This is a genomic window from Caulobacter sp. HMWF025, assembly GCF_003060965.1.
Taxonomy (GTDB): Bacteria; Pseudomonadota; Alphaproteobacteria; order Caulobacterales; family Caulobacteraceae; genus Caulobacter.
The window spans coordinates 1-51,816 of sequence record NZ_QAII01000001.1 but is presented as its reverse complement, the minus strand read 5'-3'; the positions used below and the strand labels follow the sequence as shown (position 1 = coordinate 51,816).

At 67.0% G+C, this 51,816-nt stretch carries 43 protein-coding genes; 11 read left to right on the top strand and 32 right to left on the bottom strand.

The window, feature by feature from the left end:
• Window positions 1-40: 40 nt before the first annotated feature.
• Window positions 41-685 (bottom strand): YoaK family protein, encoded by a 645-nt coding sequence (locus DBR10_RS00220; protein ID WP_108556065.1) that lies wholly within the window; start codon window positions 683-685, stop codon window positions 41-43.
• 95 nt (window positions 686-780) lie between these two features.
• Here DBR10_RS00220 and DBR10_RS00215 point away from each other — a divergent pair, with 95 nt between their 5' ends.
• The gene (locus DBR10_RS00215; protein ID WP_233243117.1) at window positions 781-1,449 is read left to right on the top strand and encodes a DedA family protein; all 669 of its coding nucleotides are present in this window, start codon (window positions 781-783) and stop codon (window positions 1,447-1,449) included.
• Between the two features lie 66 nt (window positions 1,450-1,515).
• Here DBR10_RS00215 and ndk read toward each other — a convergent pair whose 3' ends face one another.
• Window positions 1,516-1,935, bottom strand: coding sequence for a nucleoside-diphosphate kinase (gene ndk, locus DBR10_RS00210; protein WP_108504626.1), 420 nt, complete (start codon window positions 1,933-1,935; stop codon window positions 1,516-1,518).
• Between the two features lie 96 nt (window positions 1,936-2,031).
• Between ndk and DBR10_RS00205 the strand changes: the two genes are divergently transcribed.
• Window positions 2,032-3,903 (top strand): ABC-F family ATP-binding cassette domain-containing protein, encoded by a 1,872-nt coding sequence (locus tag DBR10_RS00205; protein ID WP_108504625.1) that lies wholly within the window; start codon window positions 2,032-2,034, stop codon window positions 3,901-3,903.
• Between the two features lie 5 nt (window positions 3,904-3,908).
• On the opposite strand, the gene DBR10_RS00200 is transcribed toward DBR10_RS00205, so the two are convergent.
• The 4 genes from DBR10_RS00200 to DBR10_RS00185 all read right to left on the bottom strand — a co-directional run bounded on the left by DBR10_RS00200 (window position 3,909) and on the right by DBR10_RS00185 (window position 11,069).
• Window positions 3,909-6,365, bottom strand: coding sequence for an MASE1 domain-containing protein (locus tag DBR10_RS00200; protein ID WP_108504627.1), 2,457 nt, complete (start codon window positions 6,363-6,365; stop codon window positions 3,909-3,911).
• Between the two features lie 165 nt (window positions 6,366-6,530).
• On the bottom strand, window positions 6,531-9,995 hold the full coding sequence (gene mfd, locus DBR10_RS00195; RefSeq protein WP_108504624.1) for a transcription-repair coupling factor: 3,465 nt from the start codon (window positions 9,993-9,995) through the stop codon (window positions 6,531-6,533).
• Window positions 9,996-10,004: 9 nt separating this feature from the next.
• On the bottom strand, window positions 10,005-10,298 hold the full coding sequence (locus DBR10_RS00190) for an FAD assembly factor SdhE (protein WP_108489893.1): 294 nt from the start codon (window positions 10,296-10,298) through the stop codon (window positions 10,005-10,007).
• Window positions 10,299-10,340: 42 nt separating this feature from the next.
• Window positions 10,341-11,069: a class I SAM-dependent methyltransferase gene (locus DBR10_RS00185; protein ID WP_233243115.1), complete on the bottom strand. Its 729-nt coding sequence runs from the start codon at window positions 11,067-11,069 to the stop codon at window positions 10,341-10,343.
• Between the two features lie 134 nt (window positions 11,070-11,203).
• On the opposite strand from DBR10_RS00185, the gene DBR10_RS00180 reads away from it, so the two are divergent.
• A complete protein-coding gene (locus tag DBR10_RS00180) occupies window positions 11,204-12,931 on the top strand; it encodes a DEAD/DEAH box helicase (RefSeq protein ID WP_108556064.1) in 1,728 nt (575 codons plus the stop codon).
• Window positions 12,932-12,934: 3 nt separating this feature from the next.
• Here the strand turns inward: DBR10_RS00180 and DBR10_RS00175 are convergent, their stop codons facing one another.
• Window positions 12,935-14,962, bottom strand: coding sequence for a ComEC/Rec2 family competence protein (locus DBR10_RS00175; RefSeq protein ID WP_233243113.1), 2,028 nt, complete (start codon window positions 14,960-14,962; stop codon window positions 12,935-12,937).
• Window positions 14,963-15,125: 163 nt separating this feature from the next.
• On the opposite strand from DBR10_RS00175, the gene gltX reads away from it, so the two are divergent.
• Together gltX and gltA are read left to right on the top strand one after the other, a co-directional pair.
• Complete coding sequence (gltX, locus tag DBR10_RS00170; protein WP_108504997.1) at window positions 15,126-16,547, top strand: glutamate--tRNA ligase; 1,422 nt, start codon at window positions 15,126-15,128, stop codon at window positions 16,545-16,547.
• 66 nt (window positions 16,548-16,613) lie between these two features.
• Window positions 16,614-17,894, top strand: coding sequence for a citrate synthase (gene gltA, locus DBR10_RS00165; RefSeq protein WP_108504998.1), 1,281 nt, complete (start codon window positions 16,614-16,616; stop codon window positions 17,892-17,894).
• A gap of 62 nt (window positions 17,895-17,956) precedes the next feature.
• Here gltA and DBR10_RS00160 read toward each other — a convergent pair whose 3' ends face one another.
• Entirely contained in the window at window positions 17,957-18,217 is a 261-nt protein-coding gene (locus DBR10_RS00160; protein WP_108490382.1) for an EscU/YscU/HrcU family type III secretion system export apparatus switch protein, read from the bottom strand.
• Window positions 18,214-19,998: a flagellar hook-length control protein FliK gene (fliK, locus tag DBR10_RS00155; RefSeq protein ID WP_158272209.1), complete on the bottom strand. Its 1,785-nt coding sequence runs from the start codon at window positions 19,996-19,998 to the stop codon at window positions 18,214-18,216. The genes DBR10_RS00160 and fliK overlap by 4 nt, the downstream gene beginning before the upstream one ends.
• A gap of 146 nt (window positions 19,999-20,144) precedes the next feature.
• On the opposite strand from fliK, the gene DBR10_RS00150 reads away from it, so the two are divergent.
• Entirely contained in the window at window positions 20,145-21,857 is a 1,713-nt protein-coding gene (locus DBR10_RS00150; RefSeq protein ID WP_218278559.1) for an ATP-binding protein, read from the top strand.
• Between the two features lie 27 nt (window positions 21,858-21,884).
• Here the strand turns inward: DBR10_RS00150 and lpxB are convergent, their stop codons facing one another.
• The 19 genes from lpxB to sidA form a co-directional block, all read right to left on the bottom strand.
• On the bottom strand, window positions 21,885-23,051 hold the full coding sequence (lpxB, locus tag DBR10_RS00145; RefSeq protein ID WP_108556063.1) for a lipid-A-disaccharide synthase: 1,167 nt from the start codon (window positions 23,049-23,051) through the stop codon (window positions 21,885-21,887).
• Entirely contained in the window at window positions 23,048-23,890 is an 843-nt protein-coding gene (gene lpxI / locus DBR10_RS00140) for a UDP-2,3-diacylglucosamine diphosphatase (protein WP_108505000.1), read from the bottom strand. Before lpxI ends, lpxB begins: the two co-directional genes overlap by 4 nt.
• Window positions 23,891-23,900: 10 nt before the next feature.
• Window positions 23,901-24,695, bottom strand: coding sequence for an acyl-ACP--UDP-N-acetylglucosamine O-acyltransferase (lpxA, locus tag DBR10_RS00135; protein WP_108505001.1), 795 nt, complete (start codon window positions 24,693-24,695; stop codon window positions 23,901-23,903).
• Entirely contained in the window at window positions 24,692-25,168 is a 477-nt protein-coding gene (gene fabZ / locus DBR10_RS00130; RefSeq protein WP_108505002.1) for a 3-hydroxyacyl-ACP dehydratase FabZ, read from the bottom strand. Before fabZ ends, lpxA begins: the two co-directional genes overlap by 4 nt.
• A 2-nt stretch (window positions 25,169-25,170) precedes the next feature.
• Window positions 25,171-26,190: a UDP-3-O-(3-hydroxymyristoyl)glucosamine N-acyltransferase gene (gene lpxD / locus DBR10_RS00125; RefSeq protein ID WP_108505003.1), complete on the bottom strand. Its 1,020-nt coding sequence runs from the start codon at window positions 26,188-26,190 to the stop codon at window positions 25,171-25,173.
• 49 nt (window positions 26,191-26,239) lie between these two features.
• On the bottom strand, window positions 26,240-26,890 hold the full coding sequence (locus DBR10_RS00120) for an OmpH family outer membrane protein (protein WP_108505004.1): 651 nt from the start codon (window positions 26,888-26,890) through the stop codon (window positions 26,240-26,242).
• 2 nt (window positions 26,891-26,892) lie between these two features.
• Window positions 26,893-29,259, bottom strand: a complete 2,367-nt coding sequence (bamA, locus tag DBR10_RS00115) for an outer membrane protein assembly factor BamA (RefSeq protein ID WP_108505005.1) — start codon at window positions 29,257-29,259, stop codon at window positions 26,893-26,895.
• Window positions 29,260-29,276: 17 nt separating this feature from the next.
• Complete coding sequence (locus tag DBR10_RS00110; RefSeq protein ID WP_108505006.1) at window positions 29,277-30,473, bottom strand: M50 family metallopeptidase; 1,197 nt, start codon at window positions 30,471-30,473, stop codon at window positions 29,277-29,279.
• A 20-nt stretch (window positions 30,474-30,493) separates the two neighbouring features.
• Window positions 30,494-31,693 (bottom strand): 1-deoxy-D-xylulose-5-phosphate reductoisomerase, encoded by a 1,200-nt coding sequence (gene dxr / locus DBR10_RS00105; protein WP_108505007.1) that lies wholly within the window; start codon window positions 31,691-31,693, stop codon window positions 30,494-30,496.
• Window positions 31,681-32,529, bottom strand: a complete 849-nt coding sequence (locus DBR10_RS00100) for a phosphatidate cytidylyltransferase (RefSeq protein WP_108505020.1) — start codon at window positions 32,527-32,529, stop codon at window positions 31,681-31,683. The genes dxr and DBR10_RS00100 overlap by 13 nt, the downstream gene beginning before the upstream one ends.
• A complete protein-coding gene (gene uppS, locus DBR10_RS00095) occupies window positions 32,507-33,286 on the bottom strand; it encodes a polyprenyl diphosphate synthase (RefSeq protein ID WP_108505008.1) in 780 nt (259 codons plus the stop codon). The genes DBR10_RS00100 and uppS overlap by 23 nt, the downstream gene beginning before the upstream one ends.
• A 47-nt stretch (window positions 33,287-33,333) precedes the next feature.
• Window positions 33,334-33,900 (bottom strand): ribosome recycling factor, encoded by a 567-nt coding sequence (gene frr, locus DBR10_RS00090; RefSeq protein WP_108490039.1) that lies wholly within the window; start codon window positions 33,898-33,900, stop codon window positions 33,334-33,336.
• Window positions 33,901-33,923: 23 nt separating this feature from the next.
• Window positions 33,924-34,670: a UMP kinase gene (gene pyrH, locus DBR10_RS00085; RefSeq protein WP_108505009.1), complete on the bottom strand. Its 747-nt coding sequence runs from the start codon at window positions 34,668-34,670 to the stop codon at window positions 33,924-33,926.
• Between the two features lie 254 nt (window positions 34,671-34,924).
• Window positions 34,925-35,866: a translation elongation factor Ts gene (gene tsf / locus DBR10_RS00080; RefSeq protein WP_108505021.1), complete on the bottom strand. Its 942-nt coding sequence runs from the start codon at window positions 35,864-35,866 to the stop codon at window positions 34,925-34,927.
• Between the two features lie 150 nt (window positions 35,867-36,016).
• A complete protein-coding gene (rpsB, locus tag DBR10_RS00075; protein ID WP_108505010.1) occupies window positions 36,017-36,871 on the bottom strand; it encodes a 30S ribosomal protein S2 in 855 nt (284 codons plus the stop codon).
• A gap of 192 nt (window positions 36,872-37,063) precedes the next feature.
• On the bottom strand, window positions 37,064-37,528 hold the full coding sequence (locus DBR10_RS00070) for a DUF5076 domain-containing protein (RefSeq protein WP_108505011.1): 465 nt from the start codon (window positions 37,526-37,528) through the stop codon (window positions 37,064-37,066).
• Window positions 37,529-37,634: 106 nt separating this feature from the next.
• Complete coding sequence (locus tag DBR10_RS00065; protein ID WP_199223538.1) at window positions 37,635-37,985, bottom strand: GFA family protein; 351 nt, start codon at window positions 37,983-37,985, stop codon at window positions 37,635-37,637.
• Between the two features lie 33 nt (window positions 37,986-38,018).
• The gene (gene dnaE, locus DBR10_RS00060; protein ID WP_108556062.1) at window positions 38,019-41,450 is read right to left on the bottom strand and encodes a DNA polymerase III subunit alpha; all 3,432 of its coding nucleotides are present in this window, start codon (window positions 41,448-41,450) and stop codon (window positions 38,019-38,021) included.
• Between the two features lie 22 nt (window positions 41,451-41,472).
• A complete protein-coding gene (gene sidA / locus DBR10_RS00055; protein WP_108489798.1) occupies window positions 41,473-41,562 on the bottom strand; it encodes a cell division inhibitor SidA in 90 nt (29 codons plus the stop codon).
• 165 nt (window positions 41,563-41,727) lie between these two features.
• On the opposite strand from sidA, the gene DBR10_RS00050 reads away from it, so the two are divergent.
• Genes DBR10_RS00050 through DBR10_RS00030 form a run of 5 tightly spaced genes read left to right on the top strand, consistent with a single transcriptional unit; the run spans window position 41,728 to window position 46,834 of the window.
• The gene (locus DBR10_RS00050; protein WP_108505013.1) at window positions 41,728-42,687 is read left to right on the top strand and encodes a nucleoside hydrolase; all 960 of its coding nucleotides are present in this window, start codon (window positions 41,728-41,730) and stop codon (window positions 42,685-42,687) included.
• 57 nt (window positions 42,688-42,744) lie between these two features.
• Complete coding sequence (locus DBR10_RS00045) at window positions 42,745-43,434, top strand: TetR/AcrR family transcriptional regulator (protein ID WP_108505014.1); 690 nt, start codon at window positions 42,745-42,747, stop codon at window positions 43,432-43,434.
• Window positions 43,434-44,777: an FAD-binding oxidoreductase gene (locus DBR10_RS00040; RefSeq protein WP_108505015.1), complete on the top strand. Its 1,344-nt coding sequence runs from the start codon at window positions 43,434-43,436 to the stop codon at window positions 44,775-44,777. The genes DBR10_RS00045 and DBR10_RS00040 overlap by 1 nt, the downstream gene beginning before the upstream one ends.
• Window positions 44,774-45,604 (top strand): DAPG hydrolase family protein, encoded by an 831-nt coding sequence (locus DBR10_RS00035; RefSeq protein WP_158272210.1) that lies wholly within the window; start codon window positions 44,774-44,776, stop codon window positions 45,602-45,604. The genes DBR10_RS00040 and DBR10_RS00035 overlap by 4 nt, the downstream gene beginning before the upstream one ends.
• Before the next feature lie 42 nt (window positions 45,605-45,646).
• The gene (locus DBR10_RS00030) at window positions 45,647-46,834 is read left to right on the top strand and encodes a fumarylacetoacetate hydrolase family protein (protein WP_108505016.1); all 1,188 of its coding nucleotides are present in this window, start codon (window positions 45,647-45,649) and stop codon (window positions 46,832-46,834) included.
• A gap of 10 nt (window positions 46,835-46,844) precedes the next feature.
• On the opposite strand, the gene guaA is transcribed toward DBR10_RS00030, so the two are convergent.
• From guaA to guaB, 4 genes are read right to left on the bottom strand one after another with little or no spacing between them, the layout of a single operon-like run.
• Window positions 46,845-48,404 carry a glutamine-hydrolyzing GMP synthase gene (gene guaA / locus DBR10_RS00025; RefSeq protein WP_108505017.1) on the bottom strand — a complete coding sequence of 520 codons (1,560 nt, stop codon included), beginning with the start codon at window positions 48,402-48,404 and terminating at the stop codon, window positions 46,845-46,847.
• 57 nt (window positions 48,405-48,461) lie between these two features.
• Window positions 48,462-49,730, bottom strand: a complete 1,269-nt coding sequence (locus DBR10_RS00020) for an RsmB/NOP family class I SAM-dependent RNA methyltransferase (protein WP_108556061.1) — start codon at window positions 49,728-49,730, stop codon at window positions 48,462-48,464.
• Window positions 49,731-49,734: 4 nt separating this feature from the next.
• Window positions 49,735-50,130, bottom strand: a complete 396-nt coding sequence (locus DBR10_RS00015; RefSeq protein WP_108505018.1) for an MAPEG family protein — start codon at window positions 50,128-50,130, stop codon at window positions 49,735-49,737.
• A gap of 3 nt (window positions 50,131-50,133) precedes the next feature.
• Entirely contained in the window at window positions 50,134-51,597 is a 1,464-nt protein-coding gene (gene guaB / locus DBR10_RS00010) for an IMP dehydrogenase (protein ID WP_108505019.1), read from the bottom strand.
• Window positions 51,598-51,816 lie beyond the last annotated feature (219 nt).

Sequence of the window (51,816 nt, the reverse complement as noted above, 5' to 3'; positions counted from 1 at the left end):
CCGCCTCTATGCGGCGACCCTCGCGGACTTTGTCCGGTCGCTAGCCTAGGCTTCGTTCCCGGACAAAGCGGAAAAGGGCCAGCCCGGCCAGGACCGTCGCTGCGCCCCACAGGGCCAGGACCCCCAGTCGCAGATAGGCCAGGGCCCCGAGGGCCCCGCCGAGGGTCAGGCCCGCCCAGAGCATGACGTACGGCCCCCAGGCCCAGCGGTCGCCGCCCGTCAGGGCAGCCGCAATGCGCTGACCGGCCTTGACCAGCGCGCCGGTCATATAGGTCAGCCCCACCCCGACATCGCCGTTGCGCTGGAAGACGGCATTCTCGGCCCCCATGGCCAGGACCATGGCTGCGACACCGACAGGGTCGTGGCCGAGCGAAATCAGGCCGGCGGCGGTCGCCAGCAGAAGGGCCTCCAGGCCCATGACCATGGCCCGGCGGCCCTCCCCCGCCCGGTTGGCCACCAGGGCGCCCAGCACCACCCCGGCCACGAACAGCGCGATCAGGACCAGGGCGGTCAGCGCCGCTTCAAGGTGACCGGTCGCCAGCCCCACCCCCAGTCGGGTGGAATTGCCGCTCATGAACGAGACGAAGAACCCGCCAAGCTTCAGAAAGCCGATGGCGTCGACATAGCCCGCCACACCCGACAGGGCGGCGGCCAGGGCGATGTCGTTCTTGCCGTAGTCTTTCACATCCGCTCCTTGCGACCTGAAACGCGCGCACCCAAATGCGCCGGACGTGAGGCCGATTGTCGCGCAGCTTCCAGTAACCACGCCCGATCAGAGTGTTGTCACTTTTCCTCAGCATCATGGGCACCATGGAATCGCTCCTGCCGCAAATCACCGAAGTGATCGCCCAGAACAGCCTCTGGGCGGGGCTGATCCTGTTCATCCTCACCCTGCTCGAAGCCCTGCTCCTGGTCGGCCTGCTGATCCCGATCGTGGCGGTGATGCTGATGGCCGGGGCCCTGGTGGCCCAGGGGGCCCTGCATCCGGTCGAAGCGATCCTGTGGTGCAGCGCCGGGGCCGTCGTCGGTGATGCGATCTCCTACCTGCTCGGCCGCGGGCTTGGAGCGCGCCGCCTGGCCCGCGGCCTGCTGGCCGGTCATCGCCGTCTGTTCGCCCGAGCCCGCCTGCTGTCGCGCCGCCACGGCGTTATTGCCATCGCGGCTGCGCGCTTCATGGGACCGGTGCGGCCGTTCATTCCGATCGTGGCGGGCATGTCGCGGGCCCGGCCCTGGGCGTTTCAGGCCGCCAGCGCCGCGACCGCCCCACTTTGGGTGATCTCGCTGCTCGCGCCCGGCTATCTGGCGGCCCGCAATCTTGACCTGCTGCTGACCGACCCGGTCGCCGGCACAATCGTAGCCCTCGCGGCCGCCCTGCTTTGTCTGGCCGTCTATCTGGCCGCCCGACGCCTTCTGGCCCCGCAGGCCCGCGCCGTCCGCGTCGCCGCCTGATCCACAAGCAAAAAAGGCCGGCGGATCGCTCCGCCGGCCTCTTGCTGTCGTTAAGGCGGGAAAGCCTTAGCCGACGATCTGGTCGTCCGTGAAGAACTGGGCGATTTCAATCGCGGCGTTCTCCAGGCTGTCCGAACCGTGGACCGAGTTTTCGCCGATCGAGAGGGCGAACAGCTTGCGGATGGTGCCTTCGTCAGCGGCGGCCGGGTTGGTGGCGCCCATGACTTCGCGGTACTTGGCCACGGCGCCTTCGGCTTCCAGGACCTGCACGACGACCGGCTCGGCGATCATCTGGCCGACCAGTTCGCCGTAGAACGGACGCTCGGCGTGAACTTCGTAGAACTTCTTGGCCTGGGCTTCGGTCAGGTGGACGCGACGCTGGGCGACGATGCGCAGGCCGGCGGCCTCGATCACCGCGTTGATGGCGCCGGTCAGGTTGCGACGCGTGGCGTCCGGCTTGATGATCGAGAAGGTGCGTTCGGTCACGAAGATATCTCACACATAAAGTTGTGAATTGGGAGGTTGCGGGCTTATAGCCGGGCGCTTGCTCCCCGCCAACCCGCTGCGTAGTCGTCCCGTCAAATGCTTCAGATCAAAGACCTGACCTTCAATGCCTGGGGACGGAAGTTTTTCGACCACGCCAGCGTCAACCTGCCGCCCGGAGCCAAGGTCGGCCTCATCGGTCGCAACGGCGTCGGCAAGTCGACCCTGTTCAAGCTGGTGCTGGGCCAGCTTCACGCCGGTGACGACGAGATCAGCCTCCCGAAGTCCGCCCGCATCGGTTCGGTCGACCAGGAGCACCCCGCCACGCCCGTCAGTCTGCTCGACACGGTGCTGGAAGCCGACGAGGAGCGTCACAGCCTGCTGACGCGCCTGGAGACGGCTGATCCGGAGGAAATGGGCGAGATCTGGAACCGGCTGATCGAAATCGACTCCGACGCGGCCCCGGCCAAGGCCTCGGAAATTCTTTCGGGCCTGGGCTTCTCGCAGGAGGACCTGCAACGGCCGATGAGCGAGTTCTCCGGCGGCTGGCGGATGCGCGTGGCCCTGGCCGCGGCCCTGTTCTCCGAGCCGGACATGCTGCTGCTGGACGAACCGACCAACTATCTCGACCTGGAAGGGGCCCTGTGGCTGGAAGCCCGGCTGCAGAAGTATCCGCACACCGCCCTGATCGTCAGCCACGACCGCGAGCTGCTCAACAACAGCTGTACGCACATGCTGCACCTGGCCGGCGGCAAGCTGGAGCTCTACACCGGCGGCTACGACGACTTCGAGAAGCGCCGCGCCGAAAAGGCCCGCCTGCAGCTGTCGGCCAAGGCCAAGCAGGACGCCGAGCGCGCCCACCTGCAGGCCTTCGTCGATCGCTTCAAGGCCAAGGCCTCAAAGGCCGCCCAGGCCCAGTCGCGCATGAAGCGCCTGGCCAAGATGGAGCCGGTGGCCACCACGATCGAAGAGCGCGTCGCGCCCTTCACCCTGCCCTCACCGCCGCGTCCCCTGGCCCCGCCGCTGATCCGGCTGGAGCGAGCCAATGTAGGCTACGAGGCCGGACGTCCGATCCTCAAGAACCTCAACCTGCGCATGGACCTGGATGACCGCATCGGCCTGCTGGGCGTCAACGGGGCCGGCAAGTCGACCTTCGCCAAGATGATCGCCGGGGCCCTGGACATCCAGTCGGGCGAACTGCACCGCGACCGCAAGATGAAGGTCGGCTGGTTCCACCAGCACCAGATCGAGGCCATGGACCCGGTCGACACCCCGCTGGAGATTATCCGCCGGGCCATGCCGGACGCCTCGGAAAGCTCGCGCCGCTCGAAACTGGCCCAGTTCGGGCTCGGCTTCGAAAAGCAGGAGACGACGGTCGCCAATCTGTCAGGCGGCGAGCGCGCGCGCCTGCTGCTCAACATGGTGGCGATGGACGCGCCGCACATGCTGATCCTCGACGAACCGACCAACCACCTCGACATCGACAGCCGCCGGGCCCTGCTGGACGCCCTGAATGACTATGAGGGCGCGGTGATCCTGATCACCCACGACCGTTCGCTGATGGAACTGGTCGCCGACCGCCTGTGGCTGGCGGCTGACGGCACCGTCAAACCGTTCGACGGCGACATGGACGAGTATGCCAGGTTCGTGCTGGACCGCGCCAAACAGGCGGTGAAACCCACCCAGGTGGCGCGCGAGCCGGCCAAGGCCGAAACGGCTTCGGCCGCCCCCCGCAAGGCGGTCGCCATCGAGCCCCTGAAGCGCAAGATCGAGGCCGCCGAACAGGTCGTAACCCGCACGACGCGCCAGGTGGCCGAACTCGACGCCCAGCTGGCCGATCCCCAGATCTACAAGAACCCGACCAAGGTCGCCGAGCTGACCAAGCGGGTCAGCAGCGCCAGGGCCAAGCTTGAAGACGCCGAGGCGACCTGGATGGCGCTGGCCGAGGAGCTGGCCGAAGCCCAGGGCTGATCCGGTCAGGCGGCCAGGGCGGCCGCGATGGTGCCGACCAACGAGGCGACGGTCATCGGTTTGGCGATCGATCCGTTGAACACCGAAGCGGTCGGACCGGAGCGGACGTCGGCAGAGAAGGCAAGGATCGGCGCACCGGCACAGGGACCATGACCGGCGCGGATCTGCTCGGCTGCCCGGATCCCGTCCAGGCGGGGCATGCGCAGATCCATCAGGATCAGGTCGAAACTGCCCCCCTCGGCGGCCCGGACCCCCTCTTCCCCGTCGACGGCTTCGGAAACATCCACTGAAAAGGCCTCGAGGACCGTGCGGACCAGTTCCCGGTTGGCGGCGTTGTCATCGACCACCAGCACACGACAACCGGGTGGCAGCACCGGCAAAGGCGGCAAGGCCACGGGGACCGCCTCGTTCCTGTCGACCGGAGGCCGGACCGGCAATTCGAAGGCAAAGCGGGAGCCCTCGCCCAGCCGGCTGGCCACCCGGATGGAGCCGCCCATGGCCTCGACCAGCCCCCGGGAGATCGCCAGGCCCAGTCCCGCCCCGCCGTGCTGGCGGCTGATCGAGGAGTCGATCTGGGAGAACCGGGTGAAGAGCCGTCCGATGTCCTCCGGCGCGATCCCCTGCCCGGTATCCTGCACGCCGACATCCAGCCGTCCGGCCGCCGCGTCATAGGCGAGATCCACGGCCGCGCCGCCCTGGCTGGTGAACTTGATGGCATTGCCGACGAGGTTCAGCAGCACCTGCCGGACACGATCGGGATCGGCCTCAAGCGGTTCGGGGATGCCCTCCAGTCCGCTGGCCGTCAGGGTCAGTCCCTTTGCCGAGGCCTGGGGCCCAAAGATTTCGAGTACGTCCCGAACCAGGTCCGGCAGCGAAACCGGACGCGGCCTGATCTGCATCTGGCCGGCATCGAGCTTTGAAAAATCCAGGATGTCGTTGATCGTCGCCAGCAGCGCGGTACCGCCATCAATGATCCGGGCCAGATGCCGACGGTTGACGGGGCTGAGGTCGGGCTGGCCCTCGATCATGCCGGCAAAGCCGAGGACAGCGGTCAGGGGCGTCCGCAGCTCATGGCTCATATTGGCCAGGAACTCGCCCTTGGCGGCGGCGGCGGCCTCGGCCCGCACCTGCGATTCCCGCAGCTGCTGCTCCATGGCCTTGCGGTCGGTGACATCGCGCACGACGTCGGTGATGCCGATCTTGCGGCCGGTGACCGGGTCGCGGGCCAGGGTCGGGCGTGACTCAAGCCACAGCATCGAACCGTCCTTGCGGAAGGCGCGGTATTCGATGCGGTCGGTCGGGGCCAGACCGCCCTTGACCTGATCGACACTGAACTGCGTGACGCTGTCGAAATCGTCCGGATGCACCAGCTCGATGGCCCGGTGGCCGATCATCTCTTCCGGCTGATAGCCCAGCATGGCGACCGACGAGGGCGACATGTAGGTGACCTTGCCGGTGAGATCGCTGTGGATGATCAGGTCGAGCGCGTTCTCGGTCAGCATGCGATAGCCGGCCTCGCTGCGGGTCACCGCCTCGCTGGCCCGCTCCATGCGGTCGAGGATGTAGCGGCGCTGGCGCTGAAAGGCCGCTACCGGCAGGCTGACAAAGATCGACACCGCCAGGAACACCTGCAGCAGGACCAGCTGCATGACCGGATGGTTGGATACAGTCTGGAGCGGACCGAAGCCGGTCATCGTGGCGATGATGGCGATGGTGGCGACGATGACCGCCCCGACCACAGCCCCCAGCACTTCAAGTTGCCACGCCACCAGCAGCATCATCGGCGGGATCACAAACAGCAGGGGAAACCGGAAAGCGAAGAAGACTGTCAGAGAGACGGCAATCAGTCCCAGCATCGCCAGGGCACCGCTAAGGGACGGCCCCCGTTCGGCCAGATAGGTGCGGGCCTGGCTCAGGACCAGCAGACAGGGCGTGAGGGTCAGAACGCCCAGAATATCGCCCAGCACCCAGACCCAGAGATTGCCCCAGAGGTCGCCACCCCGCGTGAGCGTATGAAAGGCTGCCGCTGCAGCCCCTGTCACCAGCGGCACGAGGATACCGGCCAGAACGACAAAGATGACCATGTGCCTGGGCCGTCCCAGGTCGAACTCTTGCCCCAGCAAGCGCCGGACCGCCCAGGCACAGAGGCCTGTCTGAACGATATTGGCCGTCGTCAGGACGAAACTGATCCCCGGCGCGTCGCCGGCATGGGCCCCGGCGGCCAGTCCGCCGATCAGGGCCCCGGCCAGCAACCAGGGCCAGCGCTGCGTTTCGACGGCGAGCAGACAGGCGATGACGAAGGCGTTGGAAAGCCAGATCGGTGTAACCACGCCATAGGCGCGCGGCACCTCGACACAGACATAGGCCAGGAGCGCATAGCCCACAGCGGCCAGCAGGCTCAATGACACCGTCTTGACGGTGTCGCCTTGCCTACCGGACGCGTGCTCGGTCGTTGCGGGCATGGATCGGATCATCCGCGTGGAATCACGTGGTCCGACCTTTATTTCACTACATTGCGCAGGCTGCCAGCCGAACGTGGGTCTGCGACGGGCTGGACCAAACCCAAAAGACCATATGGTCCCAGGTCATGGGTTGAAGCCGCCCCATGACCTGCAGCCTTGCCCGGGTCAGCCCCGGGCCAGGGTGGCCAGCTGAACCAGGATCTTCTCGGCGGCATCCAGACGCTGGGCCGGCGTTTCCCACTCGCCCTTGACCACCACCTTCTGGTCGGGACGCACCTTCCAGACGATGTTGTTCTTGGCCACGAACTGCATCAGGCCCAGTGGGTTGGCGTAGCTGTCATTGCGGAAGCTGGCCACCGCGCCCTTGGGCCCGACGTCGATCTTGGCGACATTGGCTTCGCGGCACAGGCCCTTGATGGCGACGACCTTGAGCAGGCTGTCGGTCTCGGGCGGCAACGGGCCGAAGCGGTCGATCAGCTCGGCCGCCAGCGCCTCGCGGTCGGCCGACTTCTCGGCTTCCGACAGACGGCGATAGAGCGACAGGCGCACGTTCAGGTCCGGCACATAGTCGTCCGGAATCATCACGGCCGCGCCGGTATTGATCTGCGGCGACCAGCCGCGATCCTCCAGCAGGGCCTCGGCCCCCTGGCGCTGGCGCAACTCGGCCACGGCGTCTTCCAGCATCTGCTGATAGAGCTCGACGCCGATCTCCTTGATGTGACCGCTCTGCTCGTCGCCCAGCAGGTTGCCGCCGCCGCGCTGGTCAAGGTCGTGGCTGGCCAGCTGGAAGCCGGCCCCCAGGCTGTCCAGAGACTGCAGCACCTGCAGGCGCTTCTCGGCCGACAGGGTGATGGTCTTCTCGTTCGGCGTGGTCAGATAGGCATAGGCCCGGGCCTTGGAGCGGCCGACGCGTCCGCGGATCTGATACAGCTGGGCCAGGCCGAACATGTCGGCGCGGTGAACGATCAGGGTGTTGGCCGACGGGATGTCCAGCCCACTTTCCACGATAGTGGTCGCAAGGAGAACGTCGTACTGGCCCTCGTAGAAGGCCGTCATCACGTCTTCCAGCTGGGTCGGGGCCATCTGGCCGTGGCCGACGACATATTTGACCTCGGGCACCTGGGTGCGGAGGAACTTCTCGATATCCTCCAGGTCCTTGATGCGCGGCACGACATAGTAGGCCTGGCCGCCGCGATACTTCTCGCGCAGCAGGGCCTCGCGCAGGGTCACCGGGTCGAACGGACTGATATAGGTCCGTACCGCCAGGCGATCGACCGGCGGGGTGGCAATGATCGACATCTCGCGGATGCCGCTGAGCGCCATCTGCAGGGTGCGCGGGATCGGCGTGGCAGTCAGGGTCAGCATGTGCACGTCGGCGCGAAGCTCTTTCAGCTTCTCCTTGTGCTTGACCCCGAAGTGCTGCTCCTCGTCGACGATCACGAGGCCCAGGTCCTTGAACGAGACCTGCTTGCTGAGCACCGCATGGGTGCCGACCACGATCTCCATCTGGCCATTGGCCAGGCCCTCGCGGGTCTCGGCGGCTTCCTTGCCGGTCACCAGACGCGACAGACGGGTGACCTTGACCGGCCAGCCCTGGAAGCGGTCCTTGAAGGTCTTGTAGTGCTGACGGGCCAGCAGGGTCGTCGGGCAGACGATGGCCACCTGCTTGCCGCTCATCGCCACCACGAAGGCCGCCCGCAGGGCCACCTCTGTCTTGCCGAAGCCGACATCGCCGCAGATCAGGCGATCCATCGGCTTGCCCGAGCCCAGATCACCCAGAACGTCGGCGATGGCCGACAGCTGGTCGTCGGTTTCCTCATACGGGAAGCGGGCACAAAACTCGTCGAACACCCCCGACGGCGGATCGGTTTCTTCCACCGACTTCAGCTGGCGGGCGGCGGCGATCTGGATCAGGCCCTCGGCCATGACCCGCAGACGTTCCTTGGCCTTGGCCTTGCGGCCCTGCCAGGCCGCGCCACCCAGCTTGTCGAGCTGGACGTTCTCACCGTCCGTGCCGTAGCGGGTCAGCAGGTCGATGTTCTCGACCGGCAGATAGAGTTTGGCCTCACCGCCATACAGCAGGTCGAGGCAGTCATGCGGCGCGCCCTGGACGTCGAGGGTCTTGAGGCCCTCGTAGCGGCCGATGCCGTGATCGATATGGACGACCAGATCGCCGGGCGTCAGGGCGCTGGCCTCGGCCAGGAAGTTGGCGGCGCGGCGCTTCTTGCGCGGCCTGGCCAGCCGGTCGCCGAGGATGTCGGTCTCGGAAATGACCGCCAGGTTTTCGGTTTCGAAGCCGTGGTCCAGCGGCAGCACGACCCGCTGCGGGACCTTGGGATCATTGGCCTTGGCCGCCTGCCAGTAGGCCGCATAGGGGATCTTCTTCAGGCCGTGATCGGCCAGCATGGTCCCGAGGCGCTCGGACGAGCCTTCCGACCACGAGGCGAACAGCACCCGCTTCCCGGCCGCAGCCAGGGCCCTGGCGTGATCGCTGGTGGCCTCGAACAGGTTGACGCTGTCCTGGGCCCGCTCGGCGGCGAACACCCGTCCCAGCTTGGCCCCCATGTCGACGACATCCAGGCCCTGGGGCTGGAAGGGCGTGAACTGGCGATGCGGCCGGTCCGACACCGCCTCATCCCATTCCCTGGCCGTCAGATAGAGGGCGGCGGGATCGAGAGGGCGATAGGCCGACTTGCGGTCGGCGCTGGCGCGGGCGTCGTAGGCGTCCTGGATCATGGCCAGACGCTCGTCGCGCGCCTCGCTGGTCTGGTTGTCGATGCCCAGCAGCGATCCGGCGGGCAGGTAGTCGAACAGGGTCGCCATGCGCTCGTAAAGCAGCGGCAGCCAGTGCTCGAGCCCGGCGCGGCGCCCGCCCTCGCTGACGGCAGCATACAGGGCGTCATCACCCGGGGCCCCGAACTTCGCCACATAGCCCCGGCGGAAGCGCGACACGCCGTCGGCATCAAGCAGGGCCTCGCTGACCGGCAGGAGATCAATCTCCTTCAGCTGCTTGGTCGAGCGCTGGGTTTCCGGATCAAAGGCCCGGATGCTCTCCAGGGTGTCGCCGAACAGGTCCAGCCGCACGGGCTCTTCGGCGGCCGAGGGATAGACGTCGATCACCCCGCCCCGGATCGCGAACTCGCCCTTTTCCGAGACCGTGGAGGCGCGGGCATAGCCGTTGACGGCGAAATAGCGCTCGAGATCCTTGATATCGACGCTGTTGCCGACCCTGGCCGAATAGCTGGCACGCAGCAGCACGCTCTTGTCGGGCACCCGCTGCAGCAGGGCCGGCGCAGCGATGACCAGCATGGCCGGCTTGGCCGTGCCCAGGCCTCGCGCCAGGCGCGACAGCGTGGCCATCCGTTGGGCTGCAACGCCTGCCGAGGGGCCGACCCGGTCATAGGGCAGGCAGTCCCACGACGGGAACAGCACGGCCTCGATCTCGGGCGCGAAGAACTTCAGGGCGTCGAGGAAGGCATTGGCCCGGGCGGTGTCGCGGGCCACGAAGGCGGTCAGGCCGCCGCGCGCCCGGGCGATGTCGGCCATCACCAGGGCATCAAAGCCCTCAGGCGCACCGGCCAGGGTCAGGCCGCCTGAGGCCTTGGCGATCTGCTTGGCGTCGTAGGCCATGAAACTCTCTTAAGCGCCGTCGCCGACCGGGCGCACGGCATGGGCCTCGAACCGGAAGGTGCGGATCATCGCCAGCACGTCGGTCTCGAAGGCCGGGGGGGTCGGCTCCTGACCGACGATCCAGGCATAGATCTCGCGATCCGGGTTCTCGAGCAGCGCTTCGAGCGTATCGAACTGCTCGGGCGTCAGGTTCTGGGCATGGTTGTCCGCAAACGGCCCCAGGATGAGGTCCGCTTCCCGAAAACCGCGATGCCAGGCGCGGAACCGAAGCCGCCGAAGGCGGGAGTCGTGATCGATGGTCATGTGCCGGCGGATATAGAGTGCAGGACGGTCGGGCGCCAGCGCTCAGGCCGGCTTGCGCCACGTCATTAGCACATACCAGGGCACACGATTGTAGCGCTCGGCCTTGGCGGGCTCACCACCGGTCGCTGCGGGCTCATCGAAATGGGTCAGGATCAGCCCCTGCCCCAGGAACCATTTCATGTAGTCGCTCAGGGGCCGGTGCCAGTTGCGGATCGAAATCCCCCGCCAGCGTTCCCAGGTGGACCGGCGCTCCAGATACCGGTCGATGGCGAAATGCACCCTTCGGCCCAGAAGGTTGCGCTGCCATCCATCATGGGCGCGGGCGCTGCTGAAGCTGCTGAGATTGGCCACCAGCAGGGTTCCGCCCGGACGCAGCACCCGGACCATCTCCGCAATGGCCGCCTCCGCGCCCTCGATGTCGATCAGGGTCAGATAGGTGACCACGAGGTCGAAATGCCCGTCGGGGAACTCCAGCGCCTCGGCTCGCCCCTCAAGATAGATTCCGTCGGGATCACGGATCCTGGCCTCGACCAGAAGCTCCGCCGTCGGATCAAGCCCGACGGGATCGAAGCCCTCGGCCCGGAGCATTCGGCAGAACCGCCCTTCCCCGCAGCCGACATCCAGGGCCCGGCCGCCGGACAGCAGCCTGAGCTGGGCCGTCATCGGGCCGTCCAGAACATGTTGCCGGCCAAAATCCCCGGTATCGCCCATGTCTGCGATCCAGGCCCGGGCGGAAGACGTCCAGCCGCTGTCGTCCATAGGTCTGCTCATCCCCGTCCTAAGCGCGCCGTGATTGACTTTGGCGCCATTACGCCTATTTATCCCCAACTTCGGAGCAGGTCTGGCGAATCCGCGCCGCCCGTTCGCCCACGCACGGGTGGCTCTGAATTTTCAGCCAGAATGACATGACAGAATTTTCCGAACTCGGGCTGTCGCCCACGACCCTGCAAGCGGTCGCAGACACCGGCTACACGACGGCCACCCCCATCCAGGCCCAGGCGATCCCGGTCGCCCTCGCCGGTCAGGACGTTCTGGGTATCGCCCAGACCGGCACCGGCAAGACCGCCGCCTTCACCCTGCCCCTCATCGACAAGCTGATGAACGGCCGCGCCAAGGCCCGCATGCCGCGCGCCCTGGTCATCGCCCCGACCCGCGAACTGGCCGACCAGGTCGCCTCCAGCTTCGAGAAATACGCCAAGGGCACCAAGCTCTCCTGGGCCCTGCTGATCGGCGGCGTGTCGTTCGGCGACCAGGAGAAGAAGCTGGATCGTGGCGTCGACGTGCTGATCGCCACCCCCGGCCGCCTGCTCGACCATTTCGAACGCGGCAAGCTGCTGATGACCGGCGTGCAGTTCCTGGTCGTCGACGAAGCCGACCGCATGCTGGACATGGGCTTCATTCCGGACATCGAGCGCATCTTCAAGATGACGCCGCCCAAGAAGCAGACGCTGTTCTTCTCGGCGACCATGCCGCCGGAAATCACCCGCCTGACCAAGCAGTTCCTCAAGGATCCCGTGCGGATCGAGGCCGCGCGTCCGGCGACGACCAACGAGAACATCACCCAACTGCTGGTCAAGGTGCCCTCCTCCGATCCCAAGGCCAAGCGCCTGGCGCTGCGGGCCCTGATCGAGAAGGCCCAGATCGAGACCGGCATCGTGTTCTGCAACCGCAAGACCGAAGTCGATGTGGTGGCCAAGTCCCTGCGCTCGCACGGCTTTGACGCTGCCGCCATCCACGGCGACCTCGACCAGAGCCAGCGCATGAAGACCCTGGCGGCCTTCCGCGACGGTTCGCTGAAGATCCTGGTGGCCTCCGACGTCGCCGCGCGCGGCCTCGATATCCCGGCCGTCAGCCACGTCTTCAACTACGACGTCCCGCACCATGCCGATGACTATGTGCACCGCATCGGCCGCACTGGTCGCGCCGGGCGTTCGGGCATCACCTACATGCTGGTCACCCCTTCGGACGACAAGGGCTTCGACAAGGTGGTCAAGCTGATCGGCTCGACCCCGGACGAAGAAAAGCTCGACCTCGACTACTCGGGTGCCGTCACCGTTCGGCGCGAAGGCGACAAGGACCGCAAGCGCGGCCGTGGCGCGCCTGCCGGACGTGAGCGTGGCGAACGCGAGACGGGCGAACGCTCGGCGCGCGGCGGCCGTGGCTCACGGGTTCGCGAGATCGAGGGCGATGCCCCGGCCGAGGACGCCGCCGTCGAAGCCGTTGTCGCCGATGCCGTGGAAGCCCCGGCCGAGGCCCGTGAAGAGCGCGCCCCGCGCGCCCGTCGCGAACGCAAGCCGCGCGGCGAGCGTACCCCGCGTGCTGAAGCCGTCGAAACGGTCGAGGCTGAAGCCGTGGCTCCGGCCCCGCGCGAACGCACCCGTCCCGAGCGCGAGCCCCGTGCCGAGCGCGAAGCCCGCCCGGCCCGCGAGGCGCGCCCCGTACGCGAAGTCCGGCCCGAGCGCGAAGTCCGGCCCGAGCGCGAAACCCGTCCGGCCCAGCCCGTCCGGGGGGTGCAGCCTGTTCGTGGTCGCGAGGATGACGACGACCGTCGGGTTATCGGCTTCGGCAACGACGTCCCGGCCTTCCTGATGCGGGCCCCGCCCCGTCTGCCCAAGACCCCGACCGACGACTGATCGTCAGGACGCGCGACCGGTCCAGGGCCTGTGCCCCCTCAAGGGCTGGGCCCAGACGATCCACCACGTCCCGTGCCGCCGATAGAGCTCGGTCGCTCCACCCTGCCTGAAGTCTTCAGCAGTCAGGAGAACCCGGCTGCGGCAGCTTTCAGGCAGCACCCGGGGGGTCGCACCGCGCAGGACGACAACCTCGGCCGCCAGGCATAGCCGTTCAAGCTCGGCCCCCTCGGGGCTGCGCCGGGTCCAGGACAGGGCGAGGCGCACCGGTGTGGCCGCTCCCGGCCGGCAGCTGCGGGCGTTGCAGTCAAATTCAGTGCCAGGCTCAAGAGCCAGGCCCCGCCGCCTCGCCCAGAGTTCTATGCCGAACCGGCGCGCCTCGGGTCGCAGGGCCACCGCCTGTTTGCCGACCCGCACTGCTGCGGCAGATCCATCCGCAGCGATCCAGGCGTCCGGCGGCTCGGGTCTTGGCCACAGGGCCACAGCGAGCGCCAGGGGCAGGCCCAGCCAGCGGACATGACCGCGCCAGAGACACAGCAGCATCACGCCGATCCAGGCCAGCAGCAGCGTGACCGGTGGCGCGCTGGCGACCACGGCCTGGCCGCCCGCGGCCTCGAAACGCGCGGCCACGGCGACCATGGCATCGACGCCCCAGCCGGCGATCGCGAGACAGGGCCCGCCCCACCCGACCGCCTCCAGAACCGTGCCGAGCGCCAGGAACGGCATGATGACGAAGGACGACAGCGGCGCGACGATCAGATTGGCCGGCAGCCCCCAGATCGCCACGCGGTTGAAGTGCTGCATGGCGAAGGGCCCGGTCGCCAGGCCTGCCACGAAGCTCGCCCCGACACTGACCGCCAGCCACTGGGTCGCGGCCTGGATCGCCCGAATCGGCCAGGGCACGGCGATCTCGCGCAGCGGTCTCGGCCAGGCCTCGGCCAGGGCGATCAGGGCCGTGGTCGCGGCAAAGGACATCTGGAACCCCGGTGCCCCGGCCGCCTCGGGCTGCAGCGCCAGGATGATCAGGGCCGCGACGGCCAGGCCATGCAGGGTGATCGCCTGGCGGTCGAAGAGGATGGCGGCAAAGGCCACGGCGGCGGTGATGGCGGCGCGCTCGGCCGGGGGCGGCGCACCGGAAATCACCAGATAGCCGATCACCGCCGAGAGCCCGGCCACGGCCGCTATCTTCTTGCCCGGCGCGCGCAGGGCCAGCCACGGCGAGGCCGCGATGGCCAGACGCGCGAGGCCGAACACGAACCCACCGACAATCGCCATATGCAGGCCAGAGATCGACAGGATGTGGGCCAGGCCCGAGGCCCGCATGGCCTCGGTCTGCTCCGGCGTAATCCAGGCCTCATGGCCGGTGACCATGGCCGCTCCGATCCCGCCACTGGTCGGCCCCATCGCCGCGAGGATCCGGCCGGCCAGTCGCCAGCGAAAACGGTTGACGGTCATCTCGGCCTGCAAGCGGCGCGGCGGCGGTTCCAGACGTGTTGACCCGATCTCGCCCAGGCAGAAACCTACCGCACCGACGGCGTCGAACCAGGCATCGCGGGCGAAATCATAGGCCCCCGGCGCGGCCGGCGGCGGCGGCGGCCCGAGAATGGCCCGGAACCGTACCGCCTCGCCAGGTTCGGGCACCAGGTCGCCGTCCACCGTGACCCGCAGCCGCTTGGGCGTCTCGGCCGGCGACAGGCCCGCGATGGCGACCGGGGCGATCAGCACACGCTGGCCACCGGCTCCGGGACTGACGACATCGACCACAAAGCCCTCAACCCGGCGCGGCAGGCGTTCGCCGTCGATCACCGGTGAAGCGACCCGGTCACTGCGAACCTTACCCGCAAGGCCCCCGGCGGCAGCAAAGGCCAACAGGGTAGTGACGACCACCAGCCCGCGCAGGGCCGTCCGCCGCGCCAGAGCTACCAGAACCACGCTCGCCAGCGCTGCCGCGAGCAGCAGCATCAGGGGCGGCTCGACCGGCGCTTCCAGATAGGCGGCGGCCCCCAGTCCAAAAGCCACGGGGCTCCACAGCACCCAGCGCTCCAGATTGTCGGTTCCCTCCTGCCTCAGACGGCGGAAGAGCGCCGTTGGACTAGGCCGGGCGCGAAACGCCGTGCTAAGACGCGCGCCAACAGCCGCGCCCCGGCGCGCACTCCCGGCCGTCTCGGCGGCGTCCAGCCTTTCAGCATTGAGTTCGATGTCGAACCCCTCCTCCACCGACCGCGGCGTGGTCACCCGCTTCGCACCCTCACCCACCGGCTTCCTGCACATCGGCGGTGCCCGCACCGCGCTGTTCAACTGGTTATATGCACGCCATACGGGTGGAAAGTTCCTTCTGCGCGTGGAAGACACAGATCGCGAGCGCTCGACCGAAGCCGCCGTCGCGGCGATCTTCGAGGGTCTGGACTGGCTGGGCCTGAAGTCGGACGAAGAACCGGTGTTCCAGCACACCCGCGCGCCGCGCCATGCCGAGGTCGTGCAGCAGCTGCTGGAGCGCGGCCGGGCCTATCGCTGCTGGATGAGCGTCGAGGAACTGGAAGTCGCCCGCGAAAAGGCTCGCGCGGAAGGCCATGCCATCCGCTCGCCCTGGCGTGACGCCGCCGAGCCGGGCGACCCTGCCCTGCCGCACGTGATCCGCTTCAAGGGCCCCGCCGACGGCGAGACCCTGGTCGACGACCTGGTCAAGGGTCCGGTGACCTTCCGCAACACCGACCTGGACGACCTGGTTCTGCTGCGCGCCGACGGGGCCCCGACCTACAACCTCGCCGTGGTGGTCGATGACCACGACATGGGCGTGACCCACGTGATCCGGGGCGATGACCACCTGAACAACGCTGCCCGCCAGACGCTGATCTACCAGGCCATGGACTGGGACCTGCCGGCCTTTGCCCACATCCCGCTGATCCACGGGCCGGACGGGGCCAAGCTGTCCAAGCGCCATGGGGCCCAGGCCGTCGGCGAGTTTGCCGACATGGGCTATATCCCCGAGGGCCTCCGCAACTATCTGGCCCGGCTGGGCTGGGGCCACGGTGATGACGAGGTGTTCGACGACGCCCAGGCCATCGATTGGTTCGACGTTCGCGATGTGGTCAAGGCCCCGGCCCGGCTGGACTGGGCCAAGCTGAATCACATCAACAGCCAGCACCTGCGGGTCGCCGATGACGCCCGTCTGGCCGATCTGACCCTGAAGGCCCTGGTCGCCCAGGGCGCGAATTTGCCCGCAGATGCCGCCGCCCGACTTCTCGCCGTGGTGCCCCAGGTCAAGGAAGGGGCCAAGACCATCCTCGAGCTGGCCGAGCATTGCGCATTCGCGCTGAAAATTCGTCCGTTCGGGCTTGAGGAAAAGACGACAAAACAACTGGTGGCCGAGACGGTCGAGCGGCTCTCCCGCCTGCGCGATCGCCTCGCCCAGACCCCCGACTGGGAGGTTGAGGCCCTCGGCAGCCTGTTGAAATCCTTTGCAGAATCCGAGGGTGTCGGGTTCGGCAAATTCGGCCCGTCGCTGCGCGGCATCCTGACCGGTGGATCACAGGCCCCTGACCTGAACAAGATCATGGCGGCTCTGGGTCGCGAAGAGAGTCTCGGCCGTCTTGACGACGCGCTGGCTGAGCGCGCATGAGGCGCTATAACGCACTCGCGAAAAGAAATTTGGACTGCTCGTTCCATCGATGAAGGGGGTTCCCGCATGACCGACAAAGCCACACTGACGATCGGCGACAAGAGCTACGACCTGCCGATCCTCAAGGGCAGCACGGGCCCCGACGTCGTGGACGTCCGCAAGTTCTACGGCGACAGCGACCACTTCACCTTCGACCCGGGTTTCACCTCGACGGCGTCCTGCGAGAGCAAGATCACCTATATCGATGGTGATGCCGGCGTTTTGCTGCACCGCGGCTATCCGATCGACCAGCTGGCCGAGAAGTCCTCGTTCCTCGAGGTCTGCCACCTGCTCCTCAACGGTGAACTGCCGACGGCCGACGAGTTCGCCAAGTTCGAGCACAACATCACCTATCACACGATGTTGCACGCCCAGTTCGACAGCTTCTTCCAGGGCTTCCGCCGTGACGCGCACCCGATGGCGATCATGACCGGCGCGGTCGGTGCCCTGTCGGCTTTCTATGCCGACAGCCTGAACGTCGATGATCCCAAGCAGCGCGAGATCAGCGCCCACCGCCTGATCGCCAAGATGCCGACCATCGCCGCCCGCGCTTTCCAGTACAGCGTCGGCCGTCCGTTCGTGTCGCCGCGCAACGAGCTGTCCTATTCGGAAAACTTCCTGCGCATGTGCTTCTCGGTGCCGGCCGAAGACTGGGTGCCCAACCCCGTCCTGACCCGCGCCATGGACCGCATCTTCATCCTGCACGCCGACCACGAGCAGAATGCCTCGACCTCGACCGTCCGTCTGGCCGGTTCGTCGGGCGCGCACCCGTTCGCCTGTATCGCTGCCGGCATCGCCTGCCTGTGGGGCCCGTCGCACGGCGGCGCCAACCAGGAAGCCCTCGAGATGCTCGAGGAAATCGGTTCGGTCGAGAACATCCCGGCCTATGTGCAGGGCGTGAAGGACAAGAAGTACAAGCTGATGGGCTTCGGCCACCGCGTGTACAAGAACTTCGATCCGCGTGCGAAGGTCATGCAGAAGACCTGCCACGAAGTGCTGGGCCAGCTGGGCATCAACGACCCGCTGCTCGAAGTGGCCATGGAACTGGAAAAGATCGCCCTCAGCGATCCCTACTTCATCGACCGCAAGCTCTATCCGAACATCGACTTCTATTCGGGCATCACCCTGCGGGCGATGGGCTTCCCGACCAACATGTTCACCGTGCTGTTCGCCCTGGCCCGTACCGTGGGCTGGATCAGCCAGTGGAAGGAAATGTTCGAGGATCCCGCCCGCAAGATCGGCCGTCCGCGCCAGCTCTATACGGGTGCGACCCAGCGCGACTACGCCCCGGTCGAAACCCGCGGCTGAACCTCACGTCAGACCTGATCCGGAAAGGCCCCGTCGCAGGACGGGGCCTTTTGCGTTGGGCCTCAGGGGCGCAGCAGGAAGGTCAGGATCTCGGCGACAGCGCGATACAGCGCTTCGGGGATCTCCTCGTCGATCTCGATGGTCGAGAGCGCCTGGGCCAGGGCCGGGTTCTCCTCGATCGGCACGCCATGCTCGCGGGCGGTCTCAATGATCCTGTCACCGATCCAGCCCTGACCCGAGGCGACCACGCGCGGGGCATCGGCCCCGTCATAGTGGAGCGCGACGGCGATCCGGGGGCGTACGGGACCGACCGGACCGGTCATGAGGCCCGGTCCACAAAGCGCCCCGCACCGCCTGCCAGGATCGGCGGTGCGCCGGCATGGAAGGCGAGCTCGGGCGTCAGTTCGGCCTGGCGCAGCGCGGCGTTCAGCGTCTCTTCTCCCCCGCGCAGGCGCGCCATGGCCTCCGGACGCTCGGCCCAGAGACTGACCCGGGTCTGGGCCCCGGTCAGGGCAATCTGTACGTGCACGGGCCCCAGCGGCTCGACATCGAGCGAGAAGCGGGCCCGCCAGGTCCGCTCGCCGGAGGGCCCGCCCGAGCCTCCGCCGCCCCCACCGTCCCGACTGATCTCGAACTGGGCGACAGCGATCCCCTGCGGGGTCTGCAGAGGCAGATCCAGCATGACCCGGGCGGGTGCCGATTCCGTCGGCCGCGGCGTCTCTGCGGGGTGCCCGGGTGTCGGTTCCGCCATGGAGGCGATCTGCATCAGGGTCTGGCGATCGATCGCACCACTGGTCTCACGCAGCAGATGCCGCGCCAGGTCCGGAGCCGAAGCGTCTGGGCGCAGGCTCGCCAGATGCGCCGCCTGGGGCGTCATCGGGCCGCCCGGAAAGGGCGGCGGCGGCGGCGCGCGACCCGGGGATGCCCCACCCGCTGCGCTCCGCTCGGCGATCTGGCGCGAAGACAGGTGGTCGGCATCCGGAAGCTGGAGCTCTTCCGGCAAAGACGCTTCTCCCGCCTCCGGCTGCGCCAGGGTGCCAGTCAAAAGCTTTTCGCCAGGAACAGCCGGAACCGTACGCCCGGCAGGCGATGCGGTAGCGAGCGGTCTCTCCGGAGCCCCGTCGGCGGCCGGCTCGTGAAGAGCGTCGGCCGGCAGGTCGGGGTCAGGTTCGGAACCGGCAGGCGTCGCGCCCCCCGGCGGCGCATCTACCTCTGACGCCGAGGCAGCCACCTGGGCAGAAATCAGGGTCGAGGCCGGGCTAAAGGATGCCTCGGAGGCCCGCAGAGCCTGGCCCTCCGGCGCGTGCGCCGGCGCGCTCTGACCCTGGCCCGGCAGACTCTCGAAGCTGGGGGCCGGGGCACCCACCCTCATCCCGTAGGCGACCGTCCCGCCGAGAGGGGGCGAAGACGGCGCTGTGGCGGGGGCCTGACCGGATGCAGGCCTGGCCGGCGGCCTGTCCCCGCCCCCGTCATGCTCCGGGCCAGACGGCTCCTGTACCTCCCCGAGCCAGGTAGAGACGACCGTCCGAAAGACCAGCAGTCCGGCCTTCAGGTCGCGCCCCAGATCAGGTTGTGGCAAGGCGGGAGATGAGCGTCCGGCCGTCCGTGCGGCCTCCGTCGCTCCCATACGGGCAAGGTCTGTTTCCAGAAAAGCCCCGGACCGCCGTACGGCCTCTCGCAACCGGCTCGAGGTCACAGGCTTGTCGGTCGGCAGGGCCGACCGGATCAGGGCCCGCGCCGCTTCCCGGACCGCAGGAGGCGTGTCCGGGCGGGAGGCCATCTCGGAGAGATCGGACAGCAGCGGGGCCAGACCGGTCTGGTGCGCCACCGCGCGGGCGGCGGCCTGCCGCACCACAGTCCGGATCGTCTCGGCATTGGGGGTGGTACCGGCCGCGACGTCCACGCCCTGGCTCGGCGAAGCCTTGAGCCCCGCGCCGTCGACACCCTTGCCGTCTGCGGATGCTAGCGCGCCCAGCACGGTGGCCGTCTCGGCGGTGGCGGCCCGTGCCCGCGCCAGCAGTGCCGCCGCGGCCTCAGCCGGCGCTCCACCGACCGGCAGGGCGGTATAGGTGGGCGAGACGGGCGCTGTCGGATCTATCGCCATGTCAGCTTTGCCAAGCGCCCAATGCGCCTGCCGGAAGTGTTGCAGCATATAACCTGTCCGTCAAAACGCTGCATGAGATGGACGGGGACCCGAGGATCGTGCTTCGGTGCAAACGGTTGTTTCAAATTGTCCAGGAGCCGCAGATCTTGAATCCCGTCTCCGGAGCGCAGGGCTGGACGGCCATCATCGAACACCGACGGCGTGACCTGCTCACGATCGTGCCGATGACGCTGCTCGCCGCCGCCGGCTCGGCTATCTGGCTCGGCCCCGCGCCCCCCCTCACCTGGCTGGGCCTGGTCAGTGTGCTGATCCTGGCCAATGCGGCCCTGTGCACCTGGATCGGGTTCCGGTCACCGGCCTCGTGGCACGAGGCCCTGATGACCGGCTTTACCCTGGTCTATACCGGGCTCTACTGCCTGCTCCCTACGACGCTGATCCTCTACGGGTCCCTGACCTCGGTCCTGGCCGGGGCCGCGATGCTGGGCGCCATTGCCCTTTCAAGCACGGCCGAGTTCGTCCTGTCGCGCCGGATCGGAGGGGCCTCGTTCGTCGCCCTGCTGCTGGTGATCCTGGTCTGCGGCGGTACCGCAGCGGGAACCGCCCGCTTCGGCCAGACCCTGGTGGCGATGATCGGGGCCCTGTCCTTCCTCGCCTACGTCTTCCAGTACGCCGTCCATCGCGAACGGGCCGAGCGTGAAATGGTGGCCGCCCTCGCACTCGCCCGCGACAAGGAGGCCGAGGCCGCCGCCGCCAACCAGGCCAAGACCATCTTTCTCGCCACCATGAGCCACGAGATCCGCACGCCGCTGAACGGCGTCCTGGGCATGGTCCAGGTGATGGAACGCGATGCGCTGACCGACAGCCAGCGCGAGCGGCTGAAAATCGTCCGGGAGTCGGGTGAGGCCCTGAAGTCGATCCTCAATGACGTGCTGGACCTGTCGCGGATCGAGGCGGGCCGGCTGGAACTCGATGCCGTCCCGTTCGACCTCGTCTCGCTGCTGACCAGCAGCCAGCAGACCTTCGCCATGCAGGCTGCGCAGAAGGCCCTGGAACAAAGGCTCGCGATCGCCGCGGACGCTGCCGGGGTCTATCGCGGCGACCCGGGACGCTTGCGCCAGGTGGTTCATAATCTTCTGTCCAATGCCCTGAAGTTCACAGGCTCAGGCTCAGTCACCCTCGCCGCGGAAGCTGTCCCGGGCGGCCTCCGGATCTCGGTCAGCGACACGGGCCCCGGCTTCACGAGTGACCAGTACGACAAGCTCTTCAGCCGCTTTGTCCAGCTGGATGCCTCGACCACGCGGGTGCATGGCGGTGCCGGCCTGGGCCTGGCCATCTGCCGCGACCTCTGTGGCCTGATGGGGGGCAGCATCTCGGTCGACAGCCAGCCAGGCCAGGGCGCGACCTTCACGATCGAGATCCCGCTCGAACGGCTGGCCGGTCAGGATGTACCGCCGGATCTGGACCAGGCCGTGCGCGCCAAATCCGGTCACCGCAAACTCCGGGTCCTGGCGGCGGAAGACAATCCGACCAATCAGAGGGTCCTGACGGCGATCTTCGAGGTTAGCGGCGTGGATCTCTTGGTGGTTGATGACGGGGCCAAGGCGGTCGAGGCCTGGCGCGCCCAGCCCTGGGATGCGATCCTGATGGACATCCACATGCCGGTCATGGACGGCCTGGCTGCCCTGGCCGAGATCCGCCGCTCTGAGGCCGAACTGGGCCGCCCCCGGACACCCGTGATCGCCCTGACGGCCAATGCGATGAGCCATCAGGTCGCCGACCTTCTGGCCGCCGGTATGGATGACCACGTCGCCAAGCCGATCGATGTGGGCCAGTTGCTGATGGCTCTCGACAAGGTCTAGGGCCGCCAGGGGCAGCCTTGGCCAGCGTCACCTTCGTTGCAGAAACGCGATCAAGGCATCGGCGGCAGCTTCCGAGGGATCCGGCATTCCGCGCCCCATCTTCTCGAGCGCTGCGTTCTGGGCGACGATCTGGGCGGCACGCGCGGCCGGGTCATCCAGCCGTTGGCCGATCTCCCGGGCCAGGCTGGCGGCCTGAAGCCCGTCCTGCAGATACTCCGGGGCAACGGCCTGATCGGCGGCGATGTTGAAGAGCGTGACCCAGCGCGGCTTAAACAGGCGCTTCAGCAGGCCATAGGTGATCGCGCCGGTGCGATAGCCGATGACCATCGGACAGCCGGCCAGGGCGAGTTCGGTGGTAACGGTTCCGCTACAGGCCAGGGCTACGGTCCCGGCGACCATGGCGTCATCCTTCAGCCCCTCATCCTCAACCAGATGGGCGCGGAAGGGCCAGCCGGCCACGCGGGCCCGGACGGCGTCTGCGACGGTCGAGGCCACCGGCACGACGACGGCGAGGTCGGGGCGGTTGGCCTTCAGCTGCCGCACCGCCGCTTCAAACACCGGCATGACCCGCTCGATCTCGGAGGGACGGCTACCCGGAAGGACCAGCAGGATGGGCTCGTCGGGCGTCAGCCCCAGGGCTTTTCGCAAACGGGCCGCATCGGCCCCGGCGAAACTCTTGGCCAGGGCCGAATTGCCGACAAAGACGCTCTCAAGGCCGGCCGCATCAAAATAGGGCCGGTCCATCGGCTGGATGGACAGCAGCAGGTCGACGGCCTTGGCCAGGGCCCGGGCCCGGCCGGGCCGATAGGCCCAGACCTGGGGCGCAACATACTTGACCAGGGGCAGGCCTGGATCCTGACGACGCAGGGCCTGGGCCAGCCGGATATTGAACCCCCAGGAGTCGATCAGGACCGCCACATCCGGCTTTTCCCGGGCCGTGAGGTCCAGGGTGTCGCGCAGGCGGGCCATGGCCCTGGGATAGGCCTTCAGGCTCTCCACGATGCCGATGATCGACAGCTGGGCGATATCGAAGGGGCTCTCCACCCCCTCGGCCGCCATCTTTGCGCCCCCGACGCCGACGAAGCGAACCGCATCGGCCCCGAGCCGGCGCTTCAGCGCCCGGGCCAGCCCGGCCCCGAGCGCATCACCCGAGGCTTCGGCGGCCACCAGCATGACCGTCAGAGGGCGTTTCACGACGGGCTCCGCGGCTCGACTCCCAGCACGAACAGGCCAAGGTCATCGGCGCAGGCGATGACCGCCTCACGGTCCAGCACCAGCAGACGACCGGCCTCGCCGACCACACCCGCCAGCCCGGCCCGCGCAGCCCTTTGCAGGGTGGCGACACCGATGGTCGGCAGGTCGACGCGGGTCTCCTGGATCGGCTTTGGAGCCTTGGCCAGAACGCCGCGCCGTTGCTCGGCACTACCGCGCAGGGCCTGCGGCAGGTCAGCGACCCGGCGCAGCATGGCGTCAGTGCCCTCCTGGGCCTCCACGGCCAGCACCAGGCCGTCACAGACGACGGCCCCCTGCCCCACATCCAGCTTGCCGATTTCACGGGCCACCAGCAGGGCCCGCTCGATGTCCGGCGTGTCCTGCGGGCGCGGAGCCAGGGCCCCCAGCACGCCGAGCGGCAGGGTCATCTCGCCGACGACCTCATGGGCCCCCTCGATGGCGAAGCCTTCCTTCTCGAACTCGGCCAGAACCCGGCGCAGCAGGGCATCATCCCCCTGGCGCGCGGCCTTGATGAGACCGGGAATGACCTGGAGTCCCCGAAGATCCGGCATGATGGCGGCGAAGTCTGGTCGCTCGACCGTGCCGGCAAAGCAGACAACCTCACAGCCCTCGGCCTTGAGCGCCTTGAAGACCTTGCCGAACTCGCCGAGACCGACCTCGGTGCCGGGAAAGCGCTCCAGAGACTCATCGGCAAAGCTCCGCAGCCGCATGACCGCAAACGGGCGACCGGCGGCCTCGCAATGGGTCGCGAGCTCGATGGGCAGCGCACCACCCCCGGCAATCAGACCAAGCTTGCGCATGGCTCGGGCCCTAGACTTCGCGTTCAGGCAGGCACAACGGCCGGTTGGCCTCTGCGCGGATGAAATCGACAATCTCCATGACCTCGGCATTGCCGGCATGGATCTCGACCACGTCTTCGAGTCGCTCCTGGAAGGTGCCTTCGTCAGCGAACATCAGGCGATAGGCCGCCCGCAGGGCATTGATCGCTTCACGACTGAAACCGCGACGCTTCAGCCCGACAAGGTTCAGGCCCTCGAGGTGGGCGTGGTTTCCCCAGACCGAGCCATAGGGGATGACGTCCTTGGTCACCACACCGCCGCCGCCGACAAAGGAGTAGCGGCCGATACGCGTGAACTGGTGGACGGCGCACAGCCCCCCCATGAATACGAAGTCGCCGATCTGGACGTGGCCACCCACGGTGGCGTTGTTGGCGAAGGTCACCTTGTCGCCGACCATGCAGTCGTGCGCGACGTGGGAACCGACCATATAGAGGCTGTCAGAGCCCACCTTGGTCAGCCCGCCACCGCCCACCGTGCCGGTGTGCATGGTGACGTGTTCGCGGATGGTATTGCGCTCACCGATCTCGAGGCGGGTATCCTCACCCTTGTGGGCCAGATGCTGGGGCGGAGCCCCCAGGAGGGCGAACGGGTAGACGGTCGTGGCACCGCCGATGCTGGTCGCACCGTCGATGACCACATGCGAGATCAGCCGAACCCCGTCGCCGAGACGAACCTTGGGTCCGACGGTGCAGAACGGGCCGATTTCGACATCCGCGCCGAGTTCGGCACCGGACGCCACCAGGGCTGTCGGATGGATCTGGGTCATTTGGTCGGCGTCTCCACGACCATGGCGGCAAACTCGGCTTCAGCGGCGACCTTGTCGTTCACCTTGGCCACGCCCTTGAACTTGAAGATCGTCGAACGCGAGCGCGTCACCTCGACCTCCATGCGGATCACGTCGCCGGGGCGCACGGGATTGCGGAACCGGGCGTTGTCGACCGACATGAAGAAGATGGTCTTGCCCTCGGTGTCGACTTCCAGCGACTTGCTCATCAGCACGGCACCGGTCTGGGCCATGGCCTCGATGATCAGGACGCCCGGCATCACCGGGTTACCCGGGAAATGGCCCTGGAAGAACGGCTCGTTCATCGTCACGCACTTGATGCCGACGATCGACTGGTGCGGGCGATAGTCCTCGGCGCGGTCCACCAGCAGGAACGGATAGCGATGCGGGATCCTGGCCAGGATCTCGGCGATATCGATCGCGATTTGCGCCGGTTCGGCGACGTCTTGGCCCATACTTAGCCCCTTGTTCCCCGGCCGCCCGCCATGCGTGACAGCCATGCGGTCTCCCGGAGCCACCGCTTCAGCGGGCGCGCCGGGAACCCAGTCCATGTTTCGCCCGCCGGTACGGGCTTGAATACCGATGCCGAGGCGCCGATGCTGGCGCCCGACCCGATCGTCAGATGATCGGCCACCCCGGCCTTCCCCCCGAACGCGACCCCGTCACCGATCACGGTGCTGCCCGAAATCCCGGTATAGGCCGCCAGGACGCAGTTGCGCCCCACACGCACGTTGTGGGCGACGTGGACCAGATTGTCGATCTTGGTGTTCTCGCCGATGGTCGTATCGTCAAAGGCGCCTCGATCGACGCAGCTGTTGGCCCCGAGCGTGACACCGTCCTGGATGACAACCCGTCCCAGCTGCGGCAGGTCGACAATGCCCTTCGGACCGGCCGCCGCGCCAAAGCCCGCCTCGCCGATCACCGCACCGGCGTGGATCGAAACCCGGTCACCGATCAGGGCAAAGCCGATCACGGCATTGGCCCCGATGATGCAGTCGCGGCCGATGCAAACCCCCGGCCCGATCACCACGCCCGGCGCGAGGCGGGAGCCTCGCCCGATCCGCGCGCCCTGCCCGACCGAAACGCCCGGTGCGAGCCGGGCTCCGGCCTCGATCTGGCTGTCCGGATGGATCAGACTTTCAGAGGGCCCGTGCAGGCGCGGGGCGTGCAGACGCGAGGCTGCCGCCGCCCAGGACGCCTGGGGATGGGCTGTGACCAGGGCCACACAGCCAGGCGGCAGGAGATCGCGATATTCGGAACGGACAAAACAGGCCCCGGCCCGAGTGGCCGCAGCGGCATCCCGACGCTTGGGGTCCGAGAAGAAGGCAACGGCTGTCGCCTCCGCACCGTCGAGCGGTGCGACGTGGCTGATCATCCGGTCGACGTGGCCCGGCTCGGTCAGGTCTGCCGAGGCCAGGCGCGCCAGTTCGGAGAGCGATACCGGACCCAGGTCCTCAAAGAAGCGTGGGTCCGGCATCAGATCCTCTCGCGCGAAAGGTCCGGACCCGAGGCCCGGACCGACTCGCCTATTTCTTGGTCGGCTGCAGAGCTTGAGCGCCCGGGATCTGTTGGTCCAGACGTTCGCGATCGAAGGTCAGGGTCTTGATGCGGGCGTTCAGCGCGGCGACAACGCCGTCGGTGATGTCCATGGCCGGATTGGCCAGCAGGACCGACTCACGGTCAAGCAGCAGGCCGCAGGTGCGCTGCTGATAGACCTGCTTGATGGCCGGATCGAGCTCTTGATAGACGCGCGACAGGGCCTTTTGCTCGGTCGCTTCGACTTCCTTCTGGCGCTGCTGACCCTTGCGCTGCCAGGCGTTGGCCTTGACCTGCAGGGCAGCGGCTTGCTGCTCCAGCGTGCCCTGGTCGAGGGTCGCGCGCTTGGCGTCCAGGGCCTTGGCTTCGGTGTCGAGCGCGGTGCGCTCGCCGGTCAGCTCGGCATTGACCTGCTGGATGATGGTCTTCAGGCGCGCATCGACGGCCTGACCGACCAGCGAGGCCCCGACGGCGCGCTGGCTCGAGAAGATGCAGACGCCCGGAAGCGCGGCACCGTGGGTGATGGCCGGGACAGCCGGCGCGGCCGGAGCCGCCGCCGGAGCGGTCTGGGCCATGGCGGCCGAGGTCATGGCGAGAGCGACGAGGCCGGAAGCGGTCGCGGTCAGAAACTTCGAGGTCATGTTTATTGGAACCTTGTGGAGGTGGAGAACCGGAACGTTTCGGTCCGGTCGTAATCTTCCCTGGAGAGGATCTTGCTGAAATCGAACCGGATCGGGCCCATGGGCGACTTCCAGTCGATGCTGATACCCGCCGAGGCCCGCAGGCCGAGGTCATCGCGGATATTGGGGTCAAAGACACCGGTCGAAGTCTGGCGATCGACGTCGTCAAGCAGACCGGCGGTGCCGAAGTCACTGAACAGGGCCGCCTTGATGCCGTACTGCTCGGGCAGCAGGGTCGGCACCGTCAGCTCGAACGAACCGATGGCATAGAGCTTGGCCCCCATCGAATTGCTGCTCGTGGAGATGTCGCGCGGACCGATACCGGCGGTTTCGAAGCCGCGGAAGTTGGTGCCGCCCTTGTAGAAGCGGTCGTTGATCCGGACGTTGTCGCCGCCCCAGCCCTCGATATAGCCGGCCGAACCGGTGGCGCTGAAGATGAAGTCCTTGTTGAAGCCCCAGTACCAGCCGGCATCGGCTTCGGTCTTCAGGTAGTTCACGTCGCCGCCGAAGCCCGCCAGATCCTGGTTGAGGTCGGCGAACCAGCCACGGGTGGGCTGGATCGGGTCGTTGCGCTTGTCGATCCGCAGGCCGTAGCCGATCAGCGAGGTCATGTAGGCCCCGCGCTGCAGGCACAGGATCTGCGAAACCGAGCCGCTGGTGCAGAGCCCGTCAGACACGCTTACCTCGTCCTGACGCAGCGTATAGCGCAGGCTCATCGAGGCATTCTGGGTCAGCGGGAAGCCGACGCGGACGTTGCCGCCAACCGACCGGGTGTCATAGGCGGCGTAGTCGCTGAGGTCGTAGCGGAACGAATACAGGTCTACGCCGGCCACCAGGTTGCGGTTCAGGAAGCGCGGCTCGGTGAACGCGAAGTCGACCTGCTGGCGCAGCGAACCGACAGAGACCCGGCCGCGCATGTTCTGGCCACGGCCGCGGAAGTTGCGCTCGGTGATGCCGACGTCGAGCACCAGCTTGTCGACCGAGCTGTAGCCGGCGCTGAACGACAGTTCGCCCGTCGGCTGTTCCTCGACCTTGACCCGCAGGGCCGTCCGGTCGGGGGCCCCGCCGGGCACTTCCTCGATCTCGACTTCCTTGAAGAAGCCCAGACGCCGGATGTTGTTCTTGGAACGGTCGACGAGGACGCGGTTATAGGCATCGCCTTCGGCCACTTCGAGCTCGCGGCGCAGTACGTAGTCGAGGGTGCGGGTGTTGCCGACGATGTCGATGCGATCGACATAGACGCGCGGGCCTTCCCGGACCTGGAACACGACGTCGACCGTGTTGGTCTCGCGGTTGGGCACATAGCGCGGACGCACGTCCACAAAGGCGAAGCCGGCCGCGCCGGCGGCAAAGGTCAGCGAGTCGGTGGCCTGCTCGATGCGCTCGTCTTCGTAGAGCTGACCCGTGCGGATCGGCAGGATCTGGGCCAGAAGCGTGCCATCCAGTTTCTTGAGCTCGGTATCGACTGTGATCTTGCCGAACTTGTACTTGGGGCCTTCTTCGAGGGTGTAGGTGACCGCAAAGCCGTTCTTGTCCGGGGCCAGTTCGGCGACCGACGAGATGACGCGGAAGTCGAAATAGCCGCGGTTGCGATAGTGCTTGCGCAGCTGTTCGCGGTCGTACTCGATCCGGTCGGGGTCATAGTTGTCGTTGCTGGTCAGGAACTTGTACCAGTGCGACTCCTTGGTCACGATCACGTCGCGCAGATCGTTGTCCGAGAACTCCGAATTGCCGAGGAAGTTGATCCCCAGCACGCCGCTCTTGGGGCCTTCATTGATCTCGAACACCAGGTCGACGCGCTTTTGCGGCAGTTCCACGACCTTGGGGGTCACGGTGGCCGAGATGCGGCCCGAACGCCGGTAGAGCTCGATGATGCGCTGAACGTCGGCCTGAACCTTGGCACGGGTGAAGATGCCCCGCGGGCGGATCTGCACCTCGTCCTTCAGCTTGTCTTCCTTGAGCGACGAATTGCCCTCGAAGACCACCTGGTTGATGATCGGATTTTCCACGACCTTGACGATCAGGTCGCCGGCCAGGATCTCGATCTTGACGTCGGCGAACAGGTCCGTGCGCGCCAGGGTCTTCAGCGCGAGGTCGAGGCGGGCCGAGTCGACCGTGTCGCCCGGCTGGATCGGCAGATAGGACATCACGGTCCCCTGCTCGATCCGCTCATTGCCCTGGATCACGATGCGCTGCACGACGCCGGAGGGCGCTGCGGTCTGGGCGAACGCGGCCGCGGGCGCGACAAGCGCTGTGGAGCCGAGAAGAAGCGCCATACCGGTGGCGAACGCGGCGCTGTGAGCGCGAAGATTGTTCATGGGACCATTCATGGACGAAGAGCGGGCGTTCACGTGAACAAACCGCCGATGAATTTGAACACGTCGTATCGGTTGAGGTCGTTCCACGCCGCGAACAGCATGAAACCCAGGATCAGCGCAAGCCCTGCCCGGAAACCGGCCGCCTGGAAATCCGCCCTCAGAGGCCGCCGGAAGACGGCTTCATAGGCGTACATCACCAGGTGGCCCCCATCGAGAACCGGGATCGGCAGCAGGTTCATGAAGCCGATGCTGACCGACAGGCTGCCGATCAGCACGGTCAGGCCTACCAGACCCCCGTAAAGCTTTGACGGCAGATCGGGTGCGCCAGCGGCACCGGCCTTGGCAACGGCTCCGGCGGTGTGGCCGATGCCGATCAGACCGCTGATCTGGTCTGCGGGAACCTGCCCGCGAACCAGACGGCCCAGGTAGTAGGCAATGGTCTTGAGCATGTCCCAGACCGTATCAACGGCGGCCGGCACGGCCTCGAAGATGCTCGGCTTGACCAGGACCGGACGTGAACGACTCTCCAGACCCAGGGCTCCAACCTTCACGCGGCCGGAAATCTTGTCGAAACGCTCCTCCAGACGGGGCGTCGCCGTCAGTACAACCGAGGTGCCACCGCGTTCGACCGTGAAGCGGATCGGCACATTGGCCCGCAGGGTCGTGTACTGCTGCAGGTCCTGGAAGGATGCGATGCGCTTGTCATCGGCCTTGGTGATCAGGTCGCCGGCCCGGAAACCGGCAGCCTCGGCCGCGCCGCCAGGACGGACGCCGTCGATCCGGGCCGGATTGGTGATCTGGCCATAGGCCGTAAACAGAACGGCAAAGATCACAATCGCGAGGATGAAATTGGCGACCGGGCCGGCCACGGCGATGATCGCGCGCTGCCAGACCGGCTTGAAATGGAAGTAGCGGCTAACGGCGGCCTCGCCTTCGCGGGCCACAATCGCCTGCTTCATGGCCGCCAGATCGTTCTGGTCGGGCACGCTGGCGGCATTCTCGTCACCCGAAAAGCGCACATAGCCGCCCAGCGGGATCGCCGCGATCCGCCACTCAACGCCGGACTTGTCACGCCAGGACGCGATCGCCGGGCCAAAGCCCAGCGAGAAGCAGTCGATCGCCACGCCGCAGGCGCGCGCCGCCCAGTAGTGTCCGAGCTCGTGGATCGTCACGACGATCGACAGCACGAACACCGTGGACAGGACAAAGATCAGGACATCAATCATCTAGACTGGGAACTCCGGACTCAGGTCTGCCGACGCTTTTGCGCGACAACCTCGGCCGCAATGCGGCGGGCACTGCCATCCGTCATCATGGCGCTTTCCACGGGGTCACCGCCAGTCTCGTCGAGGGTTCCCAGGCCATTCATGCGTTCCAGGGTCCCCGACACGGCGGCGGCAATATCCAGAAAGCCGATCTGGCGGTCAAGGAAGGCCGCGACGGCGACTTCATTGGCTGCGTTCATGGCCGCCGGCGCACCGCCACCCAGCCGCATGGCCTCCCGTGCAATGGCGATTGACGGGAATCGCTCAAGATCGGGGGCTTCGAAGGTCAGCTGGCCATAGGCCGCAAGATCGAGGCGTGGGGCAGGCCAGGCGAGGCGGTCAGGCCAGGCGAAGGCACAGGCAATGGGGCTGCGCATGTCCGGCGGCCCCAGCTGCGCCAGGGTCGAACCGTCGGCATATTCCACCAGGCTGTGGATCACGGACTGCGGATGAATCACGGCGTCAATGCGCTCTTCCGGCGTGTCGAACAGGTAGGACGCCTCGATCATCTCGAGGCCCTTGTTCATCATCGTCGCGGAATCGACCGAAATCTTGGCACCCATCGACCAGTTGGGATGGGCGACGGCCTGTTCCGGGGTGGCGACGGCCATCTGCTCGCGCGTCCAGGTCCGGAACGGCCCACCGGAGGCCGTCAGGATCAGGCGCGATACACGGCTGATACAGGCCGGCTGCAGCACCTGAAAAATCGCTGAATGCTCGGAGTCGACCGGGATCACCGAACCGCCGGCTTCACGCGCAATGCGCAGCAGGGCCGGTCCGGCACAGACCAGACTTTCCTTGTTGGCGAGGGCAATGACGGCCCCCGTCCGGGCGGCGGCCAGAGTCGGGGCCAGGCCGGCCGCGCCGACAATGGCCGACATCACCCAGTCGGCCCCCATGGCGGCGGCCTCGATCACGGCCGCGTTCCCGGCGGCCGCCCTCACGCCGCTCCCGGCCAGGCCCTCGCGCAGGGTCTCAAGCAGGCTTTCGTCATCGATGACCGCGACCTGCGGCCGCCACTGCAGGGCCTGGGCGATCAGACGCTGGACATTTCGCCCGGCCGTCAGGGCGAGGATTTCGACCGGCGCGCCGGACTCCTCGAACAGGCTGAGCGTGGAGACGCCGATCGACCCCGTGGATCCCAGCACCACAACCTTGCGGGCGAGGGTCAAAGGGCCCATCCGGCCAGATACACAAAACGAACGCCGGCGATGACGATCGCTGCGAACATCAGGCCATCGACCCGGTCAAGCAGTCCGCCATGGCCGGGAATCAGGTCACCGGAATCCTTCACCCCGAACCGTCGCTTGAGCATCGATTCCCAGAGATCGCCCATCATGGTCGACAGTCCCCCGAAGAAGCCGATGGCGGCCGCAATCGGCCAGGTCAGGTTCATGTCCGGCAGGGCCGGCAGCCAGGCCGACAGGGCGTCGATGCCGACCGCGGCAAAGGACGCGGCAATCAGCCCGCCGAAGAAGCCCGACCAGGTCTTGTTGGGCGAGAACTTCGGCCACAGTTTGGGCCCCTTGAAGATGCTGCCGACCACAAACGCAAAGATGTCGGCAAACCAGGTCACCGCAAACAGCAGCAGGGTCCAGCTGAGGCCCGCCGGGAGAAGCCGCAGCCACACCAGGGCAATACAGGCCGGTGCAATATAGATGACCCCATAGGCCGCATCGGCGCGCCGTTCGACGGCCCCGCGCGCGATCAGGGCCGCTGCTATGGCTCCTGCAGCCAGCAGAGGCCAGGTCGCCCAATAGTGCCGAAAGAAAGCCGCGACGACCGCGACGAGCACCGCTACGCCGACGGACAGGGCCACGCCGATGGGAGCCTTGGGCGCGCTCATCAGGCCCCATTCGCGGGCCAGCAGCGCGATACAGACGGCAATCAGGGCCAGGAACCAGACACCGCCGAACCAGACGGCGGCCACGACCGTGGGCACGAGCACGGTGGCTGAAAGCACCCGTACCCGCAGATTGACCCAGTTGAAGCGCTTAGCCGGCGACGGCGACGTCATCGGCAGCAATGCCCCCATAGCGTCGGTCCCGGGCGCGATAGTCTGCGATGGCCGCCGAAAGCGCTTCGGGGCCGTAGTCTGGCCAGAGCACGTCCTGGAAGACGAGCTCGGCATAGGCGCATTCCCAAAGCAGGAAGTTGGAGATCCGCTGCTCGCCGCTGGTCCGGACGATCAGGTCCGGTGCCGGTGCGCTGGAGGTCGACAGGAAGCGTTCGAAAACCGACTCATCCAGATCGGCGGCCTTGGCCTCGCCGCGCTCGACCTGCTCGGCGAAGGCCCGCGCCGCGTCGGCGATGTCGGCCCGCCCCCCGTAGTTGAAGGCGACCTGCAGGACGAATTTGGTGTTCTGCGCCGTGCGGCGCTCGGCCCGCTCGATGATGTCCCGGATATCCGGCGCCAGACCCGTCCGGCGGCCGATGATCCGCACCCGGACGCCTTCCCGGTCGAGCCGGTCGAGGTCCGATTCGACATAGGCCTTCAGGAGTCCCATGAGTTCGGAGACTTCATGGGCCGGTCGACGCCAGTTTTCGGTGGAGAAACCGAACACGGTGAGGACACCGACGCCGAGGGCGGGCGCGCCTTCTACGGTCCGCTTCAGCGCATTGACGCCCGCGCGATGACCCAGCGCACGCGGCATGCCGCGCCGCTTCGCCCAACGGCCGTTCCCGTCCATGATGATGGCCACATGCAGGGGGTGGCTCGGCGCCTCGCCCCCAGCGCGCGCCGATACATCCTGCAGGCCGGTCGTCGGCGACATTCGCTTCAAGCCTTCCCTACCGTCTCCCCCGAACCCCGGTCGGACGATCAAACCTGCATGATCTCTTGTTCTTTGATTTTCAAGGCCTCGTCGACCTGCTTGATGGCGGCGTCGGTCATCTTCTGGACCTCGGTTTCCATCTTCTTCAGGTCGTCCTCGCTGATGACGCTGGCCTTCTCGGCCTTCTTCAGGTCGTCATTGGCGTCGCGACGGATGTTGCGAACGGCCACCTTCTGGGCTTCGGCGTATTTTCCGGCGATCTTCACCAGATCCTTGCGCCGGTCTTCGGTCAGCGGCGGGATCGGGATCCGCAGGTTGTTGCCCTCGACCACGGGGTTGAGGCCCAGGTCGGAATTGCGGATCGCCTTCTCGACGGCCGAGACGACACCCTTGTCCCAGATATTGACGTTGATCTGGCGAGGCTCGGGCACGCTGATCGAGGCGACCGTGTTCAGTTGCACCATCGAGCCATAGGCGTTGACCACGATCTGGTCGAGCAGGCTGGACGAGGCACGGCCGGTCCGCAGACCGGCGAAATCTTCCTTCAGGGCAAGCACGGACTTGTCCATGCGATCCTTGTAGCGGGACAGGACGGGCTTTTCGGCGGCGGCCATGGCGTGGGCTCTCTTCGCTGGTCTTAGACGGCGGCGTCTTTGGCGACGACGGTAAAGGTGCCCTCGCCTCTCAGGACGTTCAGCAGATTGCCGCGTCCCTTGATGGAGAACACCACGATGGGGATATTGCTGTCACGCATCAGGGCGACAGCGGAAGCATCCATCACCCGCAGGTCCTTGGCCAGCACGTCCATATAGGTCAGGCGGTCATAACGCTCGGCGGTCGGATCCTTCTTGGGATCGGCGGTATAGACACCATCGACGCTCGTGCCCTTGAACAGGGCGTCACACTGCATCTCGGCAGCCCGCAGGGCGGCGGCGGTGTCGGTGGTGAAGAACGGATTGCCGGTGCCGGCGGCAAAGATCACGACGCGGCCCTTTTCCAGATGCCGCTGGGCGCGGCGACGGATGTAGGGCTCGCAGACCGTCGCCATCGGAATGGCCGACTGCACGCGGGTCGAAACACCGATCCGCTCGAGCGCGTCCTGCATCGCCAGGGCGTTCATGACCGTGGCCAGCATGCCCATAAAGTCGGCGCTGGAGCGCTCCATGCCCTTGGCCGCACCGGCCATGCCACGGAAGATGTTGCCGCCGCCGATCACCAGGCACAGCTCGACGCCCGACTTGACGATCTCGGCAATGTCCTCGGCCACCGACTGCACGGTGTTGGTGTCGATGCCGTAGGGCGTGTCGCCCATCAGGACCTCACCGGAAACCTTCAGCAGAACCCGGCGGAAGGGAGTCGAGGTGATGGTGCGGGGTTCGGACATGGACCGGGCTCTTCCTGAGTCGTCGGCACGCAACATAGTGCGCGTTCGTCAAAAGTGGGATCGGTTTTGCACTGAAGCCTATCCCGCGCACGGAAGGCTGCACAAACCCTTGATCAGAGGCAATTTCCGCAATCAGCACTGCGGCATAACGGCTTGATCAGGCGCAAGAAGGGCGCGGCGCGCATCAAACGCGCCGCGCCCCCTTTTGCGGACAGTCCGGAGCCGGTCACAGGCCGACCCGGATGCCTCGTCGCTTAGGCCTGGCCGGCGGCCATGGCCGCGACTTCGGCGGCGAAATCGCCTTCCGGAGCCTTCTCAACGCCTTCGCCCAGGGCCAGACGCACAAAGCCCTTTACGGTCAGCGTCGCGCCCAGTTCCTTGCCGGTGTCGGCAACCAGTTGTTCGACGGTCTGGTCCGGATTCATGACGAAGGCCTGCTTGAGCAGCACGACTTCTTCCAGGAACTTGCGGATCCGGCCTTCGACCATCTTTTCGACGACGGCGGCGGGCTTGCCCGACTCCAGCGCCTGTTCGGTGAAGATGACGCGTTCCTTCTCGATCGCAGCCTGATCCAGATCGTCCGGCGACAGCGACAGCGGAGCGGTCGCGGCCACGTGCATGGCGATCTTGCGGCCCAGTTCCAGGATCTTGGCCTGGTCACCGGCACCCTCGATCGCCACCAGCACGCCGATGCGGCCGAGTTCCGGCGCCGTGGCGTTGTGGATGTAGGTCGATACCGCGCCTTGAGCGACGGTGAACTTGGCCGTGCGACGCAGGACCATGTTCTCGCCGATGGTGGCGATCAGGTTGGTCAGGACGTCGGACACGACTTCGCCGTCAGCGGTCTTGGCCGCGTTGATGGCGTCGACGCCGTCGTTGTCCAGGCCAACGGCCGCGATCTTGCGGACGGCGTTCTGGAACAGTTCATTGCGGCCGAGGAAGTCGGTTTCGGCGTTCACTTCAACGGCCGAGGCCGTCATGCCGGCACCTTCGTTGCGGACGGCGATGCCGACCAGGCCTTCGGCCGCGACGCGGTCGGCCTTCTTGGCGGCCTTGGACAGGCCCTTGGTGCGCAGCCAGTCCATGGACGCTTCCATGTCGCCGCCGTTTTCCTGCAGCGCCTTCTTGCAGTCCATCATGCCGACGCCGGACTTTTCGCGCAGTTCCTTGACCAGCGCAGCCGTGATCTCAGCCATGGGTTCCTCCATCAAACATCAGAGCGCTCCCCACCACTGCCAGAACCGGCTCGCCAGGGGCAACGCGGGAAACAAAATTACGACCGGGCTTGATAGCCCGGTCGCATGTCAGGGTCACAACAGCCGATCCGAAAACCGGCGGCTGGAAAATCAGCTCGCGGCCGGCTCTTCGGCGACGGCTTCGATCGCTTCGGCAGTCGCTTCCTGGACGGCTTCCGGGGCGGCGGCTTCAGCCACCGGCTCCGGGGTCAGCTCACGGGCCAGGGTGGGCTCCATCGGAGCCACCGAGGCGCCCAGATCGACGCCCGACGAGGCCTGGCCGGCGGCCAGGCCGTCGAGGACGGCGTCGGCGATCAGGTCGCAGTACAGTTGCAGGGCGCGGGCAGCGTCGTCGTTGCCGGGGATCGGATAGGTGATGCCGTCCGGGTCGCAGTTGGTGTCCAGGATCGCGATGACCGGGATGTTCAGCTTGCGGGCTTCAAGGATCGCGATCGCTTCCTTGTTGGTGTCGATCACGAACATGATGTCGGGGATGCCGCCCATGTCCTTGATGCCGCCCAGCGACAGTTCCAGCTTGTCGCGCTCGCGGGTCAGCTGCAGCAGTTCCTTCTTGGAACGGCCCTGGCCTTCGCCGGCCAGCACGCCTTCGAGCTCGCGCAGACGCGCGATCGAGCCCGAAACGGTGCGCCAGTTGGTCAGGGTGCCACCGAGCCAGCGGTGATTGACATAGTACTGGGCGCAGCGCTTGGCGGCGGTGGCGACGGGGTCCGAAGCCTGACGCTTGGTGCCGACGAACAGGACGCGGCCACCGGCGGCGGCGACTTCACGCACCTTCACCAGGGCCTGGTGCAGCAGCGGAATCGACTGCGACAGGTCGATGATGTGGATGTTCGAGCGCGAGCCGAAGATGTAGCGGTCCATCTTCGGGTTCCAGCGGTGCGTCTGGTGGCCGAAGTGGGCGCCGGCTTCGAGGAGCTGACGCATGGAGAATTCGGGAAGAGCCATCGGGCCTTGATCCTTTTTCCGGTTGAACCTCCGCGGACACCCCCGTTCCGAACGATTTCGGACCGGGACCGGAACGGCGGCATCAGGATTTCTCCCCGAAGCAACCGAACGTCCACGTGTGGAATGGCGCGCAGATAGGCGCAGACGACGCGAAAAGCAAGCCTTGTCCGCCAGGGTCGCCCTTGGCGGCGGTCATTTATCGCCCTGACAGGACCCGGATCCGGGCGACGTCTGCCCGTCGTCGGCTCCCGGGTGGAAAATCCCTGCGGCCGGGCAGCCCGGGGATCGCGGCGGCGGCCAGCCCCTCAGTCCGGAGCCATGAGCCCGTTCCGCCCCGGGCCATTTTGACGAACCCGGGCCAGATCCCGGTCCGCCGGTGCGACGCGAGGTTGCCGATGCGACTTCACCATCGAAGCCCTCAACGATCGCCGCAAACGGACCAGCCCCGGGCCCCAGCCCCTCACCGCCGAGCGCATCGGCGACGTGGCTCGCGAGATCGGCCGGAATGATCCCCCAGGCCATTGTCTCCCGTTCAAGGGCGTCTTCGGCTTGGAGCCCGAACTTCAAGGCACAATGCAGCCCCTGCTCCGCGATCCAGGCCCGCGCCAGTTCTATGGCCCGGTCATCACACAGCGCCGCCGGGGGTTGCCAGAGCATCCATTCCGGCCTCCTGAGCCAAAGCCTGTGCCTGAGCACGGCGCCTGCGGGGGGCTGCACGCCGCGCCCGGCCAGGCCCCTGCACAATCCCGGCGATCGCCGTGCGTCAGAACGCCTTGCCGTTCACCTGCACCGGCGAAAGACCAAAGACATCGACATCGTCCAGGCACCGGACATTGATCGCTGCCATCCGCACGCCACCCGGTCCCTCCCCTTCACCGAAAGCTTCAACCCCGCAGGTGGCACAGAACCGGTGGGCGATCTTGCCGGTGTTGAAGCGGAACTCGGTCAGAGCCTCGTCGCCGGACAGCAGCCTGAAGTCCTCCGCCGGTGCGAAGGCCAGGATCGAGCCCAGGCGACCGCAGCGCGAGCAGTTACAGGAAATCAGGTCCTCCAGCCCTACCTCGACCTCGAAGCGGACCCTGCCGCACTGACACCCACCCTGATGCAAGGCCATGATTGCCTCCGTTCGTTTGCCGCGCGCCGCGCCCTAGACGTCTTCGAGCAGTGCCACGCCCGGGGCCGTCTTCAGGGCCCCGCGAAGCGCCGCGTCAAGCAGATAGCGACCCTGCAATTTCAGCTCGACCTCGCGCCCGCCGCCGATGGCCGCCACCAGGCTGACCTCGCCGCCGCGCTGCGAGGCTGCCGGCTCCAGGCGCTTGCGCAGGGCTTCAATCTCTGTGGCCGAGGGCGAGAGGTGAACCCGCAGGCCGGCGACCACGTTCTCGATCGCCTTCTCGATGGGTTCGGCATCGTCCCCAAAGAAGCGCACCTCGCCATCCCTCGCCTTGGCCCGCACCTTGATGGCGACGGACTTGCCCGGTTCCAGCACATCGCGGCACTTGCGCAGGGCCTCCGGCGGAAACAGCACTTCATACTCACCGGTCGGGTCGGACAGTGACACGAAGGCAAAGCGCTCACCACTCTGTGACGCCCGTTCCTGCCGGCGGCGCACCACGCCGCACATCCGGAAGGCCTCCATGCCCGCCTCGGCCTGGGGAATGACCTCGGTCAGCATGGCGGTGCGCTTGCGGCGCAGCATGCCGACCATGTCCTCCAGCGGGTGGCCGGTGAGGTAGAAACCGACCGCCGCCAGTTCCTCATCCAGAAGGTCGACCTGGGTCCAGGGATCGGTCTTCTTCAGGCGCGGACGCCCGGCGGCCGGATCGGCCCCGAACAGGGCATGCTGCCCGCCCTGTCGATCGGCGGCCACGCTCTGGCTGTGGCTGATCAGGACATCGGATGACGCCAGGATCTGGGCCCGGTTCTTGTGAAAGCTGTCAAAGGCTCCGGCCCGGGCCAGGTTCTCAATGGCCCGCTTGTTGACCTGCTTGGGATCGACCCGCTCGACGAAGTCGAAGATGTCACGGAACGGCCCGCCCTCCTCGCGCACGGCGACCAGGTGCTTCATGGCCTCCAGACCGACATTGCGCACGGCCCCCAGGGCGTAGAGCACCTCGCCGTTCTCGACCTCGAAGTCGGCCCCCGAGCGATTGACGTCCGGGGCCCGCACCGTGATGCCGAACCGGCGGGCGTCCTGGTGGAAGACCGCCAGCTTGTCGGTATTGGAGATATCGAGGCTCATTGACGCGGCGAGGAACTCGACCGGCGTATTGGCCTTCAGCCATGCGGTCTGATAGGCGATCAGGGCATAGGCGGCCGCGTGGCTCTTGTTGAAGCCGTAGCCGGCGAACTTGGCCACGAGCTCGAAGATCGAGCCCGACTGCTCTTCGGGGACATTCTTCGCCTTGGCCCCGGAGACGAAACGGATCTTCTGGAGATCCATTTCCTCCTTCTTCTTCTTGCCCATGGCCCGGCGCAGAAGGTCGGCTTCGCCGAGGCTGTAGCCCGCCAGGATCTGGGCGATCTGCATCACCTGTTCCTGGTACACGATGACCCCGTAGGTCTCCTTCAGCACCGTCTCCAGCGACGGGTGCAGGGTATCGACGGGTTTGCGGCCGAACTTGCAGTCGACGAAGGTGTCGATGTTGTCCATCGGGCCCGGTCGATACAGGGAGATCAGCGCGGTGATCTCCTCGATCGACCCGCAGCGCATCTTGCGCAGGGTGTCGCGCATGCCCTGGCTTTCCAGCTGGAACACACCGACCGTCTGGCCTGACGCCAGCAGTTCATAGGTCTTGGCGTCGTCGAAGGGCAGCTTGCCCAGATCAACCTCGGCCCCGCGCTTCTTCAGGTGCTTCACGGCCCGGTCGAGCACCGTCAGGGTCTTCAGGCCCAGGAAGTCGAACTTCACCAGCCCGGCGCTCTCGACCCATTTCATGTTGAACTGGGTGGCCGGCAGGTCCGAGCGCGGATCCTTGTAGAGCGGGGTCAGCTGGGTCAGGGGCCGGTCGCCGATCACCACCCCGGCGGCGTGGGTCGAGGCGTTGCGGAACAGGCCCTCCAGCTGCAGGGCCACGTCGAGACAGGCCGAGACGTTGCCGTCTTCCTTCTTGGCCTGCTTCAGGCGCGGCTCGATCTCGATGGCCTGGGCCAGGGTCACCGGCGCAGCCGGGTTGTTGGGCACCATCTTGCAGAGACGGTCCACCAGCCCCAGCGGGAGTTGCATGACCCGGCCGACGTCACGCAGCACGGCGCGGGCCTGAAGGCTGCCGAAGGTGATGATCTGGGCCACCCGGTCCCGACCATACTTCTCCTGCACATAGACGATGACCTCTTCCCGCCGCTCCTGGCAGAAGTCGATATCGAAGTCGGGCATCGAAACCCGTTCGGGGTTCAGGAAGCGCTCGAACAGCAGGCCAAAGCGCAGCGGATCCAGATCGGTGATGGTCAGGACCCAGGCGACCAGCGATCCGGCCCCCGACCCCCGGCCCGGTCCGACCGGAATGCCATGGGCCTTGGCCCACTTGATGAAGTCCGACACGATCAGGAAGTAGCCCGGGAACCCCATCTTCTTGATGATGCCGAGCTCGAAATCCAGCCGGTCCCAGTAGACCTGCTCCTCAACCGCAAGCTCGAGGCCGTCGAGGCGGGCCCGCAGGCCTTCGCGGGCCTGGTGCTCAAGCTCCTCGGGCTCGCTGCGACCGCCCGTCGTCGGGAAGCTGGGCAGGATCGGATCGCGCTTCTTGACGAGAAAGGCACAGCGCCGCGCGATATCGAGGGTGTTGTCACAGGCCTCGGGCAGATCAGCGAACAGCTTGCGCATGTCGGCGGCCGGCTTGAACCAGTGTTCGGGCGTCACCCGCCGCCGCTCGTCCTGCCCGACAAAGGCCCCGTCCGAGATACAGAGCAGGGCATCGTGAGCGTCATAGAGCTCCCGCTTGGCGAAATAGACGTCGTTGGTGGCAACCAGCGGCACGTCATGCTCATAGGCCCAGTTCACCAGGCCAGGCTCGGCGGCCGCCTGGCGCGGCAGGCCATGCCGCTGGAGCTCGACATAGAACCGGTCGCCGAACACCCGGCTCATCTCGGCGAGTGCCAGCTGGCCTTCGGACGTCTTGCCGGCGGCGATCAGGGCATCAACCGGGCCGTCGGTTCCGCCGGACAGCAGGATCAGGCCGGCTGAATGCTCGACCACCCTGGCCCAGGGCACGATCGGCTCGGCCAGTTCACCACTGTCCAGATAGGCGATGGACGAGAGTTCGGAGAGATTGAGATAGCCCTGCTCGTTCTGGGCCAGAAGGGTAATGGTCGGCGCCCGGGCCCACCGCTCCGTCGGTCCGGCCCCGATGCCGGTCACCGGAAGCGCGCAACCGATGATCGGCTGGATCCCCGAATCCTTGGCATACGACGAGTATTCAAGGGCCCCGAACAGATTGGCCCGGTCGGTCAGTCCGGCGGCCGGCATACCGGCCGCTTCCGTCAGCTTGCCGATCACATCGGCCTTGATGGCCCCTTCAAGCAGCGAATAGGCCGAGCGGACCCGAAGGTGGACAAAGCCCTGCCCCTCATCGTGCGCCATCGCCCCACTCCATTGCCTCGACTCAGGCCACCAACTGGGCGACCGAGCACATCATCCAGACGAAGCCGGCCACCGATACAAGAGCCAAAGACTCACGCGCGATACGGATCACAGGAACCTCCACAGTCGTTGCTTGTTTGTTCCATATTCCACTTTTGTTCTGTTCACAAGATGTTCCGGATCCTTCCCCTGATTTTTTGGGGGTCCACCCGGGAATGACCCGGCTTTCCCTGACTCCCCCACTGGCCCGCCGGGCCGGATCAGGTCAAATCGTCCCATGCGCCTGATCATCGACACCGATACCGCCGGGGATGACGTCTTCTCCCTGATGCTCGCCCTCACCCGCCCCGGGGTGACCGTCGAAGCCATCACCATCGCCCATGGCAATGTCGGCTTCGTGCAGCATGCCGAGAATGCCCTGGTCACGCTGGAGGCCTGTGGGCAGGCGAGCGCTGTGCCGGTCTATCTGGGCACCCAGGCCCCGATGTCGCGCGCGCCGCTCGATGCGGCCTATGTGTTCGGGGCCGACGGGATGAGCGACAGCGGCTTTGCCAGGACGACCCAGCGCCCGGCTGACAGCCATGCGGTCGACGAAATCGTACGGCGGGTGATGGCAGCCCCCGGCGAAATCACCGTGATCGCCCAGGCCCCCCTGACCAATATCGCCCTGGCCTATCTGCGCGAGCCCCGGATCGCGGCGGCGATCCGCCATCTCTGGGTCATGGGCGGTACCGACAACGGGGTCGGCAATGTCACCCCGGCGGCGGAGTACAACTTCTATGTCGACCCCGAAGCCGCGCGGATCGTGATCAATGCCGGCTTCAACCTGTCGATCGTCACCTGGACCCTGACCCTGAAGGACGGCCTGCTGGACCTGGAGCAGCTGGCGGAGCTGGAGGCCCTCGGGACTCCGAAAGCCAAGTTCTTCACCGACGTCAATCGCGCCTCCCTGGCCTTCGCCCAGGACACCGAGGGCCTGAACGGCAGCCTGCACCCTGACGCCCTGACCTGCGCCCTGGCCCTCGACGAGCGCCTGATCCTCGAGGCTGAACAGGCCGTGGTCGATGTCGAGACCCTGGGCGAACTGACCCGCGGCTATCTGAGCGTCTCGCACAGCATCCTGCCCGATATCGAGCTCGCCGATCCGGCCCTGAAGCGCAGACCGCCCAATGCCCGGGTTATCAAGGCCGTCGATCGCGCGGGTTTCTTCCGGGCGATGCGTAACGCCCTGTCCTGACGGTCCCGGCCCGCAAGCCGATTTGACTCTTTGTCAAAAATAACGAAATGTCATTTTATGACATCTCGACCGACCACGCTTACCGGCAGCAAGCGGGCCCGAACCCGCGACCAGTTGCTGGTCTCCGCCCAGACCCTGCTGATGGAGCACAGCGCCGCCGGCCTCGGCCTGCGACAGATCACCGATCATGCAGGGGTCGTGCACGCGACCTTCTATAACTACTATCCGGACGTTCCGGCCCTGATCGCCGATCTCGGCGAGCTGCTGGGCGCAACCCACGCCGCCGCCATGAGCGGGCTGGGTGCCGCCCGGCTGCAGCCCGACGTTCGTTTCGCCCGCATTACCCGCCAGACCCTGAGGCTGGTCGCCCAGGCCCCGGGCCTTGGCCGACTGATGTTCGATGTCGGCATCCCCCCCGACCGGCTTTCAAGCGAACTGCGCCTGCGGCTGCGGCAGGATCTGGTTGAAGGGCAGGAGCTTGGCCTGTTCAGCCCTGACGACATCGCGCTCACCACGAGCATGATCGCCGGCGCAATCACCGGACTGGCTCTGGATCTCTATCGCGGCACCCTGCCCGCTTCGGCGATCGACACCGGCGTAGCTCGCCTGCTGATGCAGATCTGCGTCGCGCCCCCTGAGGCAGAAAGACTGGCCCACGAGCCCCTGCCCCTGCCGCCGCCGACGGTTCTGCCGATGCGCTGGCTGGCCCTGCCGCCGGCCGGGGCCCCTTCGGAAGGAAGATCCTGATGAAGCGACCAACCAGCCCCGCCCGGATCCTCGCCCGGGGTGATGAAGGCTTCGAGACCGCTTTGCTCGGCACCAGCTTCAACGCCCGCGATCCCGGTCGCCGGCCCGACCTGATCGTCCAGGCCCGCTCGGTCGAGGACGTCATCGCCGCCGTGCAGAGAGCCCGAGACGAGGGGCTGTCCATCGGCATCTGTTCGGGCGGACATAGCTGGGCGCAAAACCATATCCGCGACGGCGGCCTGTTGCTGGACCTGTCGCGGCTCAACAGCCTCGCCATCAACGCGGCCGAGCGGACGGCGGTGATCGGTCCGGCTTGTCTGGCCGGCGAGCTCAATGCCGCCCTGGCCCGGCGGAAGCTCTTCTTCCCTGTGGCCCACGCCTACACGGTGGGCATGGGCGGTTTCCTGCTGCAGGGCGGGTTCGGCTGGAACAGCCGCGTCAACGGCCTGGCCTGCCAGAGCGTGATCGGCATCGACGTCGTCCTGGCCGACGGCACCCTCGTCCATGCCAGCGAACAGGAAAACGCCGACCTGCTCTGGGCGGCCCGGGGCGCGGGGCCCGGCTTCTTCGGCGTGGTCGTCGGCTTCCACCTGAAGCTCCAGCCCCGTCCCAGGTTTGTCGGCCTGAAGCTGCAGGTCTTCAGGATCCGACACCTCGAGGCGGTCATGGCCTGGGCCGACGAGGCCGGTCCGACGGTGTCGCCGAAGGTCGAGTTTCAGATGGTCTTCAACCGTCGGGCCCTCGGTATCGCTGCGCATGGGCTGGAAGTCTTTGCCCCGGTGCTGGCCGACAGTTACCGCGAGGCCCGGGACGCGGTGGCCTTCATGGAGAGCAGCCCGGTTCGCGGCAAGGCGAGCCTGAGCCTGCCCCTGATCCCGATGTCGCTCGAAATGATGATGAAGACCGGCGAGAAGACCCTCTTCCTGCCCAATACCCGCTGGACGACCGACAGCATGTGGATGGACGGGCCGATCACGCCCCTCCTCCCGGCCCTCAGACAGATTGCCAACAGCCAGCCCGCCGCCCCGAGCCATGCCCTGTGGCTCAACTGGAACCCGCCGGCCTCACGGCCCGACATGGCCTTCTCGCTGGAGGCCCGGACCTATCTGGCCCTGTACGGCGGGTTGCGCACTGAGGGTTCGACACCCGCTGACGAGGCCTGGGCGACTGACCACATGCGCGCGCTCGAACCCTATAGCGCGGGCATCCAGCTGGCTGACGAAAACCTCGGACGGCGTCCGGCTCCGTTCATGGCTGCCGCCAACCGGGACCGGCTGGAGGTGCTGCGGAGCCACTATGACCCCGAAGGTCGCTTCAAGCCCTATATGAGGCCCGCCGCATGAAGCGCAGCAAGGCTCTTCCCGGTCGGCATCTGGGCTATGACGCGACGGACCATGCCCAGCTGTTTGCCCGCTTCTTCAAGCCCCAGATGGCGGGCCTGGCGGCTCACGTCCAGGCGGCCCTGGACCGGGGCGGCGTACCCGAAGCGCTGCTGCCCGACCTCGACGGGGCCGCGCAAAACCTGTTCGGCGAGGCTCCGCTGCTGGAAGACGGCTACGTCCTGACCGAAGACGGCGGGATGCGGGTCAGCGTCCGGACGGACATGCCCGGCGTGACGCCGGCCATGGTCGACTGGTGGTTCGGCTGGCACGGTGATCAGGCGGCCAAGTACAAGCTCTGGCACCCCCAGGCCCATGTGCATGTGGCGTGGCGAGACATGCCGCCCGAGGGCTCGACCGGCCGGGCCTGCTATGTCGGCCAGACCTCACTCGTCGACGAGTATATTGGCAGCGACCTCATCCGCGGCTCGATCCGGTTCCTTCCGCCGGGGCAACTCGGCTTTACCGACCGCAGCCTCGAGGACGACCGCGAGGCGACGATCGTCTGCGCCCGTATCGGACTGGGCGAAGCGCCCATCGAGGTCGGCTATCTGGCCCATCATGTGCGTCGGGTACCGGGCGGCAGTGAAATGCGCTCCAGGTTCTGGATGGGTGGTCGCCACGTCGCCGGCCGAAACCTGGCGGGAACCCTGGCCGCCGCCGTGGCCAGACGGGTCCTGAAACTCGGCGAGGCCGATGCCCGCGCCCTGCTGGTCCATTGCGCCCAGGAGATGCCGCACCTGGCCAGCTTCCTGCCGGCACTCCACGCCCAGTTCAGGGACCCGGCCTGAGCCCTCTCCTGACTCCTTCCCACCGGAACGGTTGAACCCGCCATGCGCCTGAGATCCATCGCCGCCCTGCTGCTCCTGCTGCCGGTCGCAGCCGTCACGGTCCTGGCCCTGCAGCCCGTGAAGGCGACACTCCCGCCGCGTCCGGCTCCGCCGGAGCCGCTGCGGGCGACGCTGGCCATCGCCCCGCTCGACGATGCCCTGACCTTTGCCCGCTCAATGGACAGTTCAGGCACGAGCACCCTCGCCGTGCGGCGCTATCAGGACGGCACCGTCTCCGGCGTGGATCTGGCCCCGCTGATGCAGCCGGGCGAGGACGCCATCGCGCTCTACAACCGGCTGGGCTATGACGCGGTGGCCGCCTTCATCGCCGCCGGCGGCAAGGATCTGAGCCGCGATGCCGCAACCCTGACCGTACCCGTCGAGCTACGGAGCGTGCATTCGGCGGCGGCCACCAACTATCCCGAACACGCCGACGAGGCCAAGGTCGAGGACGGCCCGTTCCTGTTCGCCAAGCTGGCCCAGCCTACCGGTCCGCGTGCGTCAGTGCCCGCGATCAAGGGCCTGCTCGACTATGAGGTCGAGCTGTGTCTGGTCACCCTGACCCCGCTTGCGACAGCCGGCGGTGCCAAGGGCGGGCTGATCCTGTGCAATGACATCACCGACCGCGCAGCCCTGCTGCGTGGGGCCGATGTCTCGGACATCACCTCCGGCAAGGGCTTCACCGACGGCAAGAGCGGCAGGGGCTTCCTTCCGGTCGGCGACCTGCTGGTCATTCCGCGCGACCTGAAGACCTTCGTGAAGCCGCTCGAACTGAATCTGTCGGTCAACGGCCAGGCGCGGCAGAAAACCCGGGTGACCCAGTGGATCTGGGACCTTGACCGCCTTCTGCTCGAAACCGCCCGACGCAAGGATGCCGTCTGGACGTGGCGGGAGGGTCAGGCCCGGCTTCCGGTCAGCGCCCAGGGCGTCATTCCCGACCGCACCCTGATCCTGGCCGGCACGCCGGCGGGCACGGTGTTCAAGGGACCGGGGCCCGCAACCCTCGTGCGCGGTACCCTCGACTGGGTGGCCAGCTTCGGAAAGCACAGCCTCGTCCAGGCCATCATCGAGAGAACCATCACCGATGACCGGGCCACCAACGCCTATCTGCAGCCCGGCGATGTGGTGACCATTCGCGTCGACCGGATGGGCACCCTCGAGAACCGAGTCGAAGTGCAGGACGCGCCTTAAGGGCGGCCGCCTATTCCCACTCGATCGTGCCGGGGGGCTTGGAGGTCACGTCATAGACGACGCGATTGACGCCGCGGACCTCGTTGATGATCCGGGTGGCGGTCTTGCCCAGAACGTCCCAGGGGAACTCGAAGAAGTCGGCGGTCATGCCGTCGGTCGAGGTCACCGCCCGCAGGGCCAGGACGTTCTCATAGGTGCGGGCATCACCCATGACGCCGACGGTCTTGACCGGCAGCAGCACGGCAAAGGCCTGCCAGATCTGGTCATAGAGGCCCGCCTTGCGGATCTCTTCAAGGTAGATGGCATCGGCGTCCTGCAGCACCTTGACCTTCTCGGGCGTGATGTCGCCGGGAATGCGGATGGCCAGGCCCGGGCCGGGGAACGGATGGCGGCCGACGAAGGCCGGGGCCAGGCCCAGTTCGACGCCGAGGGCGCGGACCTCGTCCTTGAATAGCTCACGCAGCGGCTCGACCAGCTTCAGCTTCATGAAGTCGGGCAGACCGCCGACATTATGGTGGCTCTTGATCACCGCCGAGGGGCCGCCCCGCGCCGAGACGCTCTCGACGACGTCCGGATAGAGCGTGCCCTGGGCCAGGAAGTCGGCCCCGTCGATCTTGGCCGCCTCGCGGTCGAAGATATCGATGAACTTGCCGCCGATGATCTTACGCTTGGTCTCGGGATCGCTGACCCCGGCCAGGGCCCCGAGGAACTCGTCGCCGGCGTCAACATGGATCAGCGGGATGTTGTAGTGGTCGCGGAACAGGGTGACGACCTGGTCGGCCTCGTTCTTGCGCAGCAGGCCGGTGTCGACGAAGACGCAGGTCAGCTGGTCGCCGATGGCTTCGTGGATCAGAACAGCGGCGACCGAGCTGTCGACCCCGCCCGACAGGCCGCAGATCACCTTGCCGGTCCCGACCTGGGCGCGGATCTTGCCGACCATCTCCTGGCGGAAGGCCGCCATGGTCCAGTCGCCCTTCAGCCCGGCCAGCTTCAGGAAGTTGCGATAGACCTGCGTGCCGTTGACGGTGTGGACCACCTCGGGGTGGAACTGCACCGCATAGATCTTGCGGGCATCATCGGCGATGGCGGCGAACGGGGCGCCGACCGAGGTGGCGATGACGTCGAAGCCGTCCGGGATGGCCGTGACGCGGTCGCCGTGGCTCATCCAGACAGTTTCAAGCTCACCGACGGCTGCGAGGCCCTCGAACAGCGGGCTGGTCTTGCCGATGGTCAGTTCGGCGCGGCCGAACTCGCCGGCGTGGCCGCCCTCGACCTTGCCGCCCAGCACGTCGCACAGCAGTTGCTGGCCGTAGCAGATGGCCAGCAGCGGAACGCCCATCTCGAACAGCTTCCTGCCGATGCGGGGGCTGTCGGTCTCCAGCACGCTGGCCGGGCCGCCCGACAGGATGATGGCCGAGGGCGCATAGTCATCGACCAGGGCCTCGGCCTTGTCGAACGGATGGATCTCGCAATAGACGCCGGCTTCGCGCACCCGACGGGCGATCAGCTGGGTGACCTGGCTTCCGAAATCGACAATCAGGACGCGCTGGTGGTGGACGGGGGCGGTCATGGGCGATGGGTCTCCAGCGTTCGATCTGTCGGCTTCCCCCGTGCGGGCGAAGTCGCGTTAGTGTCTCTCCAAGACGGCGGCAAAGAAGCCGTCCGTCCCGGCGCGATGCGGCGTCAGGCGCAGATAGCCCTCCGCCGTCAGGTATTGGGTGATGCCGTCCAGGGCGATCGGCGCAACCTTGAAGTCGCTGCGGCGGGCCAGGAAGGCGCTGACACGATCCTCGTTCTCCTCGGCCAGCATCGAGCAGGTGACATAGATCATCCGGCCACCGACCTTCACGAAGTCCGAGGCATCGATCAGCACACTATCCTGCTCGATCTGGCGCTTGGCCAGCTGGTCGGGCGACAGGCGCCACTTGGCGTCGGGGTGCCGGCGCCAGGTGCCCGAGCCGGTGCAGGGCGCATCGACGAAGACGACATCCAGCTTGCCTTCCAGCCCCTTCAGCGGCTCGGCCTCGATCGGCGAGCGGATCTGCAGGTTGCGGACCCCGGCCCTCTGACTGCGACGGATCGTGTCGGCCAGGCGGCGGGCATCGCTGTCATGGGCGAAGATCTGGCCGGTATTGCCCATGGCGGCCGCAAGGGCGAGGGTCTTGCCCCCGCCGCCGGCGCAGAAGTCCAGCACCTGCTTGCCGCGGATCTCGCCTGCCACGGCGGCGGCGATCTGCGAGCCCAGGTCCTGCACCTCGAACCAGCCCTTGGAAAAGGCCGGCACGGCCTCCACCGACGGGGTGCGGTCTGCAGCTTCAGGCGCGGGAATGCGGAAGGCATTGGGTAGCAAGCCCGCCGGCACGGCACCGATCGGTGCCACGGCCTTGCCGCCCCGCTCGGTGTCGGTCTTGATCGTATTGATCCGCAGGTCGACCGGCGCGCGCTGCGACAGGGCCGCCATCTCGTTGCGAACCGTCTCGCCGAACGCGCGGGCCAGAGGCGGCTCCAGCCAGTCGGGATAGTCGCCCGCCACCGGTCCCGGAGCGTCCGAAAGAGAGGCCGGCGCCGAAAGGGCCTGGAATTCGGTTTCGACCAGGGCACCGGCGCCGTGCTCTTCGGCCGCGGCCTCGGCCACCCGCTCCGGCGACCAGCCCCAGACATGGGCCAGGACGCCCAGCACCACGCCGCGTGCGCTGCTGTCGCCCATCATGAAGCCCAGCGAGCGCTTGCGGCGCAGGGCGTCCAGAACAAGGCCCGAGACAAAGGCCCGGTCCTTGGAGCCCGCATAGCGCGCGCTCTCGCCCCAGCGCTTCAGCGCCATCTTGACTGGAAAATGCCGCGCCTCGATCTCGGTCAGAACCTCGATCGCCGCTGAAACCCGTCCACCATCGCGCATGCGGTCAGACCACCATGGCCACGAGGACCATCCCGAGACCGATCATCGACACGACCCAGACAAGGCTGCGTACGACAGGAACACCAAAGGCATAGAGCGGCAGATAGACCGCCCGGGCCACGACATAGACGAGAGCCCCGTGCGCCGAGAGTGAACCGATCCGGCCCGCCAGGTAGACGACCAGGACGGCGGCGGCGAACAGCGGAAACGTTTCGCGAAAATTGGCCGACGCCCGTCCCAGCCGGCCGGCCATGCCGGTCAGCACGACCGGGGTATCGCGCGGGCCGACATTCCACTTCAGCCCCCGCTGCGGCTGCGCGGCGACGCTGGCCCACACCAGGTGGATCAGGCCAAGGACGACCGCGACGGCGAGGAGCTGAAGTTCGATGGCGACCCGCATCCGCTAGACCGCGCTCGGATAGTTGGGCGCTTCCCGCGTGATCATCACGTCGTGGACGTGGCTTTCGCGCAGGCCGGCCCCGGTGATGCGCACGAAACGGGCGCGATCCTGGAACTCGGCGATGGTCGGCGCACCGACATAGCCCATGGCAGCGCGAAGACCGCCGACCAGCTGGTGCAGCACCGGGGCGATGGCACCCTTGAAAGGCGTTTGCCCTTCAATGCCTTCCGGCACGAGCTTGAAGCTGTCGGTCACTTCCTTCTGGAAGTAGCGGTCGGCCGATCCGCGGGCCATGGCCCCCACCGAGCCCATACCGCGATAGCTCTTGTAGGAGCGGCCCTGGTAAAGGAACACCTCGCCCGGAGCCTCTTCAGTGCCGGCGAACATCGAGCCCATCATGGCCGTGCTGGCCCCGGCGGCGATGGCCTTGGCCAGATCGCCCGAATATTTGATGCCACCGTCGGCGATAACCGGCGTGCCGCTTTCGCGGGCGGCGCGGACGGCCTCCATGATGGCGGTCAACTGCGGCACACCCACACCGGCAACGATGCGCGTGGTGCAGATCGAGCCAGGCCCGATACCGACCTTCACCGCGTCGGCACCGGCGTCGATAAGAGCGCGGGCGGCGTCATAGGTGGCGATATTACCGGCCACGATCTGGACTCGGTTGGCTTCGCGCTTCAGGCGCGAGACCGCCGCGGCGACCTGGCTAGAGTGGCCATGGGCGGTATCGATGACCACGACGTCGACCCCGGCATCCACCAGGCCCATCGAGCGCTCGAAGCCGGCGTCGCCGACCGTCGAGGCCGCGCCGACCAGCAACCGGCCCTTGTCGTCCTTGGCGGCCAGGGGGTGAGCCTGAGCCTTCTCGATATCCTTAACCGTGATCAGGCCAACGGCGTGGAAGCCGTCGTCAACGACGATCAGGCGCTCGATCTTGTGCTTGCGCAGCAGTTCGCGCGCTTCGCGCGGATCGACACCCTCGCGCACCGTAATCAGGTTCTCGCGGGTCATGATCGCCGAGGCCGGGACGTTGTCGTCGCCCTCGAAGCGCATGTCACGGTTGGTCAGGATGCCGACCAGCTTGCCCGAGCCGCGCTCGACCACGGGAAAGCCCGAGATCTTGCGGCGGGCCGTGATCTCGCGGACCTCGGCCAGGGTCGTGTCGGGGTGAATGGTCAGCGGATTGATGACCATGCCGCTTTCGTAGCGCTTCACTTCCCGCACATGATCGGCCTGTTCGTCGACCGTCAGATTGCGGTGCAGGATACCCATGCCGCCGGCCTGGGCCATGGCGATGGCGAGGCGGCTTTCGGTGACCGTGTCCATGGCGGCGGACACGAGCGGGATGTTCAGACTGATTTCACGCGTGAACTTGGTCTCGGTCGTCACCTGGGTCGGCATGACGTCTGACGGACCGGGTTCGAGCAAAACGTCGTCGAAGGTGAGCCCTTCGCGAATCTCCATGGGAGTCTCCATTTTGCGGCGCTCGTATAGCGGCGAGGTCAGGACTTGTCGAGGCAAGCCTTGAGATTTCGGCGGGTTCCGGTCGCGTTTCCGGCCTAGTCGGCGATCGCGCCCAGTCCGGGCCGGCCCAGCCGGGAGACCACCAGCAGTCCGTCCCCAGGGCGCAAAACCTCCTCCGCAGAGGGGCGCTGCAGAACCACGCCATTGCCGCGATCGATG

What these genes read in the sequence shown, in the direction of transcription:
- DBR10_RS00205 (WP_108504625.1), top strand. Translation starts at nt 2,032, where the DNA reads ATGCTTCAGATCAAAGACCTGACCTTCAATGCCTGGGGACGGAAGTTT.
- DBR10_RS00200 (WP_108504627.1), bottom strand. Translation starts at nt 6,365, where the DNA reads ATGCCCGCAACGACCGAGCACGCGTCCGGTAGGCAAGGCGACACCGTC.
- mfd (WP_108504624.1), bottom strand. Translation starts at nt 9,995, where the DNA reads ATGGCCTACGACGCCAAGCAGATCGCCAAGGCCTCAGGCGGCCTGACC.
- DBR10_RS00190 (WP_108489893.1), bottom strand. Translation starts at nt 10,298, where the DNA reads ATGACCATCGATCACGACTCCCGCCTTCGGCGGCTTCGGTTCCGCGCC.
- DBR10_RS00185 (WP_233243115.1), bottom strand. Translation starts at nt 11,069, where the DNA reads ATGAGCAGACCTATGGACGACAGCGGCTGGACGTCTTCCGCCCGGGCC.
- DBR10_RS00180 (WP_108556064.1), top strand. Translation starts at nt 11,204, where the DNA reads ATGACAGAATTTTCCGAACTCGGGCTGTCGCCCACGACCCTGCAAGCG.
- gltX (WP_108504997.1), top strand. Translation starts at nt 15,126, where the DNA reads ATGTCGAACCCCTCCTCCACCGACCGCGGCGTGGTCACCCGCTTCGCA.
- gltA (WP_108504998.1), top strand. Translation starts at nt 16,614, where the DNA reads ATGACCGACAAAGCCACACTGACGATCGGCGACAAGAGCTACGACCTG.
- DBR10_RS00160 (WP_108490382.1), bottom strand. Translation starts at nt 18,217, where the DNA reads ATGACCGGTCCGGTCGGTCCCGTACGCCCCCGGATCGCCGTCGCGCTC.
- fliK (WP_158272209.1), bottom strand. Translation starts at nt 19,998, where the DNA reads ATGGCGATAGATCCGACAGCGCCCGTCTCGCCCACCTATACCGCCCTG.
- lpxI (WP_108505000.1), bottom strand. Translation starts at nt 23,890, where the DNA reads ATGCGCAAGCTTGGTCTGATTGCCGGGGGTGGTGCGCTGCCCATCGAG.
- lpxA (WP_108505001.1), bottom strand. Translation starts at nt 24,695, where the DNA reads ATGACCCAGATCCATCCGACAGCCCTGGTGGCGTCCGGTGCCGAACTC.
- fabZ (WP_108505002.1), bottom strand. Translation starts at nt 25,168, where the DNA reads ATGGGCCAAGACGTCGCCGAACCGGCGCAAATCGCGATCGATATCGCC.
- lpxD (WP_108505003.1), bottom strand. Translation starts at nt 26,190, where the DNA reads ATGCCGGACCCACGCTTCTTTGAGGACCTGGGTCCGGTATCGCTCTCC.
- DBR10_RS00120 (WP_108505004.1), bottom strand. Translation starts at nt 26,890, where the DNA reads ATGACCTCGAAGTTTCTGACCGCGACCGCTTCCGGCCTCGTCGCTCTC.
- bamA (WP_108505005.1), bottom strand. Translation starts at nt 29,259, where the DNA reads ATGAATGGTCCCATGAACAATCTTCGCGCTCACAGCGCCGCGTTCGCC.
- DBR10_RS00110 (WP_108505006.1), bottom strand. Translation starts at nt 30,473, where the DNA reads ATGATTGATGTCCTGATCTTTGTCCTGTCCACGGTGTTCGTGCTGTCG.
- dxr (WP_108505007.1), bottom strand. Translation starts at nt 31,693, where the DNA reads ATGGGCCCTTTGACCCTCGCCCGCAAGGTTGTGGTGCTGGGATCCACG.
- DBR10_RS00100 (WP_108505020.1), bottom strand. Translation starts at nt 32,529, where the DNA reads ATGACGTCGCCGTCGCCGGCTAAGCGCTTCAACTGGGTCAATCTGCGG.
- uppS (WP_108505008.1), bottom strand. Translation starts at nt 33,286, where the DNA reads ATGTCGCCGACGACCGGCCTGCAGGATGTATCGGCGCGCGCTGGGGGC.
- frr (WP_108490039.1), bottom strand. Translation starts at nt 33,900, where the DNA reads ATGGCCGCCGCCGAAAAGCCCGTCCTGTCCCGCTACAAGGATCGCATG.
- pyrH (WP_108505009.1), bottom strand. Translation starts at nt 34,670, where the DNA reads ATGTCCGAACCCCGCACCATCACCTCGACTCCCTTCCGCCGGGTTCTG.
- tsf (WP_108505021.1), bottom strand. Translation starts at nt 35,866, where the DNA reads ATGGCTGAGATCACGGCTGCGCTGGTCAAGGAACTGCGCGAAAAGTCC.
- rpsB (WP_108505010.1), bottom strand. Translation starts at nt 36,871, where the DNA reads ATGGCTCTTCCCGAATTCTCCATGCGTCAGCTCCTCGAAGCCGGCGCC.
- DBR10_RS00070 (WP_108505011.1), bottom strand. Translation starts at nt 37,528, where the DNA reads ATGCTCTGGCAACCCCCGGCGGCGCTGTGTGATGACCGGGCCATAGAA.
- DBR10_RS00065 (WP_199223538.1), bottom strand. Translation starts at nt 37,985, where the DNA reads ATGGCCTTGCATCAGGGTGGGTGTCAGTGCGGCAGGGTCCGCTTCGAG.
- dnaE (WP_108556062.1), bottom strand. Translation starts at nt 41,450, where the DNA reads ATGGCGCACGATGAGGGGCAGGGCTTTGTCCACCTTCGGGTCCGCTCG.
- DBR10_RS00050 (WP_108505013.1), top strand. Translation starts at nt 41,728, where the DNA reads ATGCGCCTGATCATCGACACCGATACCGCCGGGGATGACGTCTTCTCC.
- DBR10_RS00045 (WP_108505014.1), top strand. Translation starts at nt 42,745, where the DNA reads ATGACATCTCGACCGACCACGCTTACCGGCAGCAAGCGGGCCCGAACC.
- DBR10_RS00040 (WP_108505015.1), top strand. Translation starts at nt 43,434, where the DNA reads ATGAAGCGACCAACCAGCCCCGCCCGGATCCTCGCCCGGGGTGATGAA.
- DBR10_RS00035 (WP_158272210.1), top strand. Translation starts at nt 44,774, where the DNA reads ATGAAGCGCAGCAAGGCTCTTCCCGGTCGGCATCTGGGCTATGACGCG.
- DBR10_RS00030 (WP_108505016.1), top strand. Translation starts at nt 45,647, where the DNA reads ATGCGCCTGAGATCCATCGCCGCCCTGCTGCTCCTGCTGCCGGTCGCA.
- guaA (WP_108505017.1), bottom strand. Translation starts at nt 48,404, where the DNA reads ATGACCGCCCCCGTCCACCACCAGCGCGTCCTGATTGTCGATTTCGGA.
- DBR10_RS00020 (WP_108556061.1), bottom strand. Translation starts at nt 49,730, where the DNA reads ATGCGCGATGGTGGACGGGTTTCAGCGGCGATCGAGGTTCTGACCGAG.
- DBR10_RS00015 (WP_108505018.1), bottom strand. Translation starts at nt 50,130, where the DNA reads ATGCGGGTCGCCATCGAACTTCAGCTCCTCGCCGTCGCGGTCGTCCTT.
- guaB (WP_108505019.1), bottom strand. Translation starts at nt 51,597, where the DNA reads ATGGAGATTCGCGAAGGGCTCACCTTCGACGACGTTTTGCTCGAACCC.